Annotated in this window: 50 protein-coding genes and 1 tRNA gene (1 of these 51 running past the window's edge); 14 read left to right on the plus strand and 37 right to left on the minus strand. The window is 59.7% G+C overall.

What is annotated here, in order from left to right; all coding sequences use genetic code 11:
* Window positions 1-113: 113 nt before the first annotated feature.
* The 8 genes from KFS80_RS25450 to KFS80_RS25485 form a co-directional block, all read right to left on the minus strand.
* Window positions 114-911, minus strand: coding sequence for a MetQ/NlpA family ABC transporter substrate-binding protein (locus KFS80_RS25450; RefSeq protein WP_016985636.1), 798 nt, complete (start codon window positions 909-911; stop codon window positions 114-116).
* A gap of 258 nt (window positions 912-1,169) precedes the next feature.
* Window positions 1,170-2,090: a sigma 54-interacting transcriptional regulator gene (locus KFS80_RS25455; RefSeq protein WP_159811975.1), complete on the minus strand. Its 921-nt coding sequence runs from the start codon at window positions 2,088-2,090 to the stop codon at window positions 1,170-1,172.
* Window positions 2,091-2,145: 55 nt separating this feature from the next.
* Window positions 2,146-2,727 (minus strand): alpha/beta hydrolase, encoded by a 582-nt coding sequence (locus tag KFS80_RS25460; RefSeq protein WP_212546314.1) that lies wholly within the window; start codon window positions 2,725-2,727, stop codon window positions 2,146-2,148.
* A gap of 266 nt (window positions 2,728-2,993) precedes the next feature.
* On the minus strand, window positions 2,994-3,395 hold the full coding sequence (locus KFS80_RS25465; protein WP_003220570.1) for an ExbD/TolR family protein: 402 nt from the start codon (window positions 3,393-3,395) through the stop codon (window positions 2,994-2,996).
* 1 nt (window position 3,396) lies between these two features.
* Window positions 3,397-4,122 carry a MotA/TolQ/ExbB proton channel family protein gene (locus tag KFS80_RS25470; protein ID WP_053116492.1) on the minus strand — a complete coding sequence of 242 codons (726 nt, stop codon included), beginning with the start codon at window positions 4,120-4,122 and terminating at the stop codon, window positions 3,397-3,399.
* Window positions 4,123-4,166: 44 nt separating this feature from the next.
* Window positions 4,167-4,976, minus strand: coding sequence for an energy transducer TonB (locus tag KFS80_RS25475; protein WP_212546315.1), 810 nt, complete (start codon window positions 4,974-4,976; stop codon window positions 4,167-4,169).
* A gap of 283 nt (window positions 4,977-5,259) precedes the next feature.
* A complete protein-coding gene (locus KFS80_RS25480; protein WP_212546316.1) occupies window positions 5,260-6,603 on the minus strand; it encodes an aryl-sulfate sulfotransferase in 1,344 nt (447 codons plus the stop codon).
* 23 nt (window positions 6,604-6,626) lie between these two features.
* Complete coding sequence (locus KFS80_RS25485) at window positions 6,627-8,987, minus strand: TonB-dependent receptor (protein WP_212546317.1); 2,361 nt, start codon at window positions 8,985-8,987, stop codon at window positions 6,627-6,629.
* 165 nt (window positions 8,988-9,152) lie between these two features.
* Here KFS80_RS25485 and KFS80_RS25490 point away from each other — a divergent pair, with 165 nt between their 5' ends.
* Window positions 9,153-10,097, plus strand: a complete 945-nt coding sequence (locus tag KFS80_RS25490; RefSeq protein ID WP_212546318.1) for a LysR family transcriptional regulator — start codon at window positions 9,153-9,155, stop codon at window positions 10,095-10,097.
* Window positions 10,098-10,287: 190 nt separating this feature from the next.
* On the plus strand, window positions 10,288-11,904 hold the full coding sequence (locus KFS80_RS25495) for an alkaline phosphatase family protein (protein ID WP_212546319.1): 1,617 nt from the start codon (window positions 10,288-10,290) through the stop codon (window positions 11,902-11,904).
* A 104-nt stretch (window positions 11,905-12,008) separates the two neighbouring features.
* Here KFS80_RS25495 and KFS80_RS25500 read toward each other — a convergent pair whose 3' ends face one another.
* A complete protein-coding gene (locus KFS80_RS25500; protein ID WP_053116486.1) occupies window positions 12,009-12,929 on the minus strand; it encodes a TauD/TfdA dioxygenase family protein in 921 nt (306 codons plus the stop codon).
* Window positions 12,930-13,110: 181 nt separating this feature from the next.
* Here KFS80_RS25500 and KFS80_RS25505 point away from each other — a divergent pair, with 181 nt between their 5' ends.
* The gene (locus KFS80_RS25505; protein WP_053116485.1) at window positions 13,111-14,031 is read left to right on the plus strand and encodes a LysR family transcriptional regulator; all 921 of its coding nucleotides are present in this window, start codon (window positions 13,111-13,113) and stop codon (window positions 14,029-14,031) included.
* 76 nt (window positions 14,032-14,107) lie between these two features.
* Here the strand turns inward: KFS80_RS25505 and KFS80_RS25510 are convergent, their stop codons facing one another.
* Window positions 14,108-15,121: an ABC transporter substrate-binding protein gene (locus KFS80_RS25510; RefSeq protein ID WP_212546320.1), complete on the minus strand. Its 1,014-nt coding sequence runs from the start codon at window positions 15,119-15,121 to the stop codon at window positions 14,108-14,110.
* Between the two features lie 405 nt (window positions 15,122-15,526).
* Here KFS80_RS25510 and KFS80_RS25515 point away from each other — a divergent pair, with 405 nt between their 5' ends.
* Genes KFS80_RS25515 through KFS80_RS25525 form a run of 3 tightly spaced genes read left to right on the plus strand, consistent with a single transcriptional unit; the run spans window position 15,527 to window position 19,562 of the window.
* The gene (locus KFS80_RS25515) at window positions 15,527-17,125 is read left to right on the plus strand and encodes an ABC transporter permease (protein ID WP_212546321.1); all 1,599 of its coding nucleotides are present in this window, start codon (window positions 15,527-15,529) and stop codon (window positions 17,123-17,125) included.
* On the plus strand, window positions 17,122-17,937 hold the full coding sequence (locus tag KFS80_RS25520; protein WP_212546322.1) for an ABC transporter ATP-binding protein: 816 nt from the start codon (window positions 17,122-17,124) through the stop codon (window positions 17,935-17,937). Before KFS80_RS25515 ends, KFS80_RS25520 begins: the two co-directional genes overlap by 4 nt.
* A 14-nt stretch (window positions 17,938-17,951) precedes the next feature.
* A complete protein-coding gene (locus tag KFS80_RS25525; protein WP_212546323.1) occupies window positions 17,952-19,562 on the plus strand; it encodes an arylsulfatase in 1,611 nt (536 codons plus the stop codon).
* A gap of 199 nt (window positions 19,563-19,761) precedes the next feature.
* On the opposite strand, the gene KFS80_RS25530 is transcribed toward KFS80_RS25525, so the two are convergent.
* Complete coding sequence (locus tag KFS80_RS25530; protein WP_212546324.1) at window positions 19,762-20,832, minus strand: fatty acid desaturase; 1,071 nt, start codon at window positions 20,830-20,832, stop codon at window positions 19,762-19,764.
* A gap of 100 nt (window positions 20,833-20,932) precedes the next feature.
* On the opposite strand from KFS80_RS25530, the gene KFS80_RS25535 reads away from it, so the two are divergent.
* Window positions 20,933-21,937 (plus strand): AraC family transcriptional regulator, encoded by a 1,005-nt coding sequence (locus KFS80_RS25535; RefSeq protein ID WP_053116479.1) that lies wholly within the window; start codon window positions 20,933-20,935, stop codon window positions 21,935-21,937.
* Between the two features lie 107 nt (window positions 21,938-22,044).
* Here KFS80_RS25535 and KFS80_RS25540 read toward each other — a convergent pair whose 3' ends face one another.
* Window positions 22,045-23,430 (minus strand): heavy metal sensor histidine kinase, encoded by a 1,386-nt coding sequence (locus tag KFS80_RS25540; RefSeq protein ID WP_212546325.1) that lies wholly within the window; start codon window positions 23,428-23,430, stop codon window positions 22,045-22,047.
* Window positions 23,420-24,100, minus strand: coding sequence for a heavy metal response regulator transcription factor (locus KFS80_RS25545; RefSeq protein WP_053116476.1), 681 nt, complete (start codon window positions 24,098-24,100; stop codon window positions 23,420-23,422). Before KFS80_RS25545 ends, KFS80_RS25540 begins: the two co-directional genes overlap by 11 nt.
* A gap of 135 nt (window positions 24,101-24,235) precedes the next feature.
* Between KFS80_RS25545 and KFS80_RS25550 the strand changes: the two genes are divergently transcribed.
* Window positions 24,236-24,721 (plus strand): GlcG/HbpS family heme-binding protein, encoded by a 486-nt coding sequence (locus tag KFS80_RS25550; protein WP_212546326.1) that lies wholly within the window; start codon window positions 24,236-24,238, stop codon window positions 24,719-24,721.
* Window positions 24,722-24,733: 12 nt separating this feature from the next.
* Window positions 24,734-25,144: a hydroxyisourate hydrolase gene (gene uraH / locus KFS80_RS25555; RefSeq protein ID WP_016987599.1), complete on the plus strand. Its 411-nt coding sequence runs from the start codon at window positions 24,734-24,736 to the stop codon at window positions 25,142-25,144.
* 155 nt (window positions 25,145-25,299) lie between these two features.
* Here the strand turns inward: uraH and KFS80_RS25560 are convergent, their stop codons facing one another.
* The gene (locus tag KFS80_RS25560; protein WP_212546327.1) at window positions 25,300-25,977 is read right to left on the minus strand and encodes a Crp/Fnr family transcriptional regulator; all 678 of its coding nucleotides are present in this window, start codon (window positions 25,975-25,977) and stop codon (window positions 25,300-25,302) included.
* 84 nt (window positions 25,978-26,061) lie between these two features.
* Between KFS80_RS25560 and KFS80_RS25565 the strand changes: the two genes are divergently transcribed.
* Window positions 26,062-26,589 carry an Mpo1 family 2-hydroxy fatty acid dioxygenase gene (locus KFS80_RS25565; RefSeq protein ID WP_212546328.1) on the plus strand — a complete coding sequence of 176 codons (528 nt, stop codon included), beginning with the start codon at window positions 26,062-26,064 and terminating at the stop codon, window positions 26,587-26,589.
* A gap of 80 nt (window positions 26,590-26,669) precedes the next feature.
* Here KFS80_RS25565 and KFS80_RS25570 read toward each other — a convergent pair whose 3' ends face one another.
* From KFS80_RS25570 to dibA, 6 genes are all read right to left on the minus strand, one after another.
* Window positions 26,670-27,659, minus strand: a complete 990-nt coding sequence (locus KFS80_RS25570) for a sulfate/molybdate ABC transporter ATP-binding protein (protein ID WP_053116472.1) — start codon at window positions 27,657-27,659, stop codon at window positions 26,670-26,672.
* 3 nt (window positions 27,660-27,662) lie between these two features.
* Window positions 27,663-28,535 carry a sulfate ABC transporter permease subunit CysW gene (cysW, locus tag KFS80_RS25575; protein WP_034151824.1) on the minus strand — a complete coding sequence of 291 codons (873 nt, stop codon included), beginning with the start codon at window positions 28,533-28,535 and terminating at the stop codon, window positions 27,663-27,665.
* 13 nt (window positions 28,536-28,548) lie between these two features.
* Entirely contained in the window at window positions 28,549-29,367 is an 819-nt protein-coding gene (cysT, locus tag KFS80_RS25580; protein ID WP_008080019.1) for a sulfate ABC transporter permease subunit CysT, read from the minus strand.
* Window positions 29,368-29,616: 249 nt separating this feature from the next.
* Window positions 29,617-30,630, minus strand: a complete 1,014-nt coding sequence (locus KFS80_RS25585; RefSeq protein ID WP_008080017.1) for a sulfate ABC transporter substrate-binding protein — start codon at window positions 30,628-30,630, stop codon at window positions 29,617-29,619.
* Between the two features lie 148 nt (window positions 30,631-30,778).
* Window positions 30,779-30,961, minus strand: coding sequence for a sulfur starvation response protein OscA (gene oscA / locus KFS80_RS25590; RefSeq protein WP_034151822.1), 183 nt, complete (start codon window positions 30,959-30,961; stop codon window positions 30,779-30,781).
* Window positions 30,962-31,302: 341 nt separating this feature from the next.
* Complete coding sequence (dibA, locus tag KFS80_RS25595; protein WP_212546329.1) at window positions 31,303-33,222, minus strand: phosphodiesterase DibA; 1,920 nt, start codon at window positions 33,220-33,222, stop codon at window positions 31,303-31,305.
* Between the two features lie 146 nt (window positions 33,223-33,368).
* Here dibA and desA point away from each other — a divergent pair, with 146 nt between their 5' ends.
* Both desA and KFS80_RS25605 read left to right on the plus strand, forming a co-directional pair.
* A complete protein-coding gene (gene desA, locus KFS80_RS25600; protein ID WP_159811956.1) occupies window positions 33,369-34,550 on the plus strand; it encodes a delta-9 fatty acid desaturase DesA in 1,182 nt (393 codons plus the stop codon).
* Window positions 34,551-34,793: 243 nt separating this feature from the next.
* Window positions 34,794-35,783 (plus strand): GGDEF domain-containing protein, encoded by a 990-nt coding sequence (locus KFS80_RS25605; RefSeq protein WP_212546330.1) that lies wholly within the window; start codon window positions 34,794-34,796, stop codon window positions 35,781-35,783.
* Between the two features lie 508 nt (window positions 35,784-36,291).
* Here KFS80_RS25605 and KFS80_RS25610 read toward each other — a convergent pair.
* From KFS80_RS25610 to gabD, 3 genes are all read right to left on the minus strand, one after another.
* Window positions 36,292-37,503, minus strand: a complete 1,212-nt coding sequence (locus tag KFS80_RS25610; RefSeq protein WP_212546331.1) for a response regulator — start codon at window positions 37,501-37,503, stop codon at window positions 36,292-36,294.
* A gap of 137 nt (window positions 37,504-37,640) precedes the next feature.
* Window positions 37,641-38,918 (minus strand): 4-aminobutyrate--2-oxoglutarate transaminase, encoded by a 1,278-nt coding sequence (gabT, locus tag KFS80_RS25615; protein ID WP_008080000.1) that lies wholly within the window; start codon window positions 38,916-38,918, stop codon window positions 37,641-37,643.
* A gap of 185 nt (window positions 38,919-39,103) precedes the next feature.
* Window positions 39,104-40,546 carry an NADP-dependent succinate-semialdehyde dehydrogenase gene (gabD, locus tag KFS80_RS25620; RefSeq protein ID WP_053116466.1) on the minus strand — a complete coding sequence of 481 codons (1,443 nt, stop codon included), beginning with the start codon at window positions 40,544-40,546 and terminating at the stop codon, window positions 39,104-39,106.
* A gap of 431 nt (window positions 40,547-40,977) precedes the next feature.
* Here gabD and KFS80_RS25625 point away from each other — a divergent pair.
* Window positions 40,978-41,054 (plus strand) — tRNA-Arg (locus tag KFS80_RS25625).
* Window positions 41,055-41,123: 69 nt separating this feature from the next.
* On the opposite strand, the gene KFS80_RS25630 is transcribed toward KFS80_RS25625, so the two are convergent.
* From KFS80_RS25630 to KFS80_RS25660, 7 genes are all read right to left on the minus strand, one after another.
* Window positions 41,124-41,435 carry a type II toxin-antitoxin system RelE/ParE family toxin gene (locus KFS80_RS25630; protein ID WP_212546332.1) on the minus strand — a complete coding sequence of 104 codons (312 nt, stop codon included), beginning with the start codon at window positions 41,433-41,435 and terminating at the stop codon, window positions 41,124-41,126.
* On the minus strand, window positions 41,435-41,731 hold the full coding sequence (locus KFS80_RS25635) for a type II toxin-antitoxin system Phd/YefM family antitoxin (protein WP_212546333.1): 297 nt from the start codon (window positions 41,729-41,731) through the stop codon (window positions 41,435-41,437). Before KFS80_RS25635 ends, KFS80_RS25630 begins: the two co-directional genes overlap by 1 nt.
* Before the next feature lie 139 nt (window positions 41,732-41,870).
* Window positions 41,871-42,137 carry a hypothetical protein gene (locus tag KFS80_RS25640; protein WP_246542021.1) on the minus strand — a complete coding sequence of 89 codons (267 nt, stop codon included), beginning with the start codon at window positions 42,135-42,137 and terminating at the stop codon, window positions 41,871-41,873.
* A gap of 19 nt (window positions 42,138-42,156) precedes the next feature.
* Entirely contained in the window at window positions 42,157-42,753 is a 597-nt protein-coding gene (locus tag KFS80_RS25645; RefSeq protein WP_212546335.1) for a hypothetical protein, read from the minus strand.
* Complete coding sequence (locus tag KFS80_RS25650; RefSeq protein WP_212546346.1) at window positions 42,750-43,331, minus strand: RNA polymerase sigma factor; 582 nt, start codon at window positions 43,329-43,331, stop codon at window positions 42,750-42,752. Before KFS80_RS25650 ends, KFS80_RS25645 begins: the two co-directional genes overlap by 4 nt.
* A 30-nt stretch (window positions 43,332-43,361) precedes the next feature.
* The gene (locus KFS80_RS25655; protein ID WP_212546336.1) at window positions 43,362-45,047 is read right to left on the minus strand and encodes a vWA domain-containing protein; all 1,686 of its coding nucleotides are present in this window, start codon (window positions 45,045-45,047) and stop codon (window positions 43,362-43,364) included.
* Between the two features lie 88 nt (window positions 45,048-45,135).
* Window positions 45,136-45,696, minus strand: a complete 561-nt coding sequence (locus KFS80_RS25660) for a YbhB/YbcL family Raf kinase inhibitor-like protein (protein ID WP_212546337.1) — start codon at window positions 45,694-45,696, stop codon at window positions 45,136-45,138.
* 139 nt (window positions 45,697-45,835) lie between these two features.
* On the opposite strand from KFS80_RS25660, the gene KFS80_RS25665 reads away from it, so the two are divergent.
* The gene (locus KFS80_RS25665) at window positions 45,836-47,359 is read left to right on the plus strand and encodes an FAD-dependent oxidoreductase (protein WP_212546338.1); all 1,524 of its coding nucleotides are present in this window, start codon (window positions 45,836-45,838) and stop codon (window positions 47,357-47,359) included.
* 217 nt (window positions 47,360-47,576) lie between these two features.
* Here KFS80_RS25665 and pgaD read toward each other — a convergent pair whose 3' ends face one another.
* From pgaD to KFS80_RS25700, 7 genes are all read right to left on the minus strand, one after another.
* On the minus strand, window positions 47,577-48,104 hold the full coding sequence (gene pgaD, locus KFS80_RS25670) for a poly-beta-1,6-N-acetyl-D-glucosamine biosynthesis protein PgaD (protein ID WP_212546339.1): 528 nt from the start codon (window positions 48,102-48,104) through the stop codon (window positions 47,577-47,579).
* On the minus strand, window positions 48,101-49,456 hold the full coding sequence (pgaC, locus tag KFS80_RS25675; RefSeq protein ID WP_159811944.1) for a poly-beta-1,6-N-acetyl-D-glucosamine synthase: 1,356 nt from the start codon (window positions 49,454-49,456) through the stop codon (window positions 48,101-48,103). Before pgaC ends, pgaD begins: the two co-directional genes overlap by 4 nt.
* A gap of 1 nt (window position 49,457) precedes the next feature.
* On the minus strand, window positions 49,458-51,455 hold the full coding sequence (gene pgaB, locus KFS80_RS25680; protein ID WP_159811943.1) for a poly-beta-1,6-N-acetyl-D-glucosamine N-deacetylase PgaB: 1,998 nt from the start codon (window positions 51,453-51,455) through the stop codon (window positions 49,458-49,460).
* A gap of 12 nt (window positions 51,456-51,467) precedes the next feature.
* Window positions 51,468-53,948: a poly-beta-1,6 N-acetyl-D-glucosamine export porin PgaA gene (gene pgaA, locus KFS80_RS25685; RefSeq protein WP_212546340.1), complete on the minus strand. Its 2,481-nt coding sequence runs from the start codon at window positions 53,946-53,948 to the stop codon at window positions 51,468-51,470.
* 256 nt (window positions 53,949-54,204) lie between these two features.
* Window positions 54,205-55,710, minus strand: a complete 1,506-nt coding sequence (locus tag KFS80_RS25690) for a YdgA family protein (protein WP_212546341.1) — start codon at window positions 55,708-55,710, stop codon at window positions 54,205-54,207.
* Between the two features lie 248 nt (window positions 55,711-55,958).
* Window positions 55,959-56,594 (minus strand): hypothetical protein, encoded by a 636-nt coding sequence (locus KFS80_RS25695; RefSeq protein WP_053116453.1) that lies wholly within the window; start codon window positions 56,592-56,594, stop codon window positions 55,959-55,961.
* A 93-nt stretch (window positions 56,595-56,687) separates the two neighbouring features.
* Window positions 56,688-57,671, minus strand: partial view of an efflux transporter outer membrane subunit gene (locus KFS80_RS25700; RefSeq protein ID WP_053116452.1) — the 3' portion only. The gene runs 459 nt beyond the window's last position; the window shows 984 of its 1,443 coding nt (coding positions 460-1,443); the start codon falls outside the window, past its right edge; the stop codon is at window positions 56,688-56,690.

Consider the following 57,671-nt stretch of genomic DNA (forward strand, 5'->3'; position numbering starts at 1 on the left):
GAAGGCTGCGATCTTTTGCTTCTGGCTGCTGATTTTGCACACACAAAAACGCCGATGCCCATCACTGGCCATCGGCGTTTTCACACCTTGAAGGGGGTGGTTCAAGCGTCAGATCAGAACGCCGGCAGTACCGCGCCGTTGTACTTCTTCTCGATGAACGCTTTCACTTCCGGGCTGGTCAAGGCTTTGGCCAGTTTCTGGATCGCGTCGCTGTTCTTGTTGTCCTCACGGGCCACCAGGAAGTTCACGTACGGCGAGTCAGCGCCTTCGATTACCAGGGCGTCCTTGGTCGGGTTCAACTTGGCTTCCAGCGCGTAGTTGGTGTTGATCATGTCCAGATCAACTTCCTTCAGAACGCGTGGCAGCAGGGCCGATTCCAGTTCCTTGAACTTGAAGTTGTGCGGGTTCTTGGCGATGTCTTTCGGCGTTGCCAGAGCGTTTTTCGGGTCTTTCAGCTCAATCAGGCCAGCCTTCTGCAGCAGGATCAGTGCACGGCCGCTGTTGCTGCCTTCGTTCGGGATGGCGATGGTCGCGCCGTCTGGCAGTTCAGCCAGGGTTTTGTACTTGCTCGAGTAACCACCGAACGGTTCAACGTGCACGCCCTGCACGGTCACCAGGTACTTGGATTTGTCGTCCTTGTATTTGCCCTGGTTGAAGCTGTTCAGGTACGGCAGGGTCTGGAAGTAGTTGGCGTCCAGACGCTTCTCGCCCACTTGCACGTTCGGCTGAACGTAGTCGGTGAAGACTTTGATTTCCAGATCCACGCCTTCTTTGGCCAGGGTCGGTTTGATCAGCTCAAGAATTTCAGCGTGCGGCACCGGCGTTGCGGCAACCACCAGCTTCTCGCCAGCGTTGGCCAGGGAAGCCGTCAGAGCAGCCGCCAATGCGGTAAACAACAGAACCTTTTTCATGCAGTGTCCTTATCGAAAATCGGTCGTCATCGACGACGGCATCTAATACGAGTGCCAGTGAAGTGATATCGCTGGCGTGGGTCGGACAATACCGGGATTTTATATTCCCGGACAATAACGTTTATTCACGTTGATATTCCATTTTGTTCATACACGCGGTTTAGACGTGTAGGAGCTGCCGAAGGCTGCGATCTTTTGATTTTCAATAAGTTAAAACGTTGAAAAGCAAGATCAAAGGATCGCAGGCTTCGCCAGCTCCTACAGGAGGCCGGTGTTTTTCAGAAGTTTTTTGAGGGCGGCTTGGTCAGCCGTGGAGCCGGTGGCGATGATCTGGTTGATCTGGGATTCGATCTGGGTCAAGAGCGGCGGTAGATTGAGGTGCTCCGGCAGAATTTCGTCGCCCGTGCTCACCAGCAACGCAAAATGAATGACGTTTTCCAGTTCGCGGGTGTTGCCCGGCCAGCTGTGTTGTTCGAGCACGTGCTGCGCCGCTTCGCTGATCAGTGGCACCGGCAGGTCGAGGCGCTGGCTGTAGATGCCGAGGAAGTACTCGGCCAGCGAGAGGATGTCGCCGATCCGCGCGCGCAACGCCGGCAACTCGAGATGCCCTTCGCTGAGATAGTGATAGAGCCGCTCGTGGAATTTTCCGGCGTCCACTGCTTGAGCCAGATCGATGCTGGTGGCCGCGACCAGGCGCACGTCCACCGGGCTCGGTTGATGCGCACCGACGCGAGTGACCTCGTGGTTTTCCAATGCGGCGAGCAATTTGATCTGAATCGGCAGCGGCAGATCGCCAATTTCATCCAGGTACAACGTCCCGCCATTGGCCGAACCGAACCACCCCGCACGACTGCTGGCCGAACCGCTGAATGTGCCGGCGGCATAGCCGAATAACTCGGCATCGGCGTAGGTCGGGCTGATCGCGCCGCAATTGACCGAGACGAATAAACCGCTGCGATCACTGGCGCGATGGATATGGCGAGCGAGCAATTCTTTACCGGTGCCGGTCTCGCCACGGATCAATACCGAGATCGAGCGCGGGGCCAATTGCTCCAGCTCTTCGCGCAACTGGCGTGAGCGCGGATCGACGAACACCAGCGCTTTGGCGCGGATGCTCAGGGGGCTTTTTTCTGCATCGGGAAAGGTCAGCAACGGCTGACCGAAAGTGTCGAAACTCATGGCAGACTCCCGCCCAAAACCGCCGGGAGACGGGGGCGATCAAAGAAAAAACAAATCAGGCGCGACGGCGAGCGTGGTGTTCCATACGGTTTTGCAGGCGATAGAGATACGCAAAACCCTGCTCCCAACGCTGATGCCCGGACTTGACGTTGATGTGCCCGGCGCCGGCGAGAATCCCCGCCTCGGCGCCCCAGTTGCGCGCCAGTTCCATGGCACGCGGCGCACTCACGGCCGCATCGTTGTCGGAGCTGACCACCTGGCTTGGAAACGGCAGCAGATCCGTCGGAATCGGTGCGAAATTGCGCAGCGCGGGTACGCAGGCCGGACGTTCGACATCCGCCGGCGCGACCAACAAGGCGCCGCGCACCTGACGCAGGTATTGCACGGGCGCAGTGGCCGCCCAATGGGCAACGGTGACGCAGCCGAGGCTGTGGGCGATGAGGATGACGGGCGTGCTGTCAGCGGCAATCGCCTCGGCCAGCGCGGCGACCCAGTCTTCACGACGCGGCGTCAGCCAATCGGCCTGCTCGACCCGCGCGCTGTTCGGCAGGCTGTTCTGCCAGTGGCTTTGCCAATGATCTTCCGGCGATCCTTGCCAGCCCGGCACAATCAGATAGCGAATTGATTCGTTGCGCATGGGGAGCTCTCCTGCGTGTCTGTTCCTGAAGGAGTATAGGGAGGGGATTTATATTCGTTAAGGAATAAGAAGCTATTTATTAAGACCTGAAACGAATATGACAAATATCCTGTAGGAGCTGCCGAAGGCTGCGATCTTTTGATCTTGCTTTAAAATCAAAATCAAAAGATCGCAGCCTTCGGCAGCTCCTACAGGGTAGGTGGTCGAGAAATAAAAAAAGGGCCGCACCCTGCCAAGGAGACGGCCCCGGAAAAACGTAAATCCTGTTACCGCGCCGTGATCACCGACAACTTGGTAATCCCTGCCCGCTCAATCGAAGCCATCGCTCGCGCCACTTCGCCGTAATTCACTCCGTCATCCGCCTGCAATTGCACGCGCACTTCCGGATCCTTGGCCTTGGCCGACTTCAGGTTGAATTCCAGCAAGTCCGGCTGAATCTCATCCTTGTTGATAAACAGTTTGCCGGCACCGTCGATGCTCACCACCAGCGGATCCTTCTGCTCGACCGGCGCTACCGCCTCAGTCTTCGGCAGGTTGATCGGTATCGCGTTGGTCAGCAGCGGCGCGGTGACGATAAACACCACCAGCAGCACCAGCATCACGTCCACCAGCGGGGTCACGTTGATCTCGCTGAGCACCTCATCACTGTCTTGCGTGGAGAAGGCCATATCAGGACGCCTCCTTCACTTTTGCCGCGTTGCCCTGCGCTGCAACCTTGTGCGCCGTCGGGTGGATCAATACGCGGAACGAGCTCTTTTGCGCCAGGCTGTAGAAGTCGTGGGCGAAGTCATCGAGATCCGCCGCCGTCAGTTTCAGACGACGCAAAAAGTAGTTGTAAACCAGCACCGCCGGTACCGCGACGGCAATCCCCACACCTGTGGCGACCAGTGCCGCACCGATCGGGCCGGCCACCGTTTCCAGGCTCGCCGAGCCGGCCGCGCTGATGCCTTTCAACGCTTCCATGATTCCCCACACCGTGCCGAACAAACCAATGAACGGCGACGTACTGCCAATACTCGCGACCACCGCCAAGCCGGTTTCCAGCGAACGGCGTTCGCGGACGATCTGCTGGCGCAAGGCGCGCTCCAGTCGATCCTGATGGTTGATCGCCTGGCTCAAATCCGTGGCCTGTGGCGCCTCACCCACTTGAATCGCTGCGTAACCAGCCTGCGCTACTCGCGCTGCAGCACCGGGTTGGGTCTCGCTCAATTCGGCGGCGGAATCCAGACTCGACGCCGCCCAGAAGCGTTTATGAAAACGGCGATCCTGCGCCTTCAGACGCCCGAACTGCACAGCCTTGAGCAATGCCAGGCCCCAGGTGGCGACGGAAAAAACCACCAGCAGCCAGATCACCGCGCTTTCGATGGATTCCAGTGGAGATGCCAGTAACGTCATGATGTATTCCTCGTGTAAACGTTTCGCGCGAATTTGGTTTCGGTTTAATGAATCTTGAAATCGATGGGCACGCTGACCCAGCCGTCCTGGGCGACATCACCCTGCTTGGCCGGGACGAAACTCCAACGTTTCACGGCGCTTAACGCCGCATCGTCGAGCTGCTGCCGACCACTGCTTTTTGCAATCTGGATCTCACCCGGTTTGCCGCTGGCCAACACATGCACACGCAGCAACACGGTGCCTTCCCAACCGCGACGCTGAGCCAGCGACGGGTATTCCGGCGCCGGGTTTTTCAAGTACGCGGCGTTGGCCGAGGCCGGGGTTACCGGAGCCGGCGCCGGTGGTGCAGGTGGCGCTGGCGCAGCGACTGGAGCGGCCGGTTTTGGCGGCGCCGGTGGTTGCTCGACGGCTTTCGGCGCCGGTTTCGGTGGCTGTTTAACCACCGGTTTCGGCTTTGGAATCGGCTTCGGCGGCGGTGGTTTTACGGCAAGCTCGTCCTCAACCGGCGGCGGTGGTTCGACCACAGGCGCTGGAGGTGGCGGCTCGACAACCGGTGGCGCTGGCGGAGCCGGGCGCGAAAACTCGATGGTCATTGGTGGAATTTCTGGCGGCACGATTGGCAGCGTTGGCGTCGGCTGCTGGTTGATCCAGTAGATCACCGCGCCATGCGCCAACAGCGCCAACACACCCAGCAGGATTGCCTCGCGCCGACTCAAGATGCCTTTGGGGGCACGCTGCAAACTTTGCTGCCCCAACGGCACACGGTGCGGCCGGCCGAGATCGACCAGTTCACCACTCGGCGTCTGACGCCACAGCAATTCCTCTGCGCTGGCGGCGGTCTGGACATTGCCCATTGATTCACTCCCTGCGGTCTTTTTTGCGTTCTCTTTACCAAGCCGTCGATTCGCCGTTTGTTGAAGCCCCCACCGCGATCGATGGGTGAATCATTGGCTTAGACGCTTATCTCCGAAAGTAATCTTTAACGTTATCCATAGGCTTTTATGGAATATACGAGCTGATCACTTTCACCAAAGCCACGGCCCATAAGGGCTGGAGCCATGTGGTGAAAACAGCATGCTTTTCAGGCATTGAAAGTATTCGCGCAACGCATCAACAAAGACCCGATGCGCGCCTCGACTAGCGACTGGCGTTGGTCTGCTGCACGCCCACCACCGGTGCAATCACAGCGGTTTCGGAGCGCGGCGTACCCTGCGGCACCCAGTCATAATTCACAGGTAACGCGCGATACACCCAGTTGCTGACGGCATCGCTGCCCGGGGCTTTGCCCAGGTACGGGCTGACGTATTCCCAGACGTTTTCGCCGCTGGCCGTGACCTGGAAAAACCGTCCGTTCATGCCTTCGTCGATCAACGTATTGCCGTTGGGCAAACGCCGCGCACTGCTGATGAAGGAGCTGTAAAACGCCCACCCCGGTTGCTTCGAATTGGCGGCGCTGTACTGCCAGACGATTTCGTTTTTTACCGGATCAATTTCCAACACTCGCGAGCCGGAAATCAGCCCGAGGGTGACGTTCGGATAACCCGCCGAACCCTGGTTATCGAACACCAGCACATTGCCCGCGCCCGGTAGCCCGGCCGGAATGATGTGGGCGTCATGCTGACCGACAAATTGATCGACCGGACGAGGCAGCGTCCGCGCGGTTTTCGGGCTGGCCAAGGGCAGGTTCGGCCCCAGACGCCAGACCACTTTGCCGCTGCTTTTTTCGATGATCGCGATGAAGTTGGCGTTGCGCGAATCGAACAGCAGATTGTCCGGATTGAAACGCTTGTCACCGGCATCGAACCACTTGTTCGGCCCGACTACGCTGAGGTTATTGATGTGCAGGTAATCCGCATCCTCGCTGCCGCGCACCAGTTTCAATTGCTCTGGGGTGAAGCCGAATTCGTTGAGGTGCTCCGACGCCAGCCACTGCCATTTCACCGCACCGTCGGGGCTGACTTCATAGATCGCATCGTCGATCACCTCGGGGACTTTGAAGCCTTTGATCGCGTGCACTTTGTTCGCCAGCACCACGGTGTTGCCGTTGCTCAACCGGCGCTGATCGTGATGCTGCTGCGCCGCGCCACCGGGCGCCTTGTCGCCCCACTGCCAGACGACTTTGCCATTCCAGTCCAGTTCGCCGACGCTCTGATTGCCCAGGCCATTGCCGGCTGAACCGAGTTTGCCGGGATCCTTGTCACTCAGTTGCAGCAGGACATGCCCGCGCTCGCCGCCGACCAGTTTCGGGTCGATGATCGCTGAGGGGAAACCTGCCTGAGGCCAGTTCTTGACCTCGTTGCCGTTCATGTCGATCAGGTGCGTCTGCTTGTCGGCGCCGCTGAAAATCACGTACTGATTGAAGGCTTTGTCCGGGTCGTAACGGGTGACGCCGGTCGGGTAAACGCTCGGCGCGGCGAAGGCGCCAGCGCTAAACACCGCGCCGGACAACAACAGCGGAAAAGCCGTTTTGATGCGCAACATGATGCAGCTCCTTGAATGACTTATCAGAAGTCGTAGCGACCGGTGACGCCGAGGGTGCGCGGTGTGCCGAGCAGGCCTTCATAGCCGCCGTTGCCGCCCGTCCACAGGGTCGTGTAGTAGGTTTTGTCGAAAGCGTTTTTCAGCCACAGCGAGATGTCCCACTGCCCTTGGTTGAAGTCGCCGCGCAGGCCGGTGGAGAGGTTGACCACCGCGTAACTCGGGATTTGCCCGTAGTCGGAATCCTCGACCGTGCCCACTGCTTTCGAGCGGAAGGCGTAGCTGCCGGTGACGTACGGTTCGAAGCCGTTATCGAGATTCCATTTGTATTCGCCGTTGGCGTTGCCGATCCATTTCGAAGCGCCGACCACTTGGTGACCGCTGAGGTCGCAAGACGCCGGGGCACCCGGCGCCTGGCTGATTTCCGGCGGGCACGGCGCGTCTTTGTAGGAGAGGTAGCTGACGTCGTTGAAGGAGCCGTTGAAGTTCAGGGTCAGGCCACGCAGCGGGATTACCGTGCTTTCAAACTCGACGCCGCGCGAGCGCACGGAACCAGCGTTGGTCAGGTATTGCACGCGGTTGACGTCGTCGTAAGCGTTGGTCTGATAGGCGTTGACCTGCGTCCAGAAGACGTTGGCGTTGAGCTGCAAACGACGATCCCACAGCGTACTTTTGAAACCGAGCTCGGCGTTGTTTGCGCGTTCGGTGCCGACCAACAGCGAGTCGGCGCCGGCGGCGGGTGCAGAGCCGACTGAGAGGTTAACGCCACCGGATTTTTCGCCGTGAGACACCGTCGCGTAACCGAGCACATCGTCAGTGATGCGATAGCTGAGGTTGAGCAAACCGGACGGGCTGGAACTGTACTGATTCAAATCGCCGGAATCGTAGGCGCCGGCACGACCGCGCCGCGCCGTTGCCGCTGCACCCGTCACCGCCGCGCCACCGACCGGCGCGTCGCGAGTGACCCAGGCGTTCTTCTCTTCGTAAGTGCCGCGCACACCAGCGGTGAAATCCAGGCGCTCGGTCAGATGCCAGGTGCCTTGGGCAAACAGCGCAAAACTGTCGGTCTTGATATGACCGTTGCCGACGCTGCCAATGTTGGCCAGCGCACCGGCCGGCGTGCCGTTCCAGATGTCCGCTTGCGGGCCGTAATAGGCGAAGGATTTGTTGTCCAGATCGTTGCCGAAGTAGTAGGCGCCGACGACGTAATCGAAGAACTCGCCCTTGGGCGACGCCAAGCGAAATTCCTGTGAGTACTGTTTGTCTTCTACCGAAACACCAGCGTTGTAAGTCGACGCGACGTTGAGACCATCGTCATTTTTCGGGGTGAAATTCCAGAAGCGATACGAGCTGATCGAGGTCAGGGTGAAATCGCTCGGCAGTGCCCAATTGGCTTCAACCGAGGTGCCGCCCTGATGCACGGTGACGTGTTGATCGCTGTCCAGATTGACCTTGCGGTGCGAGCCATTAACCAGCGTTGCACCGGCCGCCGCTGCCCGCGCCGAGTAAAGATTGACGCCGTTGATGGTCGGGCCGGTGTCGTACAGCACGCGGGTGCCGGCACTGGAATCCTCTTCGTTGTAGTCGCCGATCCAGCGCAGATTGAAGTCTTCATTCGGCTTGAACAGCAACTGGGCGCGGAAGCCATCGCGCGAGCCGCCGTTCAAATCATGGCCGTTGTATTCGTTCTTGATGTCGCCGTCACTGCGTGTGCGATACGCCGAAAAACGTCCGGCCAGCTCATCGTTGAGCGGCCCGGAAATCGTGCCTTTGGTTTGGAAATAACCGTCTTCGCCGACCGAGGTTTCGATGCTGCGCTCAGGCGTGAAGGTCGGCGCGCGGGTGCTGATGTTGATCACCCCGGCGGTGGTGTTTTTGCCGAACAGCGTACCCTGCGGCCCACGCAAAACTTCGAGCTGTTCGATGTCCATCAAATCGAACACCGCCATGCCTGGACGGCCAAGATAAACGTTGTCGATGTACAGCCCGACGCTGCCTTCCAGACCATCGCTCGCCGGGTTGTTGCCCAGGCCTCGGATCGACACGCTGGACTGCCGCGCATGCATGTAGGCGACGTTGACGCTCGGCACCAATTGCTGCAAATCCTGAATCCGGTAAACCCGTTGCGTCTCCAGATTCTGGCCGCTGACCACGCTCATTGGCGTCGGTACATCCTGCGAACTTTCTTCGCGGCGGCGAGTGGTCACGGTCACGGTTTCCAGCTGCGAACTGTTGGCCGCCGGTTTGCCTGCGGGTACCGGCGTCGGGGTTTCCGTTTCGGCGGCGTAGCTGTGAGTCCAACTGGCGCTCCCTGCCAGCAACAAGGCCAGAGGCAGGCGTTTGAGCCGTCGTGGTGTTAAGGGTGACGCTAGGTTCAACGGACTCATGGCGCGGCTCCTGGTCAAAAAACACACAGACATCTTCAGCGCTGCATATTCTTTTAAGTTATTTATTTATGGATTTACAAATATTTACTGCATAAGAGATTGCCTTTATAAGGAGTCGACCTAATGCATATCCAATGCATTTCCCGGATATTTTTTATGTGAAAAATGCATATCGACTTGCGACAACTTCGTCACTTCATCGCCTTGGCTGAACAACGCAGCTTCGTCGCCGGCGCGCAGGCGGTGAACCTGTCGCAGTCGGCATTCAGCCGTAGCATTCAGGCGCTGGAGCACAGCGTCGGCTGCCAGTTGGTCGATCGCGGGCGCAAGGAATTACCGCCGACCAAACAGGGCCAGGTGCTGCTCGAACACGCGCGGCGGCTGGTCAGTGGTGCGCAGCAAATGGCCAACGAGATCAGCCAGTTCAATGGGCTGGAGGCAGGGGAATTGCGCTTCGGTTGCGGGCCGGCGCCAGCAGCAGGTTTGATCCCGCGCGCAATTGGCAGCTTCATCGGTCGCTACCCGAAAGCGCGGGTGCAGTTTCAGGTCGATGATTGGCAGAGTTTGAGCAAACGTTTATTGAGCGAAGAGTTTGAATTCTTCGTTGCGGACACTCGGCATTTCGAGGCGGATCCGGATTATCTGACGCATCGGTTGCGCCCGCGTAAATGGCATTTCTGCTGCCGCGCGGGGCATCCGTTGGCGGCATTTGATCGAGTTAGCGCCGAGCAATTGATGAGTTATCCGCTGGCGGTGAGCATCCGCCCGCCGAACCTGCGCAAGGTGATTGTCGACCTCAGCGGCCGCCCGGATTTCATCCCGAATGTGGAGTGCGAAAACAGCTCGAGTTTGTTGAGTGTGGTATTGCGTTCGGAGGCGATCGGGATTGTCGGCGCGTATTCGGATGCCCTGCATCAGGCCAAGGGTGAGCTGGTGTGTTTGCGGGTTGAGGGTTTGGCGGATGATCTGGAGGAGCTGTATACGCGCTATGGGATAGTCAGCCGCGCGGGGTATCGGTTGTCGCCGTTGGCGGAGGCGATGATTGAGCAGATCAAGGTGATTGATGCGGTGGATGAGGAGGTGTGTTCGCTGGATAGACTTGCCGTCTGATCGACCGCTATCGCGAGCAGGCTCACTCCTACATTTGAAATGCATTCCCCTGTAGGAGTGAGCCTGCTCGCGATAGCGCCAGTACTGGCACCGATGCACTCCCTGCATAAAACCCATTCCCCAAATGCACTTGCCGAACACCCCCACCGAAAGCGAAAACCCTCGCCTGTCCCACTGACCGGTGAACCCCATGCCCACCCCGCCAAACCCCGTACGCAACGTGCTGTACATCATGTGCGATCAACTGCGCCGCGATTACCTGTCCTGCTACGGCCACCCACATTTGCACACGCCGAACATCGATCGCCTCGCCGCCGCCGGCGTACGTTTCAGCCGCGCCTACACCCAAGGCACGATCTGCGGCCCATCGCGGATGTCGGCCTACACCGGGCGTTACGTCAGCAGTCATCAAGTCGCCTGGAACGCCGTGCCGCTGCCGCTGGAAGAACTGACGATCGGCGATTACCTGCGCCCGCACGGCATCCGCACTGCACTGGTTGGCAAGACTCACGCAACGGCGAACGTGGATGCCTTGCAACGTCTGGCGATCAACCCCGAGAGCGAGCAAGCCGAGATCCTCAACGAGGTCGGTTTCGAACCGTACATGCGCCACGACGGAATCTATCCCGACGATCCGCTGTTCGATGACAAACGCGAATCTGCGCCCTACACCCATTACCTGCGCGAGCACGGTTTCGAGGGCCGCAACCCTTGGCACGACTGGGCCAACGCCGCCGAAGGCGACAACGGCGAAATCCTCAGCGGCTGGCAAATGCGTCATTCGAAATTGCCAGCACGAATTCCCGAGCAACACTCAGAGACTGTCTACACTACAAATCGAGCCATCGACTTCATCACCGAGCAAGGCGAGAAATCGTGGTGTTTACACCTTTCTTATATCAAACCGCACTGGCCGTATATCGTACCAGCACCGTACCACGCCTTGTACAGTACGAAATCGATTCTCGAACCGATCCGCGCGACGCCCTCCGAAGCCAGCAAACACCCCGTATACACTGCCTTTCGCCAGCATGAGGAAAGCCTCAACTTCTCCCGCGATTCAGTACGATTGACTGTAATCCCCACGTACATGGGCCTGGTCAAGCAAGTCGATGATCAACTTGGGCGTCTGTTCGATTTTCTGCAGAGCAATGGCCGTTGGGATGACACGTTGATCGTGTTCACCAGCGATCACGGCGACTTTCTGGGCGATCACTGGCTAGGCGAGAAGGAGTTTTTGCTGGAGCAGGCGGTGGGCGTGCCATTGATCGTGCGCGACCCTCGGGCGGCGGCGGATGTCACGCGCGGCACGGTGGATGATCGGCTGGCAGAAACCATTGATGCGTTGCCGACGTTTCTTCAAGCGCTGGGATTGCCGGCGGCGGAGCATCGACTTGAAGGGCGTTCGTTGATCCCGCTTCTGCACGGAGAGAATCCGGACTGGCGCCGCTATGCGATCAGCGAATACGACTACGCGTTTCAGGCGCCGGCACGTGAGCGTCTGGGCCAGCCGATCGACCGTTGCCGCATGACCATGGTGCGCAGCGAGCGCTGGAAATACCTGGCGTACGACGGCTTTCGGCCGCAGTTGTTTGATTTGCTGAATGATCCGCAGGAGCTGCGTGATTTGGGCGAGGATCCGGAATTCGCGGCGGTGCGCGAGGAGCATGCGGGGTATCTGTTTGAGTGGGTGCGGGGGTTGAAGCGGAGGACGACGATCAGTCATCAGGAGATTGATGGGCGTGGGCAGCGGTTCCGGTATGGTGAGCCGGAATCCGAGAAAGTCGTTCAGATCGGGGTTTGGTGATTCCGGTAGGAGCTGCGGCACGCTGCGATCTTTTGATCCTGATCTTCAAATCAAAAGATCGCAGCCTCGTTTCACTCGACAGCTCCTACAGGTATCGAGCTCGATCAGACTCCGACGATGTCCGCGCCTTTGATGGTCTGGCTACGCTGCCCATTCGCCCCCACCGGCACCTCACCCTTCAACGTCACCCGACGCACCACCCGATCCTGAGTCCCGTAATCATCAATCGCATAATGCTGCGTCGAACGGTTATCCCAGATCGCCACATCACCCGCCTTCCAGCGCCAGCGCACAGTGTTTTCCTGACGGATCACATGGCTCTGCAAAAGCCCAAACAAATGCGCCGAATCGGCCTGCGAGTAACCTTTGATGCGTTTAACGAAATGCCCCAACAACAAGCTCTTCTCGCCGCTGATCGGGTGCACGCGCACCACCGGGTGCTCAGTCTCGTAAACAGTCGATGTGAAAACCTTGCGATAGCGCTCCAGCTTCTCTGCCGACACGTCCGGTTTCGCACTGGCGTAGTCGTACTCGTTGCTGTGCACGGCGACCAGTTTATCGGCCAGTTCACGCAGTTCGGTCGGCAAGCCGTTGTACGCCGTCGCGGTGTTGGCCCACAGGGTGTCGCCACCGAATGCCGGGGCCACCACCGAGCGCAGGATCGAGGCTTTCGGGTAAGCATCGACGAAGGTCACGTCGGTGTGCCAGGAGTTGGCGCGCTGACCTTCAGCGCCGTCCAGTTCGAGCAGATAACGCGTGCCTTCACGGGACGGCACGGTCGGGTGCGCCACCGGTTCGCCGAGCAAATGAGCAAAGGCTTCCTGACGCTGATCGTCGAGCTGAGTCTGTTCGCGGAAGAACACGACTTTGTACTGAACCAGTGCCTGTTGAATGGCTTCAACGGTGGCGGCGTCCAGTTCACCGGATAAGTGCACGCCACGAATCTCGGCGCCGATACGACCGGCCACCGGGTGAATTTCCAGCGCGTGGACAGCGGGTTTTACTGCGAGTGCGGCATTGCTCATGGGTAGACCCTCATCGACTGCTTACGGTTGGGCGGCAGCGAAACATTGCTCTATCTATATTCCATTTACATCTAATAGATATTCACATGCTTCGTTGACGGAATAAGAGCTTGCATTTAAAACCTCTAGCAACCCTCGTCGCAAATGCCTTCGAGCTATTTTTAGGATGCCGGAAAAGCATATGGATCTTCGCCAGTTGCGCTACTTCATCGCCCTCAACGAACACCGCAGTTTTGTCCGTGCGGCGGACGCGATGGGCATCACTCAACCGGCGTTCAGCCGCAGCATTCAAGGGCTGGAGCAGGAGTTCGGCTGCGTGCTGGTGGATCGCGGCAACAAGGATTTACGCCCCACTCCCGAGGGTCAGGTGGTGCTGCAACACGCCCTGAGCCTGGTACAAGGCGCGGCGATGCTCAGCGCGGAAGTGACGCAGATGACCAAGCTCGATGCCGGCGAAGTGCACTTCGGTTGCGGCCCGGCGCCGGCGGTGAAACTGGTGCCGGATGCAGTGGCGCAATTCATCAATGCGCACCCGAAAGTGCGCACCTGTTTTCAAGTGGATAACTGGGAAAAACTCAGCCGCGCGTTGAGCCGTGAGGAGATCGAATTTTTCATCGCCGACATTCGTCATTTCGAGGCGGATCCGAACTTTCAGACGCAAGCACTGACGCCAAAGCGCGGAGTGTTTTTCTGCCGCCCGGGGCATCCGTTGTTGGCCAAGGAAAGCCTGTCGACCAACGACATGTTCGACTACCCGCTGGCGACCACGCGGATTCCGCCGGGCATTCGTAAACTGCTGGCGAATCTCAGCGGCAGGATCGATTTTTCGCCGACCATCGAGACCGAGCATTTTCCGGCGCTGGTGAAAGTGGTGCTGCAATCGAATGCGATTGGCGTCGGTACGGAGGAGGCATTTGTCGAGGACATTGCCAAGGGTTCGCTGGTGCTGCTGCACTGGCGTAATTTGCCGCAGAACCTGGAGAGCATGAATGCGCGCTGCGGGATTGTCAGCCGTACCGGGTTTCGGCTGTCGCCGGCGGCGCGGGCGATGATTGAGACGCTGGTGGCGGTGGATCGAGAGGAACATCGCGTCGCCGTTTAAAGAGGATCGTTCCCACGCAGAGCGTGGGAACGATCGGTTCCCCTGTAGGAGCTGCCGCAGGCTGCGATCTTTGCTTTTAAAGCTTCGCCGCGGCCAACTCCGGCGCCACCCATTCATTAACCTTGAACGGCTTGCGAATCAGTCTCTGCTGCGCCGCCAGATCGACCTTGTCCTGCAAGCTATCCAGGAACGCCGGATCCAGCGTCGACGGGAATACTTCGCTCAGTTTCTGATCTTTCAGATCTTCAGTAAGGATCACCGGCGGATAACTCGCCAGCCCTGACACCAACTGTACGTACGCATCCTTGTTGCTGTCCTGCGTCAGCCACTCCACGGCCTGCTGCTGCGCCTTTAACAACTTCGCCACCGCTTCCGGATGCCCATCAACAAACTTGCCGCTGCCCACCAACACCGACTGCACACTGCCGGCCCCGCCCAAATCCTTGGTGTTCAACGGCAACTCGGCCAAGCCCTTGATTTGCAATGCCGCCAACCCGGAACTGCCCCACGACGCATCAATCTGCTTCGCCGCCAGTGCAGCGGTCGCGCCGGTGAAGTCGAGGTTAATGACCTTCAGATCCTTCTCGCTCAAGCCCTGACTGGCCAGCGCCGCGTCAAACGACAACTGCGTCGCGGTGCCCTTGAAGATCGCCACACGCTTGCCCTTCAGATCCTGCAAGGTCTTGATCCCGGAACCCGGCACCACGCCGAGATACTGCTTCACCCCACGCGCACCGGCATTTAGCAGCCGCGTATCGAGGCCGTTGGACTTGCCAATGATCGCCGCCAGATCCCCGAGATACGCCAGATCAACCTGACCATTGGCAAACGCCTCATTGATCACTGGCCCCGCACCCTTGAAGAAATTCCACTGAATCTTGATGCCCTGATCGGCAAAGGCCCTTTCAAAAATTTGCTGATCACGCAGCACGTCGACCACACCGCCGCCGCTGTGTTGAGTGCCGGCGCTCAGGTCGGGCACGGCGATGCGGATTTCCTTCAGCTCATCGGCCTGCGCCGTCAGGGTGAGAAAACCCGCCAGCGCCGGGGCGGCAAACAGACTGATGACACGTTTGAAAGGAAGGTTCATGGGTGCGGCTCCTTGATCAATACAGGCGTTAAGGAGCCGAAAGTAGGCCGAAGCAACACCTTCGCTTAAATACTATAAACGCACATTTTTATAGCTTTTAACGCTAAGCGAACAACGCCGGGGCTTGCAGCGGCGTATGCATTAACAGCATCGAAAATATTCTTCGAATGCATTGGATGCGTGTGGGCTGGAAGCCTTAAATGGTCTGGCTTATCTCCAATTAGTATTGATTTGAATATTGTTAGATCATTTTTGCATACTCCACGCAACTTGTAGGAGCCGAGCTTGCTCGCGAAGGGGCCGTGTCAGTCAACGCAACAGTCGACTGATTTAACGCCTTCGCGAGCAAGCTCTGCTCCTACAAAAGCGGTGGTTTGCCATGCAACCCGACAACGGAGGTCACCCATGGCCCGTCAATCTCTGCTCAGTTTGCCGCTGCCAGCGCCACCGCTGAAAAGCCGACGCTCCTGGCCCAGCATCAACCAACGTCTGTTGCCATGGCTGCTGCCCATCAGTCTGTTCGCTCTATGGTGGCTGGCCGCGCGCAACCAATGGATGAGCGAGCAGATCCTGCCGGCGCCATCGTTGGTGTGGAGCAGCGCCGTCGAGCTGTCGCAAGGTGAGCTGTGGAGCCATTTGTGGATCAGCCTGCAACGCTTGTTCTGGGGCTTGCTCGCAGGGATTTCCGCCGGTGCAGTGCTGGGTGCTGCGCTGGGTTTCAGCCGCCGTCTGGAGCGTCTGATTTTCCCGACCTTCGCCGGTCTGGCGCAGGTGCCAACGCTGGCGTGGATCCCGCTGTTCATGGTGTTTTTCGGCATCGGCGAAGTGTTGAAACTGGTGGTGCTGATCAAAGCCATCGTCGTCCCGGTGACCTTGCACACGCTGGTCGGCGTGCGTGACGCTCAGCCGAAACTGCGCGAAGCCGCTGCCGTGTTGCGACTGCCACCGCGCCTGCTGATCCGGCGATTGGTGCTGCCCGCCGCCCTGCCCGCGTTCATGGCCGGTGTGCGTTTGGCGCTGGCCGCCGGCTGGACATCGCTGCTCGCAGTCGAGTTGCTCGCCTCCAGCGAAGGCATCGGTTACCTCATGGTCTGGGCGCGCCAGCTGTTTATGCTCGACATCGTCTTTGTCTGCATCGTGGTGATCGGTTTGATCGGCGTGGCGATGGATCGCGGCATCGGTCTGCTGGATAAAAAACTGGTGCACTGGCCGCACCCGGCCACTGCGGAAATTCGTCGCGGCCCGCGCTATGAAGGCTGGCAGCGTTTGCAACCGTGGCTGCTGCCGCTGGGCTTGCTCGCGCTTTGGCAACTGGCGAACGATCAACAGTGGGTCGATCCGAATATTCTGGTGAGCCCGCTGGCCGTGCTGATTACGGCGTGGGACGGTCTGCTCGATGGCACGTTGATCAACGGCATGGCCCTGAGCCTGGGTCGCACCCTCGGCGGTTTGTTGCTGGGCGGCGGACTCGGTTTGGCCCTCGGCTTGCTGCTGGGCTTGTCACGCACCAGCGAACGTGTGCTCGGCCCGACACTCGCCGCGCTGCGCCAGATCGCGATTTTCGCCTGGGTGCCGCTGCTCACCGCGTGGTTCGGATTGGGTGAACTGGCGAAGTGGGTGTTCGTCGCCCTCGCCGCATTTTTTCCGCTGTTTATCGCCACGCAACGCAGCGTCGCCAACCTTTCGCCGCAACTCAACGAAGCCGCACAAGTGCTGCGCCTGAGCCTTGGTCAACGCCTGCGTCGTCTGGTGCTGCCAGGCGCGGCACCGGGGATTTTCGCCGGTCTGCGCCTGAGCCTGATCTACGCCTGGCTCGGCACCATCGGTGCCGAATATTTCATGCCGTCCAACGGCGGCATCGGCAGCCAGATGATCGGCGCGCAACAACTGCTGCGCATGGATCTGATCATGGCGTGCATGCTCTTCGTCGGCCTCACCGGCGCTCTGCTCAACCTTATTGGCCAACGCCTGGAAATTCGCGCGACCCGCTGGAGACACGCATGAACGCACCCATTGTTAGCTTCACCCACGTAGGCAAATCCTTCGACGTCGACGGTTTCGAACTGGAGGCGATTCGCGAATTCAACCTGGACATCGCCGAGGGCGAATTCGTCGCCATCGTCGGTTCCAGCGGCTGCGGCAAATCCACCTTGCTGCGATTGTTGGTGGGCCTTGATACGCAATTTCGCGGGCAGATCACCGTCGATGGCAAAGCCGTCAGCGGCATCGGCGGCGAGCGCGGCATTGTCTTCCAGGAACACCGTTTATTCCCGTGGCTGACCGTCGCCGACAACATCGGCCTCGGCCTGGTCAACGAGCCGCTGAGCGCTGCACAAAAGCAAAAACGCATCGACGATTTCATCGATCTGGTCGGCCTGCGCGACTTCACCCGCGCCTATCCGCACCAGCTCTCCGGCGGCATGGCACAACGCGTGGCGATTGCTCGCGGCCTCGTCGCCAGCCCAAGAATTCTGCTGCTTGACGAACCCTTCGGCGCGCTCGATGCACTGACCCGCCAGCAAATGCAGGACGAGCTGTTAGCGATCCGCGCCCGCGCAAAAATCACCACGATTCTCGTTACTCACGACGTCGAGGAAGCGATCTTCCTCGCCGACCGCGTGGTGGTGATGGAGCCGCGTCCGGGGCGGATCAAGCAAGTGGTCGATATCGCCCTGCCGCACCCGCGCCAGCGCAGCAGTTTCGACTTCCATCAGTTGCGTGAAGAACTGCTGCACGAACTGACCAGTGATGACCATTACCAACCGAGCGTGCCGGTGCAGATCCGCGATCTGCCGCTGACGTTCATTGCCTGCTGAACAGGAGTTTCGCAATGCCGCAACGTCCCAATTTTCTGGTGATTCTGGCCGACGATCTCGGCTTCTCCGACATCGGTGCGTTCGGCGGCGAAATTGCCACGCCGCACCTCGATGCCTTGGCCAACAACGGCCTGCGCCTCACCGATTTTCATACCGCGCCGACCTGCTCGCCAACCCGTTCGATGCTGCTCACCGGCACCGACCACCACATCGCCGGCATCGGCACCATGGCCGAGACGCTGACCCCGGATCTGATCGGCAAACCGGGTTACGAGGGCTACCTCAACGACCGCGTCGTCGCCTTGCCCGAGCTGCTGCGCGAGGCCGGTTATCAAACGTTGATGAGCGGCAAATGGCACCTCGGTTTGAAAGCTGAACTGGCGCCGCATGCGCGCGGTTTCGAGCGTTCGTTTTCGCTGCTGCCGGGCGCGGCCAACCACTATGGTTTCGAGCCGACCTACGATGAGCAAACGCCGGGCCTGCTGAAATCGACCCCGGCGCTGTACATCGAAGATGACCAGTTTCTCGACGAATTGCCGAAGGATTTCTATTCCTCCGATGCCTTCGGCGACAAATTGCTGCAATACCTCAAGGAGCGTGATCAAACTCGGCCGTTCTTCGCTTACCTGCCATTCTCCGCACCGCACTGGCCGTTGCAGGCACCCGCTGACATCGTCGAGAAATACCGGGGCCGCTATGACGCCGGCCCGGAAGTGTTGCGCCTTGAACGGCTGGAAAAACTCAAAGCCCTCGGCCTGATTGAGCCAGACGTCGAGCCGCATCCACTGATTCAGTTGACCAAACAGTGGGACGCGTTAAGCGACGAGCAAAAGCAGATTTCCGCGCGGGCGATGGAGGTCTACGCGGCGATGGTCGAGCGCATGGACTGGAACATTGGCCGGGTCGTCGATTACCTGCGCCAGCAGGGGCAACTCGACAACACGTTCATCCTGTTCATGTCCGATAACGGTGCCGAAGGCGCACTGCTCGAAGCGTTCCCGAAATTCGGCCCGGAACTGGTGACGTACCTCAGCCAGCACTACGACAACAGCCTCGACAACATTGGCCGGGCCAACTCTTACGTCTGGTACGGGCCGAACTGGGCGCAGGTGGCGACCGCGCCGTCACGGCTGTTCAAAGCGTTTACCACCGAAGGCGGGATTCGCGTGCCGGCGCTGCTGCACTATCCGCAGCTGGCGATCAAAGGACAGATCAGCCATGGCTTCGGCACGGTGATGGACATCACGCCGACGATTCTCGATCTGGCCGGTGTGCGTCATCCGGGCAAGCTGTGGCACGGTAAACCGGTGGCGCCATTGCGTGGCAAATCGTGGCTGGGATTCTTGTCGGGCGAGACCGCGCAGGTGCACGACGAGCACACGGTGACGGGTTGGGAATTATTTGGGCGAAGGGCGATTCGGCAGGGATCGTGGAAAGCGGTGTGGATTCCCGGGCCAGTGGGGCCGGCGACCTGGCAGCTTTATGACTTGAGCAGTGATCCGGGGGAGATTCATGATCTGGCGTTGAGTCAGCCGGAGAAGCTCAGCGCGCTGATCGGGCATTGGCAGCAGTATGTCGAAGAGACCGGGGTGATTTTGAGTGAGTCGCCGTTTCAGCCGGATTGAGGGCAAGATCAAAAGCCCCTCACCCCAGCCCTCTCCCGGAGGGAGAGGGAGCTGACCAAGGTGTCTTTCGCTAAACATCGACCTGTGAAAACCAGTCGATTATGGATTCGACAAAACTCTTTCACGTCGGCGTACTTCCCCAATATCCCCCAATCAGTCCCCTCTCCCTCCGGGAGAGGGCTAGGGTGAGGGCAATTCGTCAGGCCTCCACCACCTCCCCAGACACCGCGATTTCATCCCGACGAACAAACCGGTTCGCCCGCCCAAACGTCCCGAAATCATTAAACCTCACCCCCATCTCGCGCATCACCTTATGCGCCACCGGCACGGTCATCTGGCGGATATAAAACGGTTCCTTCACCACAAAATGATGAATCCCGTGGCTGCTGCCAAAGTTGAAGCAGAACGCCTGCAACGGCCACAACCACCAAGGGTTCAACACCTGACACTGCTGCAGCACGTTACCCAGTTCAACATCGCCGTAGTAATGCATGTTCGAGCTGATGAAGTGCAGGCAAAACGTACGCAAAACATTCGGGCCGATGATCACCACAGCGGCGATATCGATCACCTGCATCACCGACAACGTCGTCGCTGACCATTCAATCGGCGCACCCAGCAGATACGCGATGCCATTGGCCGCATGGAAACCAAGAAACACATACCACGCACCCCAATGCACCAGCGCCAGCGGCGCGTAGACCTTCAACGTGCGTTTGATGATGCTGAACTTGTGCGCCCAGGTCTTGGCCCGCAGCATGCGGATAAAAGCCGACATCACGTTGTCGCCAACCATCAGCAAGCGCGCAAAACCCCACGGCTCGCCGTTGGTGATCGCGCGCTCCTCCATGTCAGTTTCAGTGCCGGAGACCTTGTGGTGATTGAGGTGCAGATGCCGACGAATCCACGGATTGATCGTGCTCGGCCGCGCCAGCCACACCAGGCCCATCATCAAATTGTGCGGCACGCGCTGCTTGCGGAAATACATGCTGTGGATCAGGTCGTGCTCCAGCTCATGGGTCAGCGAAGCAAAAAAAGCATTGAGCAACAGGCATGCCCACCACGCCATATGGCCGGTGATGTACAGCGTCGCCGAGCCGATCATCCCGATCAGGGCAAAGGCCAGAATCCCCGCCCCAAGCGCATCCTGATGCTTGAGAATCGGGTAGCGCTCACGCAATTCGACGCCTTTGGCCAGTACCACTTCGCGAATATGTGCTGATCGCTGGGCCGCATTGTGTCGCTGGGGACTTGCAGAAGTACCGTCCATGCTTCCATCCTCGGGTTTATGATGTTCGCATCGTGCCTCGCCAGTGCTTCAATTGCGGTAGCCGAGAACGCCAACCTGTTGACCGGAAGCGCCAATCAGCATGAAGGAACCGACCTCCCTCGCCAGTTGGACCCGTGCCTTGCGCAAACAACTTGATGCGCTGGGGCTGGACAGCATTGCCCTGTGCCAACAGGCCGGGCTCGACCCCAATTTGATGGACGACCCCAACGCGCGCTATCCGCTGTCCGGCACCACGCGCCTCTGGGAAATCGCCGTGCAGGTCAGCGGCGACCCGGCGATTGGTTTGCGCGTGTCGCGGTTCGTCAGCCCGACCACGTTCCATGCGCTCGGTTATGCGCTGGTCGCCAGCGGCAGTTTGCGTGAAGTGTTTGAACGCATCGTGCGCTATCACCCGGTGGTCAGCGATGCGCTGGAGCTGGAACTGAGCCGCAGCGACGACCGCTATCAATTCCGTCTGAAAATTCCGTCAGGCAATCCGGCGCCAGCCTTCGAAGCCATCGACGCGTTCACCGCGATCTACGTGCGCACTTGCCGCAATCGCCTCGGCCGCGATTACGCGCCACTCGCCGTTTACCTGCGCCGTCCGGAACCAACCGACGCGCACCAATGGCACAAAGTCTTCCGCGCCCCGGTGCACTTCGGCTGCGCCGAAGATCGTCTGGAGTTCGCCCTCGTCGACTTCGACAGCCACCTCGACGACGCCAACCCGGAACTCGCTGAACACAATGAGGCAGTGCTCAAACGCACCATGGCCCAGCTCCAGCCGCTGACCTGGGAGCGCAAGGTGCGCGATGCCATCGAAGAACAATTGCCGGAAGGTGAGCCGAGCGCTGAGCGGATTGCTCAGGCGTTGCATTTGAGTTTGCGCAGCTTGCAAAGGCATCTGGCGGATGAGGGTTGTCGCTTCGACACACTGCTCAACGAGAGCCGCGAGAACCTGGCGCTGTTGCACCTGCGCGATCCGCAGTGTTCATTGAGTGAGGTGAGTTATTTGCTCGGGTTCGCCGATACCAGCAGCTTCAGCCGCGCGTTCAAGCGCTGGACGGGGATGACGCCGGGGCAGTTTCGTGACGGGTTGCGCTGATTGATCCGGGATTCGCTGTGAATCGACTGGCCTCTTCGCGAGCAAGCCCACTCCCACAGGGGAATGCATTCCAAATGTGGGAGCGGGCTTGCTCGCGAAAGGGCCCTTCAACTCACCACAAACCCCAACTCAAAAACAGTGCCGTCAGCATCACTACTCACCCGCACCTGTCCCCCATGCAACTGCATGATCGACTGCACGATCGCCAACCCCAACCCACCCGAATCCCCCGGTTCTGCCCGTGAAGGATCGACGCGGTAGAAGCGGTCGAACAGTTTGCTCAGATGCTCCTGCGCAATCGCCGGGCCATGATTGTGCACTTGCAACCAGCACTCACCCGCCTCGTCCCGGCGACGCAGACTGATCACCGATCTTTGATCGGCATGACGCACGGCATTGGCCAACAGATTGCCGAGCGCCCGTTGCAACAGTTGCTGATCGGCAAGCAGTTCACCGTGCAGTTGATTGTCGAGCCGCACGTCACGGTCATCCGACAAGGCTTCAAAATAATCACACAGCTCACCGCCAACGCTGTGCAAATCCAGGGTTTGAAGATTCAGCGCGCGTTCGGCCTGTTCGGCGCGGGCGAGGAACATCAAGTTCTCCGCCATGCGTTTGAGCCGTTCGAACTCTTCCATGTTCGAGGCCAGCACTTCCTGATATTCCTCGGTGCTGCGCGGATGATTCAGTGCCTGGCCGTTACTGGCGAGCAAGGTGTGCAACGGCGTGCGGATTTCGTGGGCGAGGTCGGCGGAGAACTGCGACAGGCGCTGCACGCTGTCGTCCAGTCGCGCGAGCATGCCGTTGAGCGCTTGCACCGGTTCAAGCAATTCTGCCGGCGTGCCATTGGCAGGCAGGCGTTGATCAAGGCTACGCAGATCGATGCCACGCACCGCTTCGCTCAACTGCCGCAACGGTTGCAGGCCCCGGCGCAGCAAGAGCAAGCCCAAGGCAAAAGCGAGCAACGCACCGAGTCCAACCGACAGGTACAAGCGCATGCGATAACTGCCGAGCATCGATTCACGCTCGCTCAGCACTTTGCCGGCAATGACCGTCAGCGGCTCGCCGTTCGGCCCCTGCGCTTCGCCGGACAACAGCGCCAGTTCGGCACCGTCCGGCGCTTGCCAGGTCAGCACATCGGGACGCTGCGGCGTTTGCTCGCGGGGGATGGCGTTCAGTGCGGGCAACTCGCGTTGCCGTGGATTGATCGCGATCACGCTCGATCCGTCGGCGCGGCGCACCAGCAACAGGCTGTCGAGATTGCCGAGCATGTTCTGATACAGCCGTGGCCGCGCCTGCAAAGCGCCGAGGCTGTCGCTGTCGGCGAGCAAGGCGCGCACTTGCTCCAGGCGACCGAGCAACGCGAGGTCGTCGCGGTAGGCGATTTCCGAGGCCAGCGAGCGGTAGAGAAACACGCCAATCGCGCTCAGCACCAAGGCGCAAACAATCGCGAACGCCAGCGCCAGTCGCCAGGCGATCGACTTAGAGCGCATCGTCCGGCGCTTCCAGTTGATAACCGACACCGCGCACGGTGTGGATAAGTTTGGGCATGTACGGATCATCGACTTTCGAACGCAAACGCCGCACGGCGACTTCGACCATGTTGGTGTCGCTGTCAAAATTCAGGTTCCACACCTGCGAGGCGATCAGCGTGCGCGACAGCACTTCGCCCTGGCGACTGGCGAGCAGTTGCAGCAGGGCGAACTCCTTGTTGGTCAGGGCGATGCGCTGGCCATTGCGGCTGACACGGCGGCGCAGCACATCGATTTCCAGATCGGCGATGCTGTACGACTCGGCTTCGCGCATCGGCCCGCGGCGCAGCAAGGTGCGCACGCGCGCGAGCAGTTCGGCGAAGGCGAAGGGTTTCAGCAAGTAATCGTCGGCGCCCAGTTCGAGGCCGCGCACACGGTCTTCGATGGCGTCCTTGGCGGTGAGGAACAGCACCGGCGTGGCGCCGCGCTGGCGGATCAGTTGCAGCAATTGCCAGCCGTTGAGGCCGGGCAGCATCACGTCGAGGATGATCAGGTCATATTCCTGCTGCTCGATAAAGTAGCGCCCATCGAGACCGTTGAGCGCCACGTCCACGGCAAAACCCGACTCGCCCAGGCCCTTGGCGAGGAAATTTGCGGTTTTGGCTTCATCTTCTACGACCAGCAAACGCATGGCACACCTCGATTGATAGGCACACAGGCTAGGCGCCTTCGGCGGCGTTGCCCATTACAAACTTGTAATCCAACTGACGAGGTTCTGACGAAGACCGGCGATTAAGGTGACGACCTTCGCTTCTGGAGCTTGTCCATGACCCTGAAATTCTTGCTCGCCAGCCTGACCCTCGGCCTCAGCGCCGGGGTTTACGCCAGCCCGGAACTGCCGCGTCACGCTGACCTCGACCTGAAAACCGCACGGCTGCTTGCCGACACCGCCATGACCAATTGCACCGGCACGGTGTCGGTGCTCGATCGCGGCGGCAACTTGCTGGTGACCTTGCGCGGCGATGGCGTTGGCCCGCATAACACCATTGCCAGCCAACGCAAGGCGTACACCGCGCTGTCGACCAAAACCGCCACCCGACTGTTTGCCGAACGTGCCCGCAGCAATCCGGAAACCGCCAACCTCAACACACTCGACGAATTGTTGTTGCTCGGCGGCGGTATTCCGCTGTTCCTCGGCACTGAACTAGTGGGCGCCATGGGCGTGGCCGGTTCCGGCGGCGGTGAGCAAGACGAAAAATGTGCGATCAAGGCTGCCGAGAAAACCGGCCTGGCCACCACCCGTTCCCAATAAGGAGATGCATCGATGAATACTTTGCGCATGACTTTCGCAGCGCTCGGCCTGAGCGCTTTCTCAAGCCTGGCGCTGGCCGCTGGCAACCCGTTGAGCGTGCACGTGCTCAATCTGGAAAACGGCCTGCCGTCGCCGGGCATCAACGTGACCCTGGAGAAACATGTCGGTCAGGACTGGCAGCCGCTGGCTCAGGGCACCACCAATGAACAAGGACGGATTGCCGAACTGTTTCCGGCCAAACAGCCTTTTGAAGCGGGCGAATACCGCGTGGTGTTCAAGACCGGCGAGTACTTCAAGAAGGTCAAGCACGACACGTTCTTCCCGGAGATTCCGGTGATTTTTGAAGTGAAGCAGACCGATCAGCACTACCACATCCCGCTGCTGCTGAGCCCGTACGGTTTCTCGACCTATCGCGGCTCGTAAAATAAACACAGATCCTCGGAACAGGCCTCTGTGGCGAGGGGATTTATCCCCGATGGACTGCGCAGCAGTCCCATTTTCAGGGCCGCTGCGCGCCCCATCGGGGATAAATCCCCTCGCCACAAGTATAGGTTTCCACTGTGGATAATGTGGCGCCGTTAGATCGTGGCCAGGGCGCGCAATCGCGTGGCATCGAGGATTTCGATCTCACCATACCCGAGCCCGATAATCCCCTGCCCCTGCAAATCCTTGAGGATCTGGTTAGTGGTCTGCCGCGACAGCGACAGCATCGACGCCAGTTGCTCCTGCGGCAGTTGCAGCACCCGGCGTGGCGCGTCGAGTTCGCCGTAGCCTTCAGCGATCATCAGCAAGCGGTGCGCCAGGCGTGCCGGCGCTGGCAGCAGGCTCAGTTGTTCCAGGTTGATAAAGGTCAGGCGCAGTTTGTGGCTCATCAACAGCGCCAGATGTCGCCAGTACACCGGGTTCTCATCCAGCAACTTCAGCAACGTCGCCTGCGGAATATTCAGCAGCAGGCACGGCCCCACAGCATAAGCATCATGCGTACGCGGCTGCCCGTCGAACAGGCAGATTTCGCCAAACCAGTGCGGCGCCTCCACCAGACTCAACAGCGCCTCTTTGCCCTGCTCACTCACCGCACCAATGCGCACCGCGCCCTCAAGCACCGCGTACAAACCGCAAGGCGCATCACCACGCTGAAACAAGCGCTGCCCTGCCGTCAGCCGCCGCTCCCGGGCCGCCGCCAGCAAGCTATCCTGAAAGGACACCGGCAGATGACTGAACCACTGGCCGCTCATCAGCCGTGAACGAATTTGCATAAACACTCCTGGATTGTCGCCTGCCTGACAGAGCGAACCCTGATCCCGAGGGATGATGTGATCAACCCTACCGGAGGAACAACAATGAAAAGCCTCGTCGACCATCTCAGTCAATACGCCGCCTACCACCGTGATCCGCGCAACATCGCCAGCCACTTTATCGGCATTCCGCTGATCGTGGTGGCCGTCGCGGTGTTGTTGTCGCGGCCGGAATGGTCGGTGGGCGGGTTGTGGATATCTCCAGCCGTTATCGTGGCGTTGGCCTCGGCGTGGTTTTACCTGAGACTGGAAGTGAAGCTCGGCGTATTGATGACCGTGCTGATGGGCCTGTCGGTCTGGGCCGGGCACGTTTTGGCGCAGCAGAGCACCACGGTCTGGCTGAGCAGCGGGCTGGCGATGTTTGTGGTGGGCTGGGTGATCCAGTTTGTCGGGCATCACTATGAAGGGCGCAAACCGGCGTTTGTCGATGACGTGTCGGGGCTGATTGTCGGGCCGTTGTTTGTCGTGGCCGAGTTGGCGTTCATGCTCGGGATGCGGCATGAGTTGAAAGAGCAGATCGAGGCGCGGGCGGGGGTTGTGCGAGTTAATCCGAACGGCAAAGCGGCGGCTTAGGCCGCTTGAAAGATCGCAGCCTGCGGCAGCTCCTACAGTGGGTTTCCGAGCGTTCCCACGCTCTGCGTGGGAACGATCAGTTAAAGGCTGGCGACTTTCTGCCAGACCTTCGGCTTGAAGAACAGGGTTTCACCCTTGGCCAAGCCGATCAGGCTGTCGTGGTCTTTCACCACTTCGGCCTCGATCAAATCCGTCTGCCCCTCAACCTTCAGCGTCACCCGCGTGGTCGCGCCCAACGGCCGGATATCGCGCACCTCTGCCGCATGGTGATCTTCCAACTCATGCCTCGACAACGACACTTCGTGCGGGCGGAACAGCACGTGATTGTCGTCGCTCAGCAGCAAGCGGTTCGAATCGCCGAGGAAGTGATAAACGAAATCGCTGGCCGGGTTTTCGTAAACGTCGCCCGGTGAACCGATCTGCTCGATCACACCCTTGTTCATCACCACGATACGGTCAGCAACCTCCATCGCCTCTTCCTGGTCGTGGGTCACGAACACCGACGTCAGGTTGATGTCTTCGTGCAGACGCGCCAACCAGCGGCGCAATTCCTTACGCACCTTGGCATCGAGGGCGCCGAACGGCTCATCCAGCAGCAACACTTTCGGCTCCACCGCCAAGGCGCGAGCCAGCGCAATACGCTGACGCTGACCACCGGACAACTGCTCCGGATAACGATCCGACAGCCAATCCAGCTGCACCATGTTCAGCAGTTCGTGAACCTTGACCGCGATCTGGCTTTCGCTCGGGCGCTGGTTTTTCGGTTTCATGCGCAAGCCGAACGCGACGTTGTCGAACACGGTCATGTGGCGGAACAACGCGTAATGCTGGAACACGAAACCGACGTTACGATCACGCACATCGTGGCCGGAAACGTCTTCACCGTGGAAAACGATGTTTCCGTTATCCGGGGTTTCCAGACCGGCAATGATCCGCAGCAGCGTGGTCTTGCCGCAGCCCGACGGGCCGAGCAGCGCGACCAGTTCACCGCTGTGAATGTCCAGGCTGATGTTGTCCAGCGCCTTGAACGCATTGAAATTCTTGCTGACGTTACGCACTTCGATCGACATGAATTATTCCTCCGCGGCGCTGGCGCGCAGGCGGTTGATACGGTTTTCGCTCCACTGCTTGGCCAGCAGGATGAAGAGCGCCAGGATCAGCAACAGGCTCGCCACGGCGAACGCGGCCACGTGGTTGTATTCGTTGTAGAGGATCTCGACGTGCAGCGGCAAGGTGTTGGTCACCCCGCGAATGTGCCCGGAAACCACCGACACCGCACCGAATTCACCCATGGCCCGCGCGGTACACAGCACCACGCCATAGATCAGGCCCCACTTGATGTTGGGCACGGTGACATGCCAGAACATCTGCCAGCCATTGGCGCCGAGCAGTCGCGCGGCTTCTTCTTCCTGCGTGCCTTGTTCTTGCATCAGCGGGATCAGCTCACGGGCCACGAACGGCACGGTGACGAAGATCGTCGCCAGCACGATGCCCGGCAAGGCGAAGACGATCTGGATGTCGTGATCCTGCAGCCATGGCCCGAACAGGCCCTGCGCGCCGAACATCAGCACGTAGACCAGACCGGCAATCACCGGCGACACCGAGAACGGCAGGTCGATCAGCGTCACCAGCATGCTCTTGCCACGGAACGAGTACTTGCTCACGCACCATGCGGCGCTGACGCCGAACACCAGGTTCAACGGCACCGAAATCAGCACGGCGAACACGGTGAGTTTCAGTGCCGACAGTGCATCCGGTTCAAAAATCGCGGTGAAGAACGCACCGAGGCCATTCTTCAAACCCTGCGATACGACGATGAACAACGGCAACAGCAGAAACAGGAAAAAAACCAGCCAGCCAAGGCCGATCAGCACTCTGCGCGAAGTGGCACTGCCACGGCGTGCAGCGTTGGCCGAAGAGGCGGCCGCAATAGACGATTGGGACATTGTTCGCGCCTCCTTATGGGGTTTCGATGCGCCGCTGCAGCAAGTTGATCAGCAGCAACAGGACGAAGGAAACCACCAGCATCAACACGCCGATAGCGGTGGCGCCGGTGTAATCGTATTGGTCGAGTTTGACCATGATCAGCAGCGGCAGGATCTCGGTTTTCATCGGCATGTTGCCGGCGATGAAAATCACCGAACCGTACTCGCCAACGCCACGCGCGAACGCCAGGGCAAAACCGGTGAGCCAGGCGGGCAGCAGCGCGGGGACGAGGATGTGGCGGAACACCTGCAGGGGTTTCGCACCGAGGCACGCGGCGGCTTCTTCGACTTCACGAGGGATGTCGGCCAGTACCGGCTGCACCGTACGCACCACGAATGGCAGTGTGACGAAGGTCAGCGCAAGGGTGATACCGAGCGGGGTGTAGGCGATTTTGAAACCGAGGTCGGCAGCGAATTGCCCGACCAAGCCGGCCGGCGCATACAGCGCGGTCAACGCGATACCGGCAACGGCGGTCGGCAGCGCGAACGGCAGATCGATCATCGCGTCGATCACCTTGCGCCCGGGGAACGTGTAACGCACCAGCACCCACGCCAGCAACGTACCGATGATGCCGTTGATGATCGCGGCACACAGCGCGGTGCCGAAGCTCAGCTTCAATGCCGCCAGCACGCGCGGTGCGGAGATGATCGCCCAGAACTGATCCCAGGTGAGTTGAGCGGCGTGGACGAACATCGCCGCCAGCGGGATAAGCACAATCAGGCTGAGGTACACCAAGGTGTAACCCAGCGTCAGCCCGAAGCCGGGTATGACGGGGGAGATACGACGCGACATAAAAGTCCTTGGTTAAAAAGCGATCCGCTGAACGCATCAATGTGGGAGCAAGCCCTGTGGTGAGGGGATTTATCCCCGATGGGCAGCGAAGCTGCCCCAAAACCAGAAAATGCGGTGTATCAAATACACCGCATACCAGGGTTTTGCGACTGCTTCGCAGCCGGTCGGGGATAAATCCCCTCACCACAAAAGCCCGCTCCCACATTTACCGCGCCCAAGCATCAGGCTCGTGGTGTGGCTGAAGTCAGATTACTGCGCCTGATAAATCTGGTCGAACACGCCACCGTCGTTGAAGAATTTCGGTTGCGCAGTTTTCCAGCCGCCGAAGTCCTTGTCGATGGTCACCAGATCCAGTTTCGGGAACTGCTGGGCGTATTTGGCAGCGACTTCTTTGTCACGCGGACGGTAGAAGTTCTTCGCGGCGATTTCCTGACCGGCCGGGCTGTACAGGTGTTTCAGATAGGCTTCGGCGATCTGCTCGTTGCCCTTCTTCTCGGCGTTTTTGTCGACCACGGCCACTGGCGGCTCGGCGAGGATCGACAGCGAAGGCACGACGATGTCGAACTTGTCGGCGCCGCCATCTTCTTTCAGGGCCAGGAACGCTTCGTTTTCCCAGGCCAGCAACACGTCGCCCTGACCGTTGTTGACGAAAGTAATGGTCGAACCGCGCGCACCGGTGTCGAGGATCGGCACGTGCTTGAACAGGGTTTGTACGTATTCTTTAGCTTTGGCTTCGTCACCGCCATTGGCTTTCAGGCCGTAGGCCCACGCGGCGAGGAAGTTCCAGCGTGCGCCGCCGGAGGTTTTCGGGTTCGGGGTGATCACCGAGACGTCGTTCTTGACCAGATCGCCCCAGTCCTTGATGCCTTTCGGGTTGCCCTTGCGCACCAGGAAGACGATGGTCGAGGTGTACGGCGTGCTCGCTTCCGGCAGACGCTTCTGCCAATCGGCCGGCAGGGTCTTGCCGAGTTTGGCGATTTCATCGATGTCGCCGGCCAGAGCCAGAGTCACCACGTCAGCGCGCAGACCGTCGATCACCGCACGACCCTGCTTGCCCGAACCACCATGGGATTGCTGGATTTTCACGGTGTCGCCGGCATGATCTTTCTGCCAGAACTTGATGAATTCAGCGTTGTAGTCCTGATACAGCTCGCGCGTCGGGTCATACGACACGTTGAGCAGCTCGTAATCCTTGGCAACGGCAGAACCGGCAAACACAGCGCTGGCCAGGGCGGCCAAAGCGTAACGGCGAATCGACGACATGGTGAAAGCTCCTGGAATTCGGGTGGTGGCTTTTTTCTTATGTATTTCGCAAATCGTGGTGCCGGTTCAAAGATCGCAGCCTTCGGCAGCTCCTACACACACAGCCCCCTGTAGGAGCTGCCGCAGGCTGCGATCTTTTGATCTTCACTCAGCCCGGTTGCTTACCCGGTTGCTGCAAACGGAATTTCTCTTTGCGTTCGATCTGCACGACTTGCGCGTTGTGCACAGTGATCTCCACCGCGCCAAATCGCAGATCGCGCAGAGCGCTCTGGATTTCACGCAAAATGGTGGTTTCGTCCTGACCGTCAACGCTGCGAAGGGATGCGCTCATGGTGCTGCTCCTTTGAATGGGATATGCCTGGCAGTGGGCGGCACTGCGTTCGGCGTGGGAGCAATATAAGAGAGGCGCGGATATTCTTAAAAAGACTATTTAAGAATGTTTATATAACTGAAAAACATTATGTGGCGGGGCAAGGGTTTGCGCCGATCTGTGAGCGACAGATAACCCTGTGGCGAGGGGATTTATCCCCGTTGGGTTGCGAAGCGACCCTGAAAATTTGGGGACTGCTGCGCAGTCCAACGGGGATAAATCCCCTCGCCACAGGTTTTGTATTCACCTCAGGTTTTGTGTGCACCTCAGGTTTTGTGTGCACCCAGGTTTTGTGTCAGCTGTCAGCCAATAACGGGGGCTTTCGTCCAGTCAATTTCGGCCGCTGGGCTCGGCCGCCCAAACCAATACCCCTGCCCCAGCTCACATGCCTGCTCCAGCAAAAACACCGCCTGCTCCGCCTGCTCGATCCCTTCGGCGTGCACCTGCATACCCATGCTGCGCGCCAGCGCGATGATCACCCGAACAATCGCCGCATCATCCTCATCCCACGGCAACCCCGCGACAAACCCCTGATCAATCTTCAGCTTCTGCACCGGCAAGCGCTTGAGCCGCAACAACGACGAATAACCGGTACCGAAATCATCAATCGCCAGACGAATCCCCAACTCACGCAAGCGGTGCATCTGCTCCAGCGCCACTTCCGGATCGTCCATCACCGCGCTCTCTGTAACTTCCAGCTCCAGATACGCCGGATCCAGCCCAGTCTCGCGCAGCACCTGTGCCACTTGTTGATACAGTTCACGCCGCGCAAACAACCGCGACGAAACATTTACCGCGACAAACGACAGCACCACCCCGGCCCGCTGCCACTCGCACATTTGCTGGCAAGCCTGCTGCATCACCCAGGCGTCGATTTCGGCGATCAACCCGGTGCGCTCGGCGATCGGAATGAATTCCGCTGGCGACACCAGTCCACGCTGCGGATGCTGCCAGCGCACCAGCGCTTCTACGCCGATCAGGCGACTGGTTTTCAGGTCATGCACCGGTTGGTAGTAGACGCGCAGCTCTTGCAGTTCCAGCGCGCGGCGCAGTTCGAAAGCGAGTTCGACCCTTTGCTGAGCGTGAGCGGTGAGTTCTTCGGTGTACAAGGCGTAACCGTTGCGCCCGCTGTTCTTGGCTTTGAACAGTGCGGCATCGGCGTTGCGCAACAGTTGTTCCGCGCTCAAGGCATCGCTGGGGAACAGGCTGATGCCGATGCTGGCATTGATGAACAGTTCGTGGCCGTCGATGCAGAACGGTTCTTTGAAGCCATCGAGAACGCGCTGGGCCAGCGCCGCCGCTTGCGCAGGCTGTGGACAACTTTCCGCGAGCACCGCGAACTCGTCACCGCCGAGCCGCGCCAGGGTGATGCCGGGGCCGAACAGCTCCTGCAACCGCGACGCCACCGCTTTGAGTAGCCGATCACCGACGTTATGCCCGAGGCTGTCGTTGATCATTTTGAAGAAATCCAGATCGATCAGCAGCAGCGCACAGCCACGTTTGTGGGTCTGCGCAGACGTCAGCGCTTGCTCGGCGCGATCGCTGAACAGCAGGCGATTGGGCAGATCAGTCAATGGATCGTGGTGGGCGAGGCGTTTGAGTTCGTGCTCGGAATCCTTGATCGCGGTTATGTCGGAAAACACCGCCACGTAATGGCTGACCTCTCCGCGATCATCGTGAATGACGCGGATGGTTTGCCATTGTGGATAAATCTCGCCGCTTTTACGCCGGTTCCAAATTTCGCCGCTCCACTCTTCCTGCGACGCCAACGTGGCGAACATCGCCTGATAGAAGCCCGGCGGATGGTGGCCGGACTTGAACAGGCTCGGCCGTTGACCGATGACCTCTTCACGCTGATAACCGGTGATTTCGATAAAGGCGCGGTTAACGTGGACGATCAGCCCCTGACGATCAGTGACTAGCACGCCTTCGCGGGTGCAATCGAACACGGCCGCCGCCTGCCGCAGACGCTCGCGATCAGCGTGACGTTCGCGCAACCGCGCTCCGATACCGAGAAACTCACACAACCGCGCCCGCGCCAGAAAAATCAGCCCGGCGCTGACCGCCGCAAACAGATAACCGTTGATCAGTTGCCAACGAGCAAGATCGACGGAGTTATCGAAGAAATTGTTTAATAAATAATCAGAACCTTGCAACCAGACAGCGGCAAGCACGAGATAGAGCAGCGCTGCACGCAAGGCATCGCGATAAGTGGCAGACATTCGGCTGTCCATGTCCCTACAAAAAGGTTGGAATTATAGGCCAAGTAACATCCAGCGACTCTTATCTGAAAGGGCGACTGGTTTTATCTGTGTGCTTAGTGATAATGCAACGGCTGTTTTTATCTTTATCGAGGGCCCTATAGCCTATGTGGTACGAAGGTTTTCTTGGCTTGTCGGCCTGGTCTCTGGTCGCGGTCACCCTGCTGATGACCCACGTGACGATTGTAGCCGTCACCGTCTATCTGCACCGTTATTCGGCCCATCGCTCGCTGGAGCTGAATGCTGGCCTGAAACATTTCTTCCGTTTCTGGCTGTGGCTGACCACGGCGCAGAACACCCGCGAGTGGACAGCCATCCACCGTAAACACCACGCCAAGTGCGAAACCGAAGACGACCCGCACAGTCCGGTCATCAAAGGTCTTTCCACCGTGCTGCGTACCGGTGCGGAGCTGTACCGCGCCGAAGCGCAGAACCCGGAAACCCTGCGCATCTACGGCAAGAACTGCCCGGAAGACTGGATCGAACGCAACGTCTACAGCCGTTATCCGCTGCTGGGCGTGGCGATCATGGGCGTTATCGACCTGATGCTGTTCGGCACTATCGGCATCACCATCTGGGCGATCCAGATGATGTGGATCCCGGTGTGGGCTGCTGGCGTCATCAACGGTCTCGGTCACGCGGTCGGCTATCGCAACTTCGAATGCCGCGACGCGGCGACCAATCTGGTGCCGTGGGGCATCCTGATCGGCGGCGAAGAACTGCATAACAACCATCACACCTACCCGAACTCGGCCAAGCTGTCGGTGAAGAAGTGGGAGTTCGACCTCGGTTGGGCGTGGATCAAAGTCTTCAGCTTCTTCCGTCTGGCCAAGGTTCAGCGCGTTGCACCGATCGCCCACCGTGTCGAAGGCAAGGGCAATCTGGACATGGACACCGCGATGGCGATCCTCAACAACCGCTTCCAGATCATGGCCCAGTACCGCAAATTGGTGATCGGCCCACTGGTTCAGCAAGAACTGGCCAAGGTCGATCACTCGGTGCGTCACCAGTTTCACCGGGCCAAGCGACTGTTGTCGCGAGAAACCAGCCTGCTGGAAGACCGTCACCACTTGCGCATCCAGAACATGCTCGAGCACAGCCAGGCATTGAAGGTGATTTACGAAAAACGCCTGGCCCTGCAACAGATCTGGGTCAAGACCAGCTCCAATGGACACGACATGCTCGCTGCCATCAAAGAGTGGGTTCACGAAGCGGAAGCCAGCGGCATCCAGTCCCTGCGCGACTTCGCCGGCCAACTGAAAACCTACTCCCTGCGCCCTACCGCCTAAACACCGGTCCCAAGTAGGAGCTGCCGCAGGCTGCGATCTTTTGATTCTATTTGTTGAAATCAAAAGATCGCAGCCTCGTTTCACTCGACAGCTCCTACGGGTTTGCCGCGATGGCCACTTGGCAGGATCCGGTAAAAACCGGGAACTTCGCCCAAAATCCCCTATCTCAAAGACACTTCGCCATCCCGGCGGGCTGTTCTGTGGCCGTTGTCGATTGCGGCACGCCCTTTGAGACTTGTGCCGATGGTCAATAACAACCAAAAAGACTCATCTTTCCCGCAGTGGCCCGAAGCCGCGCAAACCCTCATGGCTCTAATGCACGCTCAAGGCGAAGTCGCCCGTTTGAGCGAGCGCGAACAGTTGTTCAGCTCGCTGCTGGTCAGCGTCAATGCGGTGCTTTGGGCGTTTAACTGGGAAACCCGTCAGGTGCTGTACGTCAGCCCCGCGTATGAACGGATTTTCGGCCGCTCCGCCGGCCTTCTCCTCGCCGACTACAACCAGTGGCGCGACAGCATATACCCCGACGACCTCGAATACGCTGAACGCAGCCTCGCCGAAGTCCTGCACAAGGGCGCGGTGGAAGATCGCGAATACCGCATCATCGCCGCCGATGGCCAGATCCGTTGGCTCAGCGACAAATGCTTCATCAATCGTCAGGACGATAGCGGGCAACCGGTGATCATCGTCGGCATTGCCGAAGACATCACCGAAAAGAAGCAGATGGAAACCGAGCTGCATCGTCTGGCGACCACCGACGTACTCACACAAAGCAGCAACCGCCGACACTTCTTCGAATGCGCCCACCGCGAGTTTGAAGAGGCGCGGCTGCAAGGTTCGCCGATGGCGTTTCTGTTGCTGGACATTGATGACTTCAAAGTGATCAACGACAGTTACGGGCACCCCGAGGGCGACAATGTGCTGCAACGGGTTGCCGAGTGCGGGCGCGGCTCGCTACGACGCGGCGATCTGTTCGGGCGGATTGGCGGGGAGGAATTTGCGGCGGTGTTTCCGGGGTGCGCGCCGGACATGGCGATGCAGGTCGCGGAACGCTTGCAACAGGAAATTCAACGTCTGAATTTCAACCACGATGGCCAGACGTTCAGTATCACCGTCAGCCAGGGCCTAACCAGCCTCACCGACGAAGATGACAGCCTCGACAGCCTGTTCGCCCGCGCGGATGCAGCGATGTACGAAGCCAAGCGCCAAGGCAAGAACCGCATCATCTCTGCCTGAATATTCGATTTGAAATGCGAACCTGTGGCGAGGGGATTTATCCCCGCTGGACTGCGCAGCAGTCCCCTGCTTTTTTGAATCAAAAGAGGGGCCGCTCCGCAGCCCAACGGGGATAAATCCCCTCGCCACAAAGGCCCGACTCTTACAAGTATGGTGTGGGCGGGTTACTTACGCATCCGCATCAGCTCCGGCAAGCCGATCTTCAGCAGCCGCGCCGTGCGGCTTTTCGCCAGCTCTTCGATGCCTTCATGCTCAGTCAGAAGCCTCGACAGCCTGTTCGCCCGTGCGGATGCAGTGATGTACGAAGCCAAACGCCAGGCAAGAACCGCATCATCTCTGCATGAGTATTCGATTTGAAATGCGAACCTGTGGCGAGGGGATTTATCCCCGATGGGGTGCGAAGCGCCCCCTTTTTTGATTTAAAAAGAGGGGGGACTGCTGCGCAGTCCATCGGGGATAAATCCCCTCACCACAAAGTCTCGACTCTTATAAGAAAGGTGTGGGCGGGTTACTTACGCATCCGCATCAACTCCGGCAAGCCGATCTTGAGTAACCGTGCCGTGCGGCTTTTCGCCAATTCTTCTATGCCTTCATGCTCAGTCAGGTGCGCCATTTGCGCCGCCATGTTCATCACCAGCGCTTCACGGGAATACACCCCGCCACCGAGTTGATACACCGCCGCAATCAACTCACGCAGCTCCAGTGGCAAGCGCCAACGCGTGCGCAGTGCCGATCCATACGCCGCACCAAATTCCGCCAGCGCCTCACCAACCTCCTCCAGCTCATCCAGCGCGCCACCGGCCTGCTGCCATTCCTGCAAACAACGCAGCAACGCCAGATCACCCAACCGATGCAGCATCCCCGCGCAGTAGCAGCGCTCCTGATCCAGATCGAGCAAACGCGCCAACGTGCGCGCGTATTCAGCGGTGTGCAGCGAAAGCCCCCAATAACGCTCGGCATAATCCGCCAGACACGGATCGCTGAGCCTGGCGCTACGCTTGAGCGCGAGCCCCAGAATCAAGTTCATGCTCTGCCCGGTACCGAGCCGGTGCAGTGCCTGCGCCAATGTCTGCACTGGCGCGCCATGGTGCTGCGCCGCGCTGTTGGCGGCAGCGATCAACACGGCAGTGATCTGCGGATCGGTTTTTATCTCATCTTCGAGCACCTTCAGATCCAGCCCGCCAGGGTTGAGGCTGCGCTTCACCGCCACCTGCACATCGGTCATCAGCGGCGCGCCGTCGGCCTGCTCACGGCGTCGCTCGAGAAACACTGACAGCGTCATACCCGGCGCCAGCGCCGGCACTTCGCAGAACACCTCTTCCCCGGCATTGAGCAGCAACCCCTGCAAACGCTGGGTCAGGCTTTCCATGTTCAGCGGCTTGGTCAGATACGCCGTCGGCGCCAGTGGAATCGCTTCGCGCACGCTGGCGCTGTCGTTGCGGCTGCTCATCAGAATGAACGGCAGCGGCGGATTGCGTTTGCGCTGCCGCACGCTGCGCAGCACGTTCAAACCATCGATGCCGGGCAGCTCCCAGTCAACGATGGCGAGGTCATACGGCACTTCGCTAAGCAACGACATCGCTTGTTGACCATCGGCGCACAGATCCAGCCGCGCATCGCAACGCACGTTCAGCAGCACTTGTTTGAGCAGGTCGCGCGACCACGGGTCGGCCTCGGCAATCAGCACTCGGGGTACGGCGGGTAAATCAACGGCAGTCATGCGCGCTCTCCCTTGCAATGCCTGAACCTTAGCCAATGCTGGCCTTTCGATACAGTGCTAAAGCCCCCGATGTGTTTCAAGGGGCGTAAAAAAACCCGCCGAAGCGGGTTTTTTGTCGATCAGGTCACACTGGGTGATCAGAGCTCGGAGAAGCACTCTTCGATGATCGCCAGACCTTTGTCCAGTTGCTCGTCCGGCGAGGTAAGCGGTACGAGTACGCGCAGAACGTTGCCGTAGGTGCCGCAAGACAGCAGGATCAGACCCTTGTCGCGTGCCTTGGCCACAACCGATGCCACTGCTGCAGCGTTCGGCTTGTGGCTGTCGCCGTTTTCGAACAGCTCAACAGCGATCATCGCGCCCAGCGCACGGACTTCACCGATCACCGGGTACTTGGCCTGGATAGCCTTCAGGCCAGTCACCAGACGCTCGCCGACTGCTTTGCAGCGATCAAGCAGGTTCTCTTCTTCGAACACTTCCATCACGGCCAGCGCAGCGGCGCAAGCGATCGGGCTACCGGCGTAGGTGCCGCCCAGGCCGCCTGGAGCAATGGCGTCCATGTATTCGGCCTTGCCGCACACACCGGCCAGCGGGAAGCCGCCAGCGATGGATTTGGCGAAGGTCGTCAGGTCGGCAGCAACGCCCATCTGTTCCATGGCGAAGAAGGTACCGGTACGGCCAGCGCCAGTCTGTACTTCGTCGGCGATCAACAGGATGCCGTGTTGGTCGCACAGCGCACGCAGACGCTTCATGAATTCCTTCGGCGCGACGTAGAAACCACCTTCACCCTGCACAGGCTCGATGATGATCGCGGCGATGTCTTTCGGCTCGGCGTCGTTCTTGAAGATGCGTTCGATCGAAGCGATCGAGTCGTCGATGCTCACGCCGTGCAGTTCGTTCGGGTACAGCGCGCGGAAGATGCCGCCTGGCATCAGGCCCATGCCGGCCGAGTAAGGCACGACTTTACCGGTCAGGCCCAGGGTCATCATGGTGCGACCGTGGTAGGCGCCGGTGAAGGCGATCACGCCGGCACGGCCAGTGGCGGCACGGGCGATTTTCACGGCGTTTTCGACGGCTTCGGAACCGGTGGTGACCAGCAGGGTTTTCTTGGCAAAATCACCCGGGATCTTCGCGTTGATTTTTTCGCACACTTCTACGTACGGCTCGTAAGCCAGCACCTGGAAGCAAGTGTGGGTCAGCTTGTTCAGCTGTTCGGTCACAGCGGCGATGATTTTCGGGTGCACGTGGCCGGTGTTCAATACAGCGATACCGCCGGCGAAGTCGATGAACTCACGACCTTCAACGTCAGTCACGGTAGCGTTTTTTGCCGACTCAGCGAAGATCGGGTGAATCTGGCCAACACCACGTGGAACAGCTGCGGTACGGCGGGCCATCAGTTCAGCGTTAGTCTTGCTCATTACAGTCCTCATTCGCCGCTCATCGGGCGGCGTTGTTCAAGGATTAAGCGGGAGGAAGCGACGGTGGCAGCATGCGATGATCGACTGCCACGGCGTTCCCGGCCGCAGAGAAAATTCCGGTTTGAAACCACGCAAAGGGACAGCGCTCTCGTGCCCTTTGCGTTTGCAGCGATCTTTGACCGGGCTTAGATGCCCAGGCAGAGGTATTTGATTTCCAGGTAATCTTCGATGCCGTACTTGGAGCCTTCACGGCCCAGGCCCGAGGCCTTGATGCCGCCGAACGGCGCGACTTCGTTGGAGATCAGCCCGGTGTTGACGCCAACCATGCCGTATTCCAGCGCTTCCGCGACACGGAACACACGACCCAGATCGCGAGCATAGAAGTACGAAGCCAGACCGAACTCGGTGTCGTTGGACATCGCGATCACTTCGGCTTCGTCTTTGAAGCGGAACAGCGGCGCCAGCGGACCAAAGGTTTCTTCCTTGGCCACAGCAGCATTTTTCGGCACGTTGGTGAGGATGGTCGGTTCGAAGAAGTTGCCTTCCATCGCCTTGCCACCGGCCAGCACGGTCGCGCCTTTGGCCACGGCGTCAGCAATGTGTTCTTTGACCTTGGCCACGGCTTTTTCGTCGATCAGCGGGCCAGTGGTGGTGCCGTCTTCCAGACCGTTGCCGATCTTCAGTTTAGCCACAGCCACTTTCAGCTTCTCGGCGAACGCGTCGTAGACCGAATCCTGAATGTACAGACGGTTGGCGCAGACGCAGGTCTGGCCGTTGTTGCGGTATTTGGAAATGATCGCGCCTTCGACGGCCTTATCCAGATCCGCGTCGTCGAACACGATGAATGGCGCGTTGCCGCCCAGTTCCAGCGAAACTTTCTTGATGTCCTTGGCGCATTCAGCCATCAGCTGACGACCAATTTCGGTCGAACCGGTGAAGGACAATTTACGCACGATCGGGTTGCTGGTCAGCTCGCTGCCGATGTCGCCGGCACTGCCGGACACCACGCTGAACACGCCCGCAGGAATGCCGGCGCGCTGAGCCAGTTCGGCCAGGGCGAAAGCGGAAAACGGTGTTTGCGAAGCAGGCTTGAGCACCATAGTGCAACCGGCAGCCAGTGCCGGGCCGGCTTTACGGGTGATCATCGCCGCCGGGAAGTTCCACGGGGTGATCGCGGCGGTCACGCCGATTGGCTGCTTGATCACGATCAGACGCTTGTCTGGCTGATGACCCGGAATCACGTCACCGTAGATGCGCTTGGCTTCTTCGGCGAACCACTCGATGAACGAAGCGGCGTAAACGATTTCGCCCTTGGCTTCGGCCAGCGGCTTGCCCTGTTCGAGGGTCATCAGACGCGCGAGGTCGTCCTGGTTCTCGATCATCAGTTCGAACCAGCGACGGAGCTTGCCGGCACGCTCTTTGGCGGTCAGTGCACGCCAGGCTGGCAGCGCTTTGTCAGCGGCTTCGATGGCACGGCGGGTTTCGGCGGCGCCCATTTTTGGCACGGTACCGAGGATTTCGCCGGTGGCCGGGTTGTTAACCTTGATCGTCTGACCGTTGTCCGCATCGACCCAAGCGCCATCAATGAAGGCTTGCTGGCGGAACAACTGGGTGTCTTTAAGCTGCATGTCGGCTTTCCTTAACAGCACCGCGGCCTGCGCGGAGCAAATTATGATTGTAGAAAGGCGCCTCGCAAGGCTGCCGTCAGGGAAATCAGTGACCGGGAGTGGCGCATCAACCGTGGACGATTCGAACCACTGGCGCTTCAACACCCGCTCAACGAGCGTTTGAAATCTCAAACGGATCGTAGGATCAAAGGGGTTAAAGGACAATAGGTCGTTCGAAAAAAAGAACAAAAACGCCGCTTTTGCCGGATTTTTCAGATCAACGAGCCAAACCCGGTGCCGCAGCAAAACCATAGATCAACCCCGGGAAAGCGCCAAGCGAGGGTTTTGCAGGACGTTACAGCTTTAAGGAATACAGCGATTTCAACCGACACGCGCACTGACAAACCCCAGCATGGACGCCCCGAGCCGACCTAGGTATGATGTCGCCCGCTGCACCAGTAGCTCAGCTGGATAGAGTACTGCCCTCCGAAGGCAGGGGTCGTGGGTTCGAATCCCGCCTGGTGCACCATTGATCTAAACGAGAAAGCCCCGGACTGATGAAGTTCGGGGCTTTTTTGTGGGCGATTGCATTTCAATTCTACTGAGGCTCAGCACCTACAGCTTCAAACAATCGGGCAAGATCTCGCGCACTGTGCAAAACCCGCTCTATCTGAACGTCTCCCTCTACGATCGAGTAAAAAATCAAATAACGAGCATGAGTAATCATTTTCAGCCCCTTGGCACAATCTTCTCGCGAAATGCCTTGATTAGGCTGAGCGATCAAGTGATCGCACCGTACGCGCAACTCGCCAACGAAAGAACGTGCGCGCTTGGGATTATCGCGAGCGATAAAGCGGGCAATCTGCTGCAAATCCTCCCGTGAAAGCGCGGAAAAAAACAACCGCCTCATCAACGACTTTGCTCAGCTTCAACACCATCTATAAGCGCATCAAGCTCATCGAATACAGTGTCAGCGGCGATTGCCGGACGGGGATCATTGCGGCTGGCCACAATCGCCTCGCGTAACTCGGCAGCTCGAAGGCGATCCAGCAACTCCTGATAAGTCGCATGCGCCAGGAGATAGGCAGCGGGACGATTATGATTGAGAACGGCAATGGGTTCAGAACTCGCCTGCTCAATCACCGTACTCGGGCTCCGTTTCAGTTCAGTAATACTCACCGAACGACTCGCAAGCAACTGCTCCATGGCAACTCCAAAAGGTACACAAAAAAGTACCTTATAGTGCTCTTTTTAGAGAAGGGGGGTCAATGCTTATGAGTCTGTATAAAAAACCTGGAGAAGGGAGAGTGTTTACAACTTGAAGCCAGAATCCGCCAAAGCGGCATTACTCCGTCGTCCAATCAAACTCATCATATTCATCGTCATCCTCTTCCCCCTCAACCTCCTCAAAAACCTCGTCCTCATCAACGACTTCTTCTTCCGGCTGGTTCAGCAGAAATTCCTTCCGTGCCTCGGTAATAGCGCGCCGCATCTCTTCGCCCTTTTGCGGGCAGTTGAGCAGTTGGGCAATGCGGTCAATTTTCGATGCCACGTTGTCCTCCGGCGTATTGGCAATGCCCCGATAGTGCGCGTTTTTGCGGGGCATTGCCAAATGGCTGAGGTTTACAGGGTCATTTTTCTTGCAACTGTTCGAGTCGGGCGTCGAGATCGACGTTCGGGTAGCGCTTATGCAGGTTATTGAACAGGCTATCGGCGGCCTGCGATTGGCCGGATTCGCGCAGGCGCAGAACTTCGCGCAGTTGTTCGTCGAGACCATTGGGTGGGGCGGCGGCGCGCTTGCTGACCTTGGCTTCATCCGCGCTGATCGCCTGGCTTTGCATTGGCGCGGCCATTTCCATCATCGGCGCGGGCGCGGCTCGGGGCGCTGCCGGGGCGGACAATCGGTGCAGTTGCGCGGAGTCCGCTTCGGCCATCGGCACAGCGAGTTTCGGCGCCGGGGCGTAGTCGTATTGGCGCAGCGGTTCGGGCGTGCGTTGCACCAGCGACAACATCAACGCGACGCCAACGAGGCTGGCGAATGCGACTTGCCAGCGCGGTTTGCGGCAGGCCTGCAACCAGCGTTGCCACAGGCTCAGTTGCACCGCAGGCGTTTCGCGGCGCGCGGTATTGACGATGAACGCGTCGAGATGCGCGGGCGGTTCAGCGTTGTGCTGTTCGCGCACGTGTTTGATCAGCGGATCTTCGGGTGTCTGGCGGGCGTCAGTCATGTGAGTACCTCCTCGGCCAGCAGCCGACGCAGTTTTTGCTGGGCGTAGCGCAAGCGGCTTTTGACGGTTTCCAGCGGTGTTTCGGTGAGGCTGGCGATTTGCGCCAGGTCGAGGTCGCCGTGGGCGCGCAGCAAGAATACTTCGCGCTGGTCGGCGGGCAAGGTTTGCAGGGCGCTTTCGAGGCGCTGGCTGTCGCGGCTGAGGCTCAGCAGTTGCTCGGGATCGCTCGCTTCATCGCTGACAGCGTGAGTTTGTTCGTCATAACTGTCGTGCAGCGGTTGTTGCGCGCCATGTTTGCGCCAGTGATCGATCAGCCGATTGCGCGCAATCTGGAACAGCCACGTACGAAATGTCGCGCGACCTTGTGGCTGACTGGCGCTGCGGATCAGGCTGAGCCAGGTTTCCTGAAACACCTCATCGGCCAGTTCCGGCTTGCCGCTCAACCCAAGCAGAAACCGGTACAAACCCTGTCGATGACGGGCGTATAAGATCTCGAACGCCGCGCTGTCGCCCTCGCGATAACGCGCCAGCAGCGATTCATCGCTGCTGGCGGTCGGGCTGTCTGCCGAAGCAAACAGCTGGCTGATAAAACCCTTCAGACGATTCACTTATTCAATCCGTCGTTCAGTGGCCTGCGCATTCGATGCTGTAGAAGTGCGCAGACTCTGCGCCAGCTGCACCAGTTGCACGAACTCGTTGCGCAAGCCGAAACGGTCGTCGCCGCGAGCGCCACGGGCCAGCGTTTCGGTGTCTTTCAGGCTGAAATCGCCGGTGTAACGAGCGTCCTTGAGTTGCTGGGAAAACGCGGCGACCGCAGCGGCAAAGCGTAGATCCTCACTGGCGCTTTTCACCTGATTGGCAATCGGCCGCTCGATCAGCAGACTTTTCCCACCTTCGGGCTGTTGATATCGCACACGCAGCATCGCCAATTCCCCGTTCGCCTCAGAAACCGCTGGCGTCGATTTGCCGTATCGCAACGGCTCCAACCAACCCTTCTCGCCTGCCGGAACAATTTCGTACAGCGCGGTCACCGTATGGCCTGCACCGATTTCGCCGGCATCGACCTTGTCATTGCTGAAATCCTCACGCTTCAGCGCGCGGTTTTCGTAGCCGAGCAGGCGATATTCGCTGACCTGCGCCGGGTTGAACTCCACCTGCAACTTAACGTTTTTCGCGACGATGGCGAGGGTCGAACCGAGTTGATCGACCAGCACTTTGCGCGCCTCGCGCAGGTTGTCGATGTAGGCATAGTTGCCATCGCCCGCATCGGCCAACTGCTCCATCAAATGTTCATTGTAGTTATCCACACCAAAACCCAGAGTGGTCAGCGAGATTCCGGTTTTGCGTTTATCCACAGCCATTTGCTTGAGGCTGTCGAAGTCGCTGACCCCGACGTTGAAATCACCGTCGGTGGCCAAGAGGATGCGGTTGATGCCTTTGCCGATGAACGCCTGTTGCGCCAATGAATAAGCCAGTTCGATGCCTGAAGCGCCTGCGGTCGAGCCGCCAGCGGTCAATTGCTCAATAGCTGTACGAATTTTCGCCTTTTCCCGTCCGGATGTCGGTTCAAGCACCACTCTCGATTCGCCGGCGTAGACCACCAGCGACACGCGATCCTGATCGCGCAATTGATCGACCAGCAATTTCAGCGTGCTTTTGACCATCGGCAAGCCTTCACGGCGATCCATCGAGCCGGACACATCGACCAGAAACACCAGATTGGCCGGAGGCAATTCCGACACTGCGCGATCGGAAGCCTTGATGCCGATGCGCAGCAAGCGCGTGTGCGGGTTCCACGGTGACGCGGCCAGCTCGGTGGTCACGCCAAACGGCGAGCCATCGCTCGGCAGCGCGTAGTCATAAGGGAAGTAATTGACCATTTCCTCGAGCCGCACCGCACCTTCCGGCGGCAGGCGTCCTTGATTAAGCAAACGGCGGACGTTGGCATAAGCACCGGTATCGACGTCGGCGCTGAAGGTTGAAACCGGGGTTTCGGCGACGCTGTGAATCGGGTTATCGGCCAAGGCCTGATATTGCTCGCGCTGCTCGTCGCGATAGCCTTGTGGATAACTTTCGCTCTGCAGCATCGGCGCGCTGCCCGCGTTGGGCATTTTGTACAACGCGCGTTTAACCATTGTGCTGTCGGCCATCAGCGCTTCCTGCTGGATCAATTGCGCAGGCTGAGCGGGCGCCGGCACGGCAGCGGATTCCGGATTGGAGGAAACGCCGCAACCGGCCACCGCCAGCAACACACCAACAGCAACGGGCCGCAAGAAATACACAGGAAGGGACATGGGGGCTGACCTCGGGGATGAAATTGATCATTCATCCACTGAGACGGGCCGCCCCTTCAGTTCGGGTTAGACACCGCTGAAAATATTTTCAGCGGTGATAACGCCGCACCGCACTGCTGTTGCGCAGCACGTGACCTTTGATTTTTTCCATCAGTTCGGCGCGGGTCAGACCAGCCGGCAAGGCATCCGGCGCCAGATCAAGGGCGTAGATCTGAATGATGTAGTGGTGCGCGCTGTCGCCCACTGGCGGGCACGGGCCCATGTAATGGGTGTTGCCTTTGCTGTTGGTGCCGCCGACGCCTTCGAACGCGGATTTCGCACCGACACCGGCCGCAATCTGGTGCGTGGTGGCTTTGATGCCGTAGTGAATCCAGTGATCGACGCCCAGACCTTTCTGGCCGTCCGGATCGTGCATGACGATCGCGTAGCTCTGGGTCCCCGCCGGGCCGGCGTTCCAGCTCAATGCCGGCGACTGATTCTTGCCGCCGCAACCGGCCGCATCGCTGGCCGCTGCCGAGGTGAACAGACGGTTGTCGGAAACACCCGGGATGCTCAGGGTGAAACGCTCCTGGGCCTGCGCCGGAAACTGCACGCAAAGGGCGACGGCAATGGCCGCCAGCCAAGGGTTGAGAGAGGTCAATCGGGTCATTCCGGGAGCACCTTGTGCAGTTGGGCCGTCGTCGGCTTGCAGACTATAGCTGTACCGTTCGTGCCGTGGCACCAGGAAATCGCTGAACCTCGCACCACGGCGCAAACTCGTAAGAGAAATGCCTGTGAGGAAGCCGATCATGTCCCTGCACCGTGTCGCCCGCTTCGCCGATGTCCCTGAAGACCGTGGCCTGCAAGTTGAAATCGGCGACTGCAAGATCGTTTTGCTGCGAGCGGGAGGCCTGCTACGTGCATTTCAGGGCGAATGCCCACACGCCGGCGCGCCGCTGGCTGACGGCGCTTTGTGTCACGGACGGCTGATTTGCCCGTGGCACAAGGCGGCTTTTCGGGCGGAGGACGGCGCATTGTGCGAGCCTCCAGCGCTCGACAGTCTCAAGCGTTATCCATTGGAATTGCGTGGCGATGAGGTTTGGGTCGATGACCAAGCGCTGGCAGATCCGCACACGCCGCCGGCCGACGATTCACGCACTTTCGTGATTGTCGGCGCGGGGGCAGCAGGCACCGCGTGTGCGGCGGCCCTGAGGGAAAAGGGTTTTGGTGGCCGCATCGTGATGATCGACCGCGAACCCGACGCCGGTTACGACCGCACCGTGCTGAGCAAATTTGTCCTCGCCGGGGACATGCCGCCGGAAGAAACACCGCCGCTGCGAGATGAAAGTTTCTATAAAGAGCAGCGCATCGAACGTCTGCAAAGCGAAATCACTGATATCAATGCCGGGACTAAAACCCTGCACCTCAATGACGGCCAAACGCTGAGCTACGACGCAGCCGTACTCGCCACTGGCGGCGAACCCAACCCTCTGGAATTGCCCGGCGCCGACCTGCCGCAAGTTTTCGTCCTGCGCTCAAAAGCCCAGGCCGAACAGATCATGAAAGCGGCCAGCCCCGATCAACGCGCGGTGATCATCGGCGACAGCTTTATCGCCCTCGAATGCGCCTCGGCCCTGCGCCAGCACGGTCTCGACGTCACGGTGCTGGCGCGCCACGAAATTCCTTTCGCGGCGCAATTCGGCGAGGCGGTGGGCAAAGCGATCCGCGCCCTGCATGAAGAAAAAGGCGTGAAATTCATCACCGATCATGAGGCGACAGAGGTCATTGGCGACGGCAAAGTCGAGGCGGTGCTGCTGGACAACGGACTGCGCATTTCAGCCGATCTGGTGCTGGCGGGTATTGGCGTGCACCCGGCGACTGAGGCGTTCGCGTCACTGCCGAGGGAAAAGGATCAATCTTTGCGCGTTGATGACGGCATGCGCGTCACTGAAGGGTTGTGGGCGATTGGCGACATCGCCACCTTCCCGCTGCACGGCCAGCCACAACGCATCGAACACTGGCGCCTGGCTCAGCAACATGCGCGCATCGCGGCGGCCAATATGCTTGGCGGCGAGGAACATTATCTGGACGTGCCGTTTTTCTGGACGTGGCATTTCGGCAAGAATTACGACTACCTCGGACACGCCGAGCATTGGGATGAAGTCGAGTTTCTTGGCGAGCCGGAGCATCCGCCGTTTATTGGGTTGTTCGGCAGAAACGGCATTCTGGTCGCCGCGGTGGCCTGCGAAAAGGAACGAGCGATGGCAATGCTCGCCGAACGCATGAAACAACCGCTGATGATGGAAGAAGCCTGGGCCCTCATCCAGATCTGATCACCGATCCCGTGTAGGAGCTGCCGAAGGCTGCGATCTCTTGATCTTAAAATCAAAAGATCGCAGCCTTCGGCAGCTCCTACACAGGGTTTTACCATCTGATCGTTCCCACGCTCCTGCGTGGGAATGCAGCCCGTGACGCTCCGCGTCACCGGACGCGGAGCGTCCCAAGAGGCATTCCCACGCGGAGCGTGGGAATGATCGGTCAAGCACTGGGTTACCGGGTCAAAGGCTCGCGATTGTCGTCATCTTCGGCATGCAGAAAGATCACCCGGGGGTGCTCCAACGGTGCCAGCGGCGCTGGCAATTCGGCCTGTTTTACTGGCCAGAAATGCGTCACCACATGGCTGATGTCGCCATCCTGATCGTTGTGAATGGTCATCACGCCCGGCGTGCGCAATTTTTGGAAACGGTCATCGCACAGCTTGAAGCTCTTGCTCAGCCCTTCATCGTCAATCACCGGCGACGGCAATCGACGCTGGGCGAAGCTGCGACTTTTACGCTGTTGATAGCGCGCCCAGGAAATCAGCACCACCGCGTTGACCAACGCAATCCACATGTAGATCTGCAACGTGCCCAGCGCATCGAACGCCGAGTTGTCGATACGCGGCGCGCCCGCATGCGTCTCGATCAACGGCCACAATCCGCGAATCAGCAGATACAGCAGGCCAACCCACGCCAACACGGTGAGGATCACGTCGATCACTACCAGGAATGGCCGCTGGCGAGTCCGGATGATTTTCATTTGATGACCTCTTCTTCGTCGTCGCCGAGCGGTTTGATGCCCCGGTCAGGGCTGACCCAACGCGCACGTTTCTGATGTTGGCCGAACAGCACTTTCGGAAAACTGACCAGCGTGGTCAGCAGGCTGATGAGCCAGAACACCAATGGATACCAGACCACCCAGAACATGGTCTTGCCCAGACCCGGCTCGTAGCGGCGGTCGATGATGATGCTGACCGCGAACTGCACCAAGCAGACGAAGGCCAACAGCAAACCGGTGAAGGCCGGCGGCATCAGGTGATCCACCGCGATGGCTTCCGGCATGACCACGAATTTGCCAACGCCCCAGAAAATCACCGAGAGCAGGAAGGTGAACGCCCAACCGGTCGACAGGCAGTATTCGAACAGCAGTGGCCACAGGTAACGATGGCGGTACTGCCAGATACCGCGAATGTTTTTGAACAGCACTTCGGCGCCGCCCTGGGCCCAACGCAGACGTTGCTTCCACAGACCACCGAGGGTTTCCGGCATGAGAATCCAGCACAGCGCGCGCGGCTCGTAAAAGATGCTCCAGTGATCGAGTTGCAGCTTCCAGCTGATGTCGATGTCTTCGGTGATCATGTCCGGGCTCCAGTAGCCCACCCGGTTCAGCGCGGTACGGCGGAACGCGACGATCACACCGGACACGGTAAAGATTCGCCCGAACACCCGTTGCGTGCGTTTGATCAAACCGATAATCGAAGAGAACTCGCCAACCTGCACTCGCCCGACCAGCGTCGAACGTGTGCGGATCCGTGGGTTGCCGGTCACCGCGCCAAGGCGTGCGTTGTCCAGCATCGGCGCAACCAGATAGGCCGCGGTGTTCGGCGCCAACAGCGCGTCACCGTCAATGCACACCAGATATTCACTGCGCGCGGCAATTGCGCCCATGCGCAGGGCGACAGCCTTGCCCTGGTTTTCCGCCAGGTGAAGAACACGCAGGCGCGGATCTTCCTTGGCCAACGCGTCGAGCACTTGCGCGGTGTTGTCCTTGGAGCCGTCGTTGATCGCGATGACTTCGATGTTCGGATAATGCTGAGCCAACGCCGCGTGGATCGTGTCGGCGGCGTTGTCACCTTCGTTGTAGCAAGGGATCAGGATCGAGATCAGCGGTTCGCCTTCCAGTGGCGGCGGCAGGGTGTCGTCCTTCCACGGCCAGTGGCGTTCCCAGTGCAGCCAGAAATACAGGCCACCGGCAATCCACAACCCGGACATGAACAACGGGTAGAAGAACACGAAGTCCATCAGGAACTGCCCGGTCACCAGGAAGATCAGCCCCAGCGGAACGCCGAGGACGATCGCCAGAACAAGCAGGGCTAACAGTCTATCCAGCATGTTATGGATTCCATTTGTTGGAGAGTGCAGGCCTTACGATTTTCAGGTCTGGCAGGTTGTCGAGGAAGTTGTCCGGGTAGTAACCGAAACTGGTCGCGCCCTGACGCTTGAGACGGCCCATCCAGTCCGCCATCACCGCTGCGTCAATGTCGGCCTGGTCTTTTTTCGTCCAGTCCCGCGCCTGCAATTCGAACACGGTGCGATCCAGTGCCCCGGGACGTTTTTTGACGATTTCGACCAGCGCTTCCAGCCACGGCCCGGACTGCGCCTGCGTCTGTTTTTCCATCAATGGCATGGCCATTGGCGCCGTCCAGTCGTAGGTCGCGAGGAAGTCGTCGAGGTTCTGCGCGAACCACGCTTCGCTGGCCGGATTGATCATCGGCTCGGCGAAAATATTGCGCGCGGTCTGCACTTGCGGGCCACGAATGGCGCGGACTTTGGCAGTCAGCTCGTTGGTGAAGTCGATGAGGTATTTGCTCTTGAAACGCGTCCAGCGCTGCATCGCCGCCGGATCATCGCGAAGTGCGGCGATCGAACCCGGCAGACCGTTAGCGGCGTAAACCTTCAGCGCCTGCGGGCCGGCGTCCTCGAAATCAGAGAGCACCGCATCGTCGTGATAAATAATGCCGTCGACCGAGGTCAGTCGCGCCACGTCTTCGTAGATTTCACCGATGATCCGCCGCACTTCCGGATCGAACGGCGACAGGCGTTTGTACTGATCCGGATCGACCGACGTGGTGCCGGTTTTCGGATCCCAGCGCGTCACCCGCGGCAGTTTCGAATCGAGGCCGAAACTCAGCACTGGCATCCACGCGAAGACTTTCACGTGAGCGCGAGTACGCAGTTGCCAGGCGACGCGGTCGAACAGGTCGGCGCGCACCGGCAAATGACGGTTGGGGAAATAAAGCGAATGCACCAGGCCATCGCCCTTCGGATCGGCAAAGGCTTGCAGGAACACCGTGTTGGCACCGAGGTCAGCCATGCGCTGCACCAGTTTGCCGAGGTTGATGTCCTGTTGCGCCGGATCCGGGTCGTAGACGTTGTCCAGATCGACGTGCACCACGCGCATGGCGAAATCGGACTGCACCGCGACGACGCTGTTGGCGAAATGCTCGCCGTCAGGGTCGGAGGCGACGAGGAAGCGCGGGCTGCTCATCAGGTTGTCGAGGGTATCGAGGCCGTCATCGAGGGTCAGGGCCATTTCATAGCCCTGCTCACCGACCACGGTCAGCGAAGTACCGTCCGCCGTGCCATACGGCCAGACCCAGACCCGTGGTTTCTTGCCGGTAACCTTGCGGATTTTCTCCGAGATGTTGTTCACGTCAGTGCGGATCCGCGCCTGGAAATCGGCCTCGGACTCATAACGTTTGGTCACCGGATCGTAGCGACGGGTCGCGGCGGCAGGCTGCATGTTGCCCTGCGGGTTGGCCAGAATGCCTTTGTGGTTGGCGTCGGTGTGCGCAGCGATTTCCACCAGACCGGATTTCGAGATTTCGCGCACCTGATCCCAGGTGAGGAAGTCGGAACGCGCACGCGGTGTGCCGGCGAAATCCACCGGCTGGTTCAGCGGTGTGTCGATCCAGCTGCCGACTGGCGCCAGCAGTGCATGCCAGTTATAGGCGCGCAACACCGGCAGCACGCGGGTGTAGAAGCTCGAATAGCCATCGTCGAAGCTGAGCAGAATGGCTTTCGCCGGCAGCTCCGGGCCGCCCTTGCGCGCCGCCATGATCTGGTCGACCGTGACCGGTTTGTAGCCGTTCTCACGCAGCCAGGCGAGTTGCTCGATCATGCGCTCGGTGCGCACCGCTACCACGGCCTGATCGGGATCGCGATCCTCGATATCGTGGTAGGCGATACCGAGTACGTGGTTTTTCGGCCACGGTTTTTCGCTGGCCGCCACCGGACGCTCGGACGGCGGCGCGAAGGCCGGAGCTTGCTGGGCGCAAGCGCTGATCAACAGCACTCCCAGCAGAAGGATGAAACGCGAAATCAAAGGCATCTTCAAACTCTTCTAGAAGCGGAAAGTGAGGTCGACGAGCAGACGCAGATCGGTCTCCCGATCACCGTCGTAGGGCCGGTTGATCACACTGAACAAACCGCCCACCTCGAACACGTCGTTCCAGGCATAGCGTTGGCCGTAGCCGAGCAAGGCCATGCCGCCGGTGCCGTGATCACGCTGGCTGTACGTACCCGCGCCGGCCTGGAATTGCTGACTCCAGGACGTTTCGTAGCGGTGGTAGAGGACGTGGTTGACGTTGACCAGCGGCATCACGCTGAAGTCGGATTTCGGGTTGAAGTACGGCACGTCATCGGATTTCGAGTTGTGGCTGGTGCCGACTTCCAGACCGGCATCGACCTGAATGTTCGGCGCGCTGTAAACGCCCTCGCGGCCCGTGAGCAAGGCTTCGACACGATCGTTGCCGTCGCTGAAGTGCGACGGGCTCACCGACAGGCGCCACTCGCGGCTTTCGTTGGCGCGCCAGCGAATGAACCCGCTGCCGCCGTTGGCCTTGATGTCGCTGTTGAGCGCGCGCAGCGGCGTTTCCGCCGAGAGGTATTCGAGGCTGCCGCCGTACTGCCAGTGGTCGTTGATGTCGCGGGCGATCGCCAGACGCGCGCCCTGTTTGTCGCCGTAGCCGTAATCGTGATTGGAGACTTCGGCTTCGAGGGTCATGTCGCGGGTGCGCCGTTCCAGACCGACACGCTGGAAGCGATGGTTGCCGGTGCCTTCGGCAAAATCACCGGTGGCGTAACCGACGCCCGCAAACACACGCCAATCCTCATCAATCGGCGGGCTGTAAATCGTGCTTTGAATACCGAAATCGCGGCTGCCACTGACGGCACCGGCACCGCTGCTGCCGCCACCGTTGGCCTTGCCGCCTAAGGCTTCGACACGCAGTTCGGACATGTCGTGAACTTCACGCTCACGGGCCAGACGCTGCACCTGGCGGTTGTCCGGATAACGTGCGACGACGTCATCGGTCAGCGCATCCATCTGCCGCCATTCCTGCAATTCCATCGCGGTGTGTGCCTGACCGATTTCCAGGCCCATGTCGCGCGGCACCATGCTCTCGGTTTCCTTGAGCTGCATTTCTGCGCGGCGTGGCCAGTTGCGGGCCAGGTACAAGTCGGCCTGGGCCAGACGCAAACCGGTATTGCCCGGCGCCTGATCGACCAATGTTTGAAGGCTTTGTTCGCCGTGGGGCAGATCGGAACTGTAGGTGCCGGCCTGCGCCGCGAGTTGTTGCGCGTCCATCCATTCATCGTTCGGGTTGCCGACTGGCAAGCCCTTTAGCTCGATGCGCGGACGTTGCGATTTGGCGGCGTCTTCGGCGACTTTGCGCGCCTCGTCGGCACGGTCACTTTCCAGTAGCGCGTAATACAGCGCGGTGCTGTCTTCGAGACGGTTGCCGACGTCGGCGTCCGGCGCGGCGAGGACTTGGCGATACAGGTCGGTGGCGATTTCCGGCTCACGCTGATCGAGATAAGACGCCGCGACCCAACGCAATGCGTAGGTCGGAATCTGCACGCCTTCGGCTTGCAGCTTTTGATATTCAGCGATGACGTCGGCGGTGCGCGCGCGGGCCTTGAGCGCGCCCATGCGGTCGATGCGCCAGCGGGTCACGTCTTCCTTGGCGCTGGCGTCCGGCGTCCAGGTGGCGAGGAGTTTGTCGTAGTCAGCCAGCGCACGATCGGCGATGACGTAGCGTTCCTTTTCACTGCGACTGGCCATTTCGGCGAGGCGTACACGCTCAGCGGCAAGATCACCTTCGAGGCGACGCAGCGTGACCGGATCAATCAGTCCCGGACGTTGATTGGCCAGGCGCAGCGCGGGCTCTGGCAGACGGGCCTTTTGCAGGGCGACCACGTATTCGCGGGCAACTTCCGGTTTGTTGCCGGCGCGAATAAAGGCCTGATCGTATTCAAACAGCGCGTCGTACTGTTTGCCCGCGCGATTGAGTGCGTAGCCCAGCGCGAGGCGGCGTGCAGGGTCATCGGGTTTGGCAGCCACCAGCGCTTGGGCGCGCGTCACGGCTTGGTCGGGTTTACCGCCATCCGCTTGCGTCAGGGCCAGGCCCAGTTGCAGGTCGGCGTTATCCGGCTCCAGCGCGAGAGCCTTGTTGTAGACCTGAGTCGCCTGATCCCAACGCTTGAGATTGCGATAGGCACGCGCGGTGGCGGTCAGTGCTTGCACCGGCAGCACGCGGTCGCGGCCCTGAGTTTCATAGACTTGCACAACTTCAGCGTCGAGCCCGGCCCAACTGGCGATTTGCAAGTGATCGCTGATCTGCCCGGTGGTCGACTGACCCGCCGGCACCTGACGCAACACCGTCAGCGCAGGCGTGTACTGCCCGGCCCGGGCATCGCGCACCATCTGATCATAGGGTGTGTCGGCAAACGCCATGACCGGCCAAAGCAATTGGCTGCACAGCGCGACACGGAACAACGGGCGTAAACCACGATGCAATACGGGAACATCAATACGCGGCATTCGTCAGCATCCTTACATGGCCAGCCGGGTCGCAATGCCCTCCTTGCCCATTCGTAACGGTGGCCGAAACTGACAGCCTCGGCCAAGCTTAGTCAGGCAGTCTTGCATGCAAGCGTAGACCAGTATCGAGAACACAATAATTGTTCAGAATCGTCAGGGCGGTTCTGCCGAAAAGTCAAAAACCCAAACCCCAGACAGCAAAACGCCCGGCGTCTGTGCGGTACAGAGGCCGGGCGTTGCTATTAAGCGCGCAGAATTACTGCACTTGCGTGACGCCGCCGAACTTGCTCATCAGGAAGCCGACAAACTGCTCAACGGTCATCTTCTGGCCGTTGAATTCGACCTGATTGGCCGCGTAATGCAGCTTGGTCACGACGTTGCTGCCGTCGACGACGGCCAACTGCGAACCGACCGCCATGCCGGCGAACATGTCGGCCGCTTCCTTGGACTGATCAACGATCGCTTTAGCATCGGTCTGGCCGTCGAGTTGCGCCTGCACGCTGAGCAGATCAATCAGCATCGGCTTCGACACCTGAATGTTCAGGTCGAGCAGCGCGATCAGTTGTTTGGCCAGTTGATCCGGTGGCAGATCCATCGATTGCGGCTTGGTCAGGTCAATCACCAGATTGGCCTTGCTCTCACCGTTGGCGGTGTTGAACGAGAGGTTTTCCAGCGCAAATTGCGGGCCGGCAGCCAGCAGTTTTTGCAGATCGGCTTTGACTTGCGCGTCTTCCGCTTCGGTCAGGTTCAGCTCTGGCGCTGGCAAGCCTTGCGCGGCAGCCTCGGCGGCGGCTTTTTCGTACGGCTGCAGCTTGGTCTGGTAGATCTGCATCAACGACAGGGTCGACGGGATGTCGAGGTTTTTCAGGCTCATGGCCAGGTTCGCCGAGCCGATTTTCTTGTCGTTGAACGACACTTCGCCAATCTTGTAGTCGGCGCGACCGGAGGCGTTGCTGCCGTTTTCTTCGGTGAGGTTCTTCATTTCGAAGTTCTTCACGCCGAGCACCGACTGCTTCGGCCCGAAGGTCGATTTGCTGCTGGTCAGCTCGATGGTGTTTTCGCCGGTGTAGTAGCCGTAGGTGCTTTTGGCGAGGTTGCTGGCCAGGGTCAGACCGTTGAGTTCGATCTGTACCGGCGCCTGATCTTCAGCCACGGTCACCAGTTTCAGGTTGTCCATGTAGCCGTTGGCCTTGACCTTCTGCGCCTTGGCGTTGGCGGCGATGTCCATGTTCAGGCCGGAGAATTTCAGGCTCGACTTCTCGTCCAGCGCGGTTTCAAACGGCACCAGTTCGAGGGTGCTGTTGGTCGATTCGTCGTAGCCGATGCTGGTCACGCCTTTGAGCGGCGCGGCGCCTTTGGTCGCGGCAAACCATTTTTCGGTGGCGGCGTTCTTTTCCAGCTCGTAGTTGCTGGTGGCCATGACCGGCAGCCATTTCAGCGACAGCAGACGCGAGAACGGCAGCGGGCCGTGTTCGATGTGGTCAACGAACAGCAACTCGACCGGCGCATCGCCGAACATCTCGCCTTCACCTTTCAGGCGATAGTGCGCGGTGCTGGTGAAGGTGTGGCGATCCAGCGACACCAGTTCCAGCGACGCGGTGCCGTTGGAGCCGGCCATGGCGGTTTGCAGTTCTTTGTTGGCGTTGCTGACGGCGTCGTTCAACACGCCTTCGATCTTGGTCCCGGTGTACCAGGCCCCGCCCACGCTGATCGCACCGATGGCAACAACAATTCCGAGAAGCACGCCTGCTGATTTATTCATGAATGACCTGATCGATTTCCGTGGCTGTGAGTGTGGTCGTCTTCCCTGAACCCGTGACCGGGTTGCGGCTCGACTCCGCTTAATTCAGCGGTGGAGATTAGCACCGGGCGCGGGAAGTGACCCAATGATTAAAGGTGAAAGAGTGTCTATGGACACTCGGGAAAGCAAAAAGATCGCAGCCTGCGGCAGCTCCTACAGGGAAACGCGTTCCAATGTAGGAGCTGCCGCAGGCTGCGATCTTTTGCTGTTCAGGAATACTGAACCTCAATCTCATCCAACTGATGATCAAAGCTCTTCAGCCGCGCAGTCCAAGTATAAACAAGCACTTCAAAATCCCGATCAATCACCGCCCCACCCGGCCCATCGGCCCGGGGGTCGCAGAAATCCAGCTGATAACGCTCACGGGCCATGGCCGTGGCGACATCGGAGAGTTCGCGGGCGTTGTTGAGCCAGTGCCAGCCCTCGCCATCAATCTGCTTGTCGAGTTCCAGGCACTGTTTTTTCAGCGCTTCGAGGCTTTTTTCCAGCGGCGTGCCGGTGAGTTCGCCCATGACTTCGGCGAACGTTCGGCCCGGTTGCCAGTAGCTGCCCCAGAAATACCGGTCGAACACGGTTTCGACCCGGCGCAGGGCGACTTTGGTGTCCCAGATCAGCACCCGCGTCTTGCCTTGTTCGAGCTGGCGTTTTTTCACCCGCTGAACCTGGATCGACGCCCACGCCACACCGACGATCGCCATGACCGCGATCAGCGCCGTCACGCTGTCGAGAAAGATCATGGCCTTGTCAATCTGGTGGGCCAGCATGATGCCGTAGAAATAGGTGGCCGACAGCAGCACCAGCGCTGCAAGGGCGCACCAGAAGCCGAGAGCGTAAGGGTTTTTCATTATTGGTTTCCCCTAGACCAGCGCTAGCAATGTGCGCTGGAAGGGTGCTTTGCACGGGGCGCCCTTCCAACACTTCAAAGCATAGCAACGGCCTCAGGGTTTGCCGGGGCTTGGAGCGTGCGTTCGTCCGCTTTCCCAACCGCCGCCGAGGGCGAGGAACAAATCGATCTGGCTCATCGCAACTTGGGTGTTGGCGGCGGCCAGTTGCGCGGTGACATCGGTGTAGGTGCGGGTCGCTTGCAGATCCGCCAGGAACGACTCGCGGCCGGCCTGGAAGAAGCGGTGCGTCTGGTCGGCGGCGAGTTTCGCCGACTGCTCGGCATCGGCCAGTGCATCGCGGCGTTGCAGCAGCGCGCTGTACTGCGCGAGGCCGGTCTGGGTTTCGCGAATGGCGTTGAGCACCACGCCGTCGAAGTGCGCCAGCGCGCCTTGGGTGGTCGCTTCGGCTTCACGGATGCGCGCACGGGCGCCGTTGGTCGGCACTTTCCAGCTCAGCGACGGGCCGAAACCCCAGCGATTGGTCGACGGATCACCGAGGTCGTCGATGATGCCGACGGTGCCGATGGTCGCGCCGATGCTGATGTCCGGGTACAACTCGCCAGTGGCGACGCCGATTCCGGCAGTCGCGGCGGCCAGACGCCGTTCAGCCTGACGAATGTCCGGACGACGTTTGAGCAGTGCGGCGCCATCACCGACCGGCACCAATTGAGCGATTTTCGGCAGTTCGGCGCAGGTCGCAGTGCCTGCGGGCAATTGATCGACCGGTTTCGCCAGCAGCATCGACAGTCGGAATAACCCGGCCTGACGCGCTGCTTCATAACGCGGCATGTCGGCGCGCAGGGATTTGAATTGGGTTTGCGAACGGGTGACCTGGGTTTCGTCGCCACGGCCGGCGTCGCGCAGACGCTGGATCAGCGTGGTGCCTTGCGATTGCAGGTCGAGGGAATGCTGAGCGATTTCGCGTTCTTCGTTGGCGGCACAAACCTGGGTGTAGGCGCGAACCACGTCCGCGACCAAGGTGATGCGTGCGGTGTCAGCGGCGGCTTGCGTTGCGTCGGCGTTGGCCTTGGCGCCTTC

The sequence above is a fragment of the Pseudomonas rustica genome (assembly GCF_018336155.1).
Classification (GTDB): Bacteria; Pseudomonadota; Gammaproteobacteria; order Pseudomonadales; family Pseudomonadaceae; genus Aquipseudomonas; species Aquipseudomonas rustica.

Coding starts and splice junctions, on each gene's coding strand:
- KFS80_RS25450 (WP_016985636.1), bottom strand. CDS start 911: ATGAAAAAGGTTCTGTTGTTTACCGCATTGGCGGCTGCTCTGACGGCT.
- KFS80_RS25455 (WP_159811975.1), bottom strand. CDS start 2,090: ATGAGTTTCGACACTTTCGGTCAGCCGTTGCTGACCTTTCCCGATGCA.
- KFS80_RS25460 (WP_212546314.1), bottom strand. CDS start 2,727: ATGCGCAACGAATCAATTCGCTATCTGATTGTGCCGGGCTGGCAAGGA.
- KFS80_RS25465 (WP_003220570.1), bottom strand. CDS start 3,395: ATGGCCTTCTCCACGCAAGACAGTGATGAGGTGCTCAGCGAGATCAAC.
- KFS80_RS25470 (WP_053116492.1), bottom strand. CDS start 4,122: ATGACGTTACTGGCATCTCCACTGGAATCCATCGAAAGCGCGGTGATC.
- KFS80_RS25475 (WP_212546315.1), bottom strand. CDS start 4,976: ATGGGCAATGTCCAGACCGCCGCCAGCGCAGAGGAATTGCTGTGGCGT.
- KFS80_RS25480 (WP_212546316.1), bottom strand. CDS start 6,603: ATGTTGCGCATCAAAACGGCTTTTCCGCTGTTGTTGTCCGGCGCGGTG.
- KFS80_RS25485 (WP_212546317.1), bottom strand. CDS start 8,987: ATGAGTCCGTTGAACCTAGCGTCACCCTTAACACCACGACGGCTCAAA.
- KFS80_RS25490 (WP_212546318.1), top strand. CDS start 9,153: ATGCATATCGACTTGCGACAACTTCGTCACTTCATCGCCTTGGCTGAA.
- KFS80_RS25495 (WP_212546319.1), top strand. CDS start 10,288: ATGCCCACCCCGCCAAACCCCGTACGCAACGTGCTGTACATCATGTGC.
- KFS80_RS25500 (WP_053116486.1), bottom strand. CDS start 12,929: ATGAGCAATGCCGCACTCGCAGTAAAACCCGCTGTCCACGCGCTGGAA.
- KFS80_RS25505 (WP_053116485.1), top strand. CDS start 13,111: ATGGATCTTCGCCAGTTGCGCTACTTCATCGCCCTCAACGAACACCGC.
- KFS80_RS25510 (WP_212546320.1), bottom strand. CDS start 15,121: ATGAACCTTCCTTTCAAACGTGTCATCAGTCTGTTTGCCGCCCCGGCG.
- KFS80_RS25515 (WP_212546321.1), top strand. CDS start 15,527: ATGGCCCGTCAATCTCTGCTCAGTTTGCCGCTGCCAGCGCCACCGCTG.
- KFS80_RS25520 (WP_212546322.1), top strand. CDS start 17,122: ATGAACGCACCCATTGTTAGCTTCACCCACGTAGGCAAATCCTTCGAC.
- KFS80_RS25525 (WP_212546323.1), top strand. CDS start 17,952: ATGCCGCAACGTCCCAATTTTCTGGTGATTCTGGCCGACGATCTCGGC.
- KFS80_RS25530 (WP_212546324.1), bottom strand. CDS start 20,832: ATGGACGGTACTTCTGCAAGTCCCCAGCGACACAATGCGGCCCAGCGA.
- KFS80_RS25535 (WP_053116479.1), top strand. CDS start 20,933: ATGAAGGAACCGACCTCCCTCGCCAGTTGGACCCGTGCCTTGCGCAAA.
- KFS80_RS25540 (WP_212546325.1), bottom strand. CDS start 23,430: ATGCGCTCTAAGTCGATCGCCTGGCGACTGGCGCTGGCGTTCGCGATT.
- KFS80_RS25545 (WP_053116476.1), bottom strand. CDS start 24,100: ATGCGTTTGCTGGTCGTAGAAGATGAAGCCAAAACCGCAAATTTCCTC.
- KFS80_RS25550 (WP_212546326.1), top strand. CDS start 24,236: ATGACCCTGAAATTCTTGCTCGCCAGCCTGACCCTCGGCCTCAGCGCC.
- uraH (WP_016987599.1), top strand. CDS start 24,734: ATGAATACTTTGCGCATGACTTTCGCAGCGCTCGGCCTGAGCGCTTTC.
- KFS80_RS25560 (WP_212546327.1), bottom strand. CDS start 25,977: ATGCAAATTCGTTCACGGCTGATGAGCGGCCAGTGGTTCAGTCATCTG.
- KFS80_RS25565 (WP_212546328.1), top strand. CDS start 26,062: ATGAAAAGCCTCGTCGACCATCTCAGTCAATACGCCGCCTACCACCGT.
- KFS80_RS25570 (WP_053116472.1), bottom strand. CDS start 27,659: ATGTCGATCGAAGTGCGTAACGTCAGCAAGAATTTCAATGCGTTCAAG.
- cysW (WP_034151824.1), bottom strand. CDS start 28,535: ATGTCCCAATCGTCTATTGCGGCCGCCTCTTCGGCCAACGCTGCACGC.
- cysT (WP_008080019.1), bottom strand. CDS start 29,367: ATGTCGCGTCGTATCTCCCCCGTCATACCCGGCTTCGGGCTGACGCTG.
- KFS80_RS25585 (WP_008080017.1), bottom strand. CDS start 30,630: ATGTCGTCGATTCGCCGTTACGCTTTGGCCGCCCTGGCCAGCGCTGTG.
- oscA (WP_034151822.1), bottom strand. CDS start 30,961: ATGAGCGCATCCCTTCGCAGCGTTGACGGTCAGGACGAAACCACCATT.
- dibA (WP_212546329.1), bottom strand. CDS start 33,222: ATGTCTGCCACTTATCGCGATGCCTTGCGTGCAGCGCTGCTCTATCTC.
- desA (WP_159811956.1), top strand. CDS start 33,369: ATGTGGTACGAAGGTTTTCTTGGCTTGTCGGCCTGGTCTCTGGTCGCG.
- KFS80_RS25605 (WP_212546330.1), top strand. CDS start 34,794: ATGGTCAATAACAACCAAAAAGACTCATCTTTCCCGCAGTGGCCCGAA.
- KFS80_RS25610 (WP_212546331.1), bottom strand. CDS start 37,503: ATGACTGCCGTTGATTTACCCGCCGTACCCCGAGTGCTGATTGCCGAG.
- gabT (WP_008080000.1), bottom strand. CDS start 38,918: ATGAGCAAGACTAACGCTGAACTGATGGCCCGCCGTACCGCAGCTGTT.
- gabD (WP_053116466.1), bottom strand. CDS start 40,546: ATGCAGCTTAAAGACACCCAGTTGTTCCGCCAGCAAGCCTTCATTGAT.
- KFS80_RS25630 (WP_212546332.1), bottom strand. CDS start 41,435: ATGAGGCGGTTGTTTTTTTCCGCGCTTTCACGGGAGGATTTGCAGCAG.
- KFS80_RS25635 (WP_212546333.1), bottom strand. CDS start 41,731: ATGGAGCAGTTGCTTGCGAGTCGTTCGGTGAGTATTACTGAACTGAAA.
- KFS80_RS25645 (WP_212546335.1), bottom strand. CDS start 42,753: ATGACTGACGCCCGCCAGACACCCGAAGATCCGCTGATCAAACACGTG.
- KFS80_RS25655 (WP_212546336.1), bottom strand. CDS start 45,047: ATGTCCCTTCCTGTGTATTTCTTGCGGCCCGTTGCTGTTGGTGTGTTG.
- KFS80_RS25660 (WP_212546337.1), bottom strand. CDS start 45,696: ATGACCCGATTGACCTCTCTCAACCCTTGGCTGGCGGCCATTGCCGTC.
- KFS80_RS25665 (WP_212546338.1), top strand. CDS start 45,836: ATGTCCCTGCACCGTGTCGCCCGCTTCGCCGATGTCCCTGAAGACCGT.
- pgaD (WP_212546339.1), bottom strand. CDS start 48,104: ATGAAAATCATCCGGACTCGCCAGCGGCCATTCCTGGTAGTGATCGAC.
- pgaC (WP_159811944.1), bottom strand. CDS start 49,456: ATGCTGGATAGACTGTTAGCCCTGCTTGTTCTGGCGATCGTCCTCGGC.
- pgaB (WP_159811943.1), bottom strand. CDS start 51,455: ATGCCTTTGATTTCGCGTTTCATCCTTCTGCTGGGAGTGCTGTTGATC.
- pgaA (WP_212546340.1), bottom strand. CDS start 53,948: ATGCCGCGTATTGATGTTCCCGTATTGCATCGTGGTTTACGCCCGTTG.
- KFS80_RS25690 (WP_212546341.1), bottom strand. CDS start 55,710: ATGAATAAATCAGCAGGCGTGCTTCTCGGAATTGTTGTTGCCATCGGT.
- KFS80_RS25695 (WP_053116453.1), bottom strand. CDS start 56,594: ATGAAAAACCCTTACGCTCTCGGCTTCTGGTGCGCCCTTGCAGCGCTG.